This window comes from Bartonella sp. AP9QHHD (assembly GCF_042195625.1).
Lineage (GTDB): Bacteria > Pseudomonadota > Alphaproteobacteria > Rhizobiales > Rhizobiaceae > Bartonella.
On the sequence record NZ_JBHIOP010000004.1, the window covers coordinates 1 to 57671 of the forward strand.

Consider the following 57671-nt stretch of genomic DNA (forward strand, 5'->3'; position numbering starts at 1 on the left):
GGGAACTTCCTTTGAAGCTGGTTATCGACTTAAGACGTCAAAGAACAGTTGGTTACAGCCTTATGGACAATTTACATGGTTACAAGTTGAGGGTAAAGAAATCAAGTTATCGAATGACATGACAGGTGACATGCGTCCATTCACTTCATTACGCAGTGAGGTTGGCTTATCTTTAGGATATGAATTTGGTTTTCACATGGATTCCTCATCGCTTGCGTATATTACAGCAGCATGGTTGCGTGAGAATAAAGATGACAATCAAACGTTAATTAATCAACGCCATCCATTTACCACTGGCTTATCGGGGAATGCAGGTAAATTAGGAATAGGTTTAAGCAGTTTAGTGAGTGAGAAGTTAAAGTTATATGGTGAGGCCCATTATATTAAAGGGCGTAAAACAAAACAGTCCTTTCAGGGTATTTTAGGTGTACGCTATAGTTTCTAACGATATGGTTATTTTTTAATTGATCTCAATGATAATTTTGATAGGAAGCATTTAAGATTATGAAAGAAGATTCAATATTTATTGAGATTCTGTAGCGCATCTTTATGATGGGATGAGCAATTGCAGGTGTTTTTATTAAAGTCTTCTTTATAATTCATTCTATATTTTTGAGAATTTGTATAGATTTTTGCAGAGTCACTTGGCAAAGGGCTCCTTGCTCGCTATAGAAATGGCTAGAGAATATTATAAATGAAATAAAGGTGGTTAAATGGCTTTAGAGCGTACTTTTTCGATGATTAAACCAGACGCAACCCGTCGTAATTTGACTGGCGCAATTACTAAAATGCTTGAGGATGCGGAGCTACGTGTTATTGCGTCTAAACGTGTCTGGATGAGCAAACGTGAGGCTGAAAAATTTTATGCTGTTCATAAAGAACGTCCTTTTTTTAGTGAATTGGTTGAATTCATGTCTTCTGGTCCAACCGTTGTACAAGTTTTGGAAGGTGAAAATGCAATAGCTAAAAACCGTGAAGTAATGGGGGCTACGAATCCTAGTGATGCAGAAGAAGGGACAATTCGTAAGGTTCATGCTTTATCGATTGGCGAAAATTCTGTCCATGGATCCGATAGTGCTGAAACGGCAAAAACAGAAATCGCCTTTTGGTTTCCTGAGGTAGAAATTGTTGGTTAATAAAGCGTTTATAATAATAAAGCGTATATAAGAAGCAAAAATCCGAAACACTATATTTCGGTTTTTTGCTTATGAGATTATAGATTTTTTTGAAAGCATATGGAGCATTAATCGTTTTTTTAGCTTTTAATATTGCAGCTGCTTTTACGAAAATATAAAGGCTATTTACTCTTTTTTGAATAGCTTTTATCTACACGTCTCCCTTATTTGTAATGTGCAAAAAAGCATTTTATTGATCTATCATTAATAAAAATAAATCAATCTTATGCTATTCTCATCTCTTATTTAAGTACAAAAAGATAAATCATCATTATAAAATTCCATACTATTCATAGGATAACGTGTTTTAAACCTGCACGAAAATAATCCCACCCTGTCCACAATGTAAGGAGGGCAGAAATCCACAGCATAGTAATGCCAAACTCTACTGTGTAAGGGAAAATTTTATTACCGGCTGGTCCAGCTAAAAGAAATACAATAGCGATCATCTGTACAAAAGTTTTCCATTTTGCAAGACGAGAGACAGGAACACTAACTTTTAACTCCGCCAAATATTCACGTAATCCTGATACAAGAATTTCTCTGCAAAGAATGATAATAGCTGCCCATAGAGTCCACCCAGCGATGGTACTGTCTGCGGCAAGCAAGAGCAAACAAGCAGAGACGAGAAGTTTATCGGCGATTGGATCTAACATGCGACCAATATTGGATGTTTGTTCCCAAATACGAGCAAGGTAACCGTCAAGAAAGTCAGTAATGGATGCAACGATAAAAATAGAAACAGCAATCCAGCGAGTGATATCACTTGATTGTAGTCGCCCTTCTAAAAAAAAGCATGCAACAACCATTGGGACTGCAACAATTCGTGCATAAGTTAAAATATTTGGAAAAGAAAAAGTATGATTTTTCATGGAGCCATTTTTAATTCTTGTGAAAGAGAATATATTTCCTAAACGTAACAAGGCGAAGGTTATGAAACAAGCCTATTTTTCATGAAAATGGTTATAAATTTTTTGTGCAATTGTCATAGAGATTCCCGTAACTTTTTTTAAATCTTCAAATGAGGCACTAGCAACAGCTTTGGCACTTCCAAAATGATGAAGCAATGCACGCTTTCTTGTCGGACCGATATTTTCGATTTCATCAAGTGGGTTTTTGAATGTTGCTTTTTTTCGTTTTATCCTATGAGTTCCAATCGCAAAACGGTGTGCTTCATCACGCAGACGTTGCAAAAAATAGAGGATAGGATCACGTGGAGGAAGTGTAAAGGGGGGAATACCTTTTATAAAAAATCGTTCACGTCCCGCATGACGGTCAACACCTTTGGCGATTCCAACAACTGTGAAGAGATCATTTAATTGTAATTCAGCAAGTATTGCATGTACGCTGTTGATTTGTCCTTCACCACCATCGATTAAGATAAGGTCAGGCCAAATGGGAAAAAGATCATCATCTTTTATGTCATGACTTCTATTTGGCAGATCATACTCTTTGATAAGGCGTGAAAATCTTCGTTTAATCACTTCTTTCATCATGCCAAAATCATCGCCAGGCGTTATATCTGTTGAGCGAATGTTGAATTTTCGATATTGATTTTTAATAAATCCCATTTGACCAGCAACAATCATAGCCCCTACAGCATTTGTTCCCATGATATGAGAATTGTCATAGACTTCTATCCGGCGTGGAGGAACAGGTAGTTGGAATGTTTTAGCAAGACCTTGAAGCAATTTTGTATGGGTGGCTGTTTCAGAAAGCTTATGTTCAAGTGCTTCATGAGCATTGAGATAGGCACGATTAACAAGAGTTTTCCGTTCACCTTGTTTGGGTAAAGAGAGGGATACTTTGTGGTTTGCTTTGAGACTAAATGCTTCTGTAAGAAGTGCCTTTTCTTCAATTTCTTCAGATAAAAGGATGCTTTTGGGAAGTGGTTTATCATCGTAAAATTGGGCAAGAAAACTCGCTAAAATTTCAGTACGGGAAAAAGAGGGATCTGCTTTAGGAAAATAGGCACGGTTTCCCCAATTTTGCCCCATGCGAAAAAAGAACACTTGAATACAGGTCATTCCTTCTTTTTGCGCAATTGCAAATACATCCGCTTCTTTTATCGTTTGAGGATTAATACCTTGATGGCTTTGTATGTGAGAAAGGGCTGATAAGCGGTCACGATAGGAAGCTGCTTGTTCAAAATCAAGATTTTCTGCGGCTTTATGCATAGCTTGAACCATATCGCTTTTAATAGATTGATCTTTTCCCGAAAGGAACGCTTTTGCTCCTTTCACCAGTTCTTTATAATCACTGTCACTAATTTCATGAGTACAAGGTGCAGAACATCGCTTAATTTGATAAAGCAAACAGGGGCGTGTACGGTTTTCAAAAACTGAATCAGTACAGGTTCGTAATAAAAAGGCGCGTTGTAAAACATGAACTGTTTGTGTCACTGCACCAGCAGAAGCAAAAGGACCAAAATAGTGAGCTTTTCGTGTTCGAGCACCACGATGTTTGTAAAGTGCAGGCACTCGATGATCATCTGTAATCATAATATAAGGGAAACTTTTATCATCACGCAGGAGTACATTAAAATGTGGATGCAATCTTTTGATGAGATTGGCTTCTAAAAGGAGTGCTTCTGTTTCTGTATGGGTGACGATAAATTCCATATGATATGTTGCACGAATCATGCGGGTAATACGATTATTGTGTCCTTGTTCACGTGTATAGTTTGAAACACGTTTTTTGAGATTACGGGCTTTGCCAACATAAAGAATATCACCATTTTCATCAATCATCCGGTAAACCCCTGGCTTATGCGGAAGGTGTCTAACAAACTCTTGTATGAATTTGATACCTTGGAATTGATTTTTCTCATTGCTTTGATTGGCATTATGCCATGTAACATTAGAGAGAAAAGAAAGTTTTTCCCGTTCATTTTGCGGACAATTTGTATTATTTTTCAGGACCATTCCGTTTGTTACGAATATGTTGTTTGTTTAATATATGAAATATTCTTTTTTATTAAATAATGATTATTTATGTCTTTATAATTTTTTTCTATAAATAATATCTTATAACATAAGAGTATGATTTTAGAGAGCCGATCTTTCATAAAAAATATGAGAGTTGTTATTCTAAGACAGCTTTATGAATTTGCCCAATTTATCCATTAAAATGATTGAAATAAGAAATCCATGATGATTAAGAGGATAGACTTTCTAAAAGGAAAAAAATTAATTCACGCTGATCGTTCTTAGCTTACCATTATAATATGTTGGTATTATCCAAAGAATCAAAGAACTTTATCATTTAATGCCTTTGTATTTTACAACATGATATTTGATTTAGAAAAAATATCAGAGAAAGATCTAACATAACAGATGTTCTTTTTGAAGCCACTTATGCGTTATTTGGGCATTTTCATCTTGTCCCAGACGGTTGATAAGAAAGGGGCTGAGTTTTTTCATTTCTTCTTCCAAAAGGTAGGGAGGGTTAATAATAATCATACCACTTCCATTCATTGTCGGTGGACTTGAACTTTTTCGGATACGCATTTCAAGCTGTAGAATCTTAGGAATTCCGGTTTGATAAAGCGCGTGAAGAAAACTTTCAATTTCTTTGTCATATTTAACAGGATACCATAAAGCGTAGATTCCTCCAGAAAAGCGACGATAGGCTTTCGTTAATCCATCAATAAGGCGGGAAAACTCTCCAGTTTTTTCAAAGGGAGGGTCAACAAGGATAAACCCACGTTTTTCTTTTGGTGGTACATGAGCATTTAAGGAAAGCCAACCATCTAAATGCAGAACTTTTGTTTGATAATCTCCTGCAAAGTTTTTTGCTAAAATATGATAATCTTCATTGTGCAATTCTATTGCGGTGAGGCGATCTTGTTTCCGTAATAATTGACGAATAAGAACAGGAGATCCAGGATAAAATACAATTTCTTTTTCCCCTTTATTGAGGGCATCAATGATATCACACCATGGACAAAGGAGTGTTCTTAAATCTTCTGGGATAGGAGTTGAAAAAAGTCGTTGGACACCTTCGCGACACTCTCCTGTTTTATGTGCTTCTAAAGAAGAAAGGTCATAAATACCGATTCCAGCATGCGTATCTATAACGCGAAAAGCTTTTTCTTTGCGTTTGAGATATTCTACAATGCGAGTGACAATAATGTGTTTAAAAACATCAGCAAAATTGCCAGCATGATAAATATGCCGATAATTCATGGAGTAAACTCTATCATATGTATAACTGTACCGGATTATTAGCATAGAATAATAGAATTGATATCCATAAAAATACTCTTGTAGAAATCAAACAATACCCTCACTCCCACATTATACACTACAGAAAAAATATTAATGTCATCAGAGCATTTATTCACAGAGCTATTTTTATATAATGAGATTAATCGTTAAAATTTTAATTTTTTTATATGAAAGATAGACAAGAAGAGATCAAACATTTCAATAGAGATATTTATGTTGTAAGAGAAATTTTTTATGATCGCGGACTCTTCTAGGAAGACTATAAAAAACACTCAATTAACGAGAATATTAGTGAAGTTTGTTGAAAATTGAAGGGTATCTTTCAAATTCATTCATCAATTTGCTTGTTTAAAGATTAAAGAATTTCAAATGCTTGATAAAAACATTGTTACATTTATAAGTTTTTTAGCAAGCGTAAAATTATGGATAGAGCAATAAAGTGCTGGTGTTATAGTGATAGATTTTTGTAAAAGTGTGAATGAATTTCATTGCTTTAAGCGGAGCCAAAGCTTTACATTATACACGCTAAATAGCTAGGTTATTGTGTATGATGCTAAAATAAAACTTTTGAAAATTGATATGTGCTCTGCAAGCTATCTCAATCAAAATGAGGAATTTTAAACTAAAGTAAATAGGTTTATCTATCTCTAACACTGTATTATCGAGCGGCTTTATGAGGTAATCTTATAAAAAAGGCTAGGATAAGAAATTCTTTTTATATGGATTATGCTTCGATACCATGCTTTTGATTGAATGTAATTTTCTATTCATGCCCATTCTGTTTTCAATACTGAGATAGGTTAAACACATGATATTATGAGAACGCATGCCCAGAATCCGGAGACTTGTAATAGTTAGAGCATACAGTGGCTTAGAGAGCTGGTTATATGGAGGTATTTTACTAAATAAAGGCACAAGCTGGTACCTTTTTTATTTTTTAGCAGTATTGCCATACCTCTTGGCACTTGAGTTGGTTCATAAAGTGCATTTTTACTCTTTCCGCTAATAGTTTTTATTTACACGCCAGATATTTAATTGAATACGATGATGGCTCATATTTCGTATTGTATATGGAATAATGGATGATAAAATTCCCACCCCAACGCAAAGAGTAAATGTTGTGCGTAAGATGATCGTTTTTGAAGAGACTGATGATGTGTTAAGAAAGTTTTTTAGAGATTTTTCTTTCTGATTTTTTTAATTGAATACGTAAAATGTTTTACAGCATGTTATGATTTTTATCAGTAAAGGATAATTTGGCGGAAATGTTTGTAATGATACGTACAACATTGTTTAAAAGGAAAGACATTGGCTATAGTATTTACAGGAAGATGAGTAACCTAAGAGATCAGATGAAGTTATTTTAGAAAAGTTTTTAAGTGTTTTGAACTTTGTATGAAGTGGTTTATCATTTTTGAATGGTTTGTGTTATAATACGCTAAAAAAGGATGAGAGGATAAAAAGTTCTTTTTGCAATAAAAGCGTGTAATTGCTTTTAAGTTAAGAAGAAAATATATAAGTAAGATATTATATTTGATACCTCCTTCAGAGGAAGCATGAATAAATGAAATCAAATTTAAAAGCATAAAGTTAGAGAGAATAATGGGTAATATTTTTTCACCAACGCATTTAATTATAATTTTATTGATTATCTTTGTGCTTTTCGGTCGCGGTAAAATTTCTGAATTAATGGGCGATGTTGCTAAAGGAATTAAAGCCTTCAAAAAAAATATGAAAGAAGAAGATGATAGCATTGAGGATAAAGTTGAAATGGCTCCTACTTCCCAAATGATTGATGTAGAATCTCAACAATCTCAGCCGTTATCGGTAAAACATGCAACAGCGCGCAGAAAGGTTTCTTCTGCTTCTAAAAAAAGCAAAACATCTGTTGCTAAAAAACAGTAACAAAAACGCAATCATCATTGTGCAATATTTTTTGATGAGAAAGTCGAATTAAGAGATGTTTGGGATTGACGGACCAGAGTTTATCGTAATCTTACTTGTTCTCATCATTGTCGTTGGACCAAAAGATTTACCTAAAATATTAAAGACAGTAGCAAAGATAAGAGCGTATGTGTATTCAACAGCAAATGAACTTCGTCATCAGTTTGATGATGTAATAAAACAAATCGAGCGCGATAATTTGCAAAAAGTATGTTCGGATATTAGCGATTCAAGCAAGAAGTTGACAGAGACTTTTGATCCCATTCAAAATACATTAGAAGATATCCACGATAATTTGGATGTTAAGGCAACACACCATAAATCAAAAAAAGATAAAGAAATTTTGGAATGCGATCAAAACGTAACCAATAAAGATACGACAGTATCTATTGCTTCTAAAGATAAAGAAGATATGTCATGAATGTTAAGAAAGATGAAGTTGATGCTAATATGGCTCCACTTTTAGAACATTTAATTGAACTTCGTCAGCGAATTATTTCTGCCTTGGTTGCATTTATGATCGCTTTTATGATGTGTTTTCTTGTTAAAGATTATATCTTAAATTTTTTACTATGGCCATATCAGTGGGCAATGAAAATAGCAGGGGGTAATCCTGAGGGGATTCGTTTGCAATCAACGCAAGTATGGGAAACTTTTTTAACGAAGATGAAGCTTTCTGCTTTTGGGGGAATTATTTTATCTTTTCCCTATACGGCTTTTCAGTTTTATAGTTTTATTGCACCAGGGCTTTATAAAAATGAGCGGATGGCTTTTTTACCATTTCTCATTGGGGGGCCTATTTTATTTTGTATTGGGGGAGCATTTGTCTATGGTCTATTAGCGCCAATAATACTATGGTTTAGCCTTTCTCAACAATTTCTTCCAGATGTTCATTTAAAAATAGAGTTTATAGTGCGTATTTCTGATTATTTGGGCTTTATGACATCGTTTATCCTAATTTTTGGTTTGATTTTTCAATTACCTCTTGTCATCAGTCTTTTAACAAAAATTGGATTTTTAACGTCTTATGATTTGGCGTCTAAACGAAAATGGGCTATTTTGCTCTCTTTTATTATTGCGGCAATCATAACGCCGTCGGATTTTTTTACGATGTTTACAGTGGCTTTACCAACGATAGCACTTTACGAGATTTCAATTTTAATTGCTTACAGTATAGAAAAGAGAAGAAAATCCGCTTAAGAAAAGTGTATAATCTTATGCGATAAGGAATGAATAAAAACAATATAAATGAGGAATTTTTATGCTTGATATTAAGTGGATTCGTGACAATCCTGAGAAATTAGATAAAGCACTCGTAAGTAGAGGTCTTGAGCCACAAGCTGAAAGGTTAATACAACTTGATCTTGCACGTCGCTCGCATATTGCTAAGGTGCAATTGGCGCAGGAACGTCGCAATGCTGTTTCAAAGGAAATAGGACAGGCTTTAGCGGTATCGGATCAGCAAATGGCTGAACGTCTTAGGGCTGAAGTTGAAGAGATTAAAGCTTTTCTTTCCTCTGCAACAGTGGAAGAAAAACAGCTGACGGAGAGTCTTGAGAAACTTCTTTCAGCACTTCCAAATATTCCATTAGATGATGTTCCAGAAGGTAAAGATGAAAGTGATAATGTCGTCATTCGACATTTTGGTACACCTCCAACATTTAATTTTACACCAAAGGAACATTTTGATCTTGGTCAAGATCTCAAACAGATGAATTTTGAACGAGCTAGTCGTTTGTCTGGAACACGTTTTACAGTACTTTCAGGGGCATTAGCACGGCTAGAACGAGCATTAGGCCAGTTTATGCTTGATGTGCATGTCAATGAGAATGGTTACACAGAAGTCTCAATACCTCTTCTTGTTCGTGATGAGATTGTTTACGGAGCAGCACAATTACCGAAATTTGCTGAAGACCTTTTTCGTACAACAGATGGTCGATGGCTTATTTCCACAGCAGAAGTGCCATTAACCAATTTGGTCAACGATGAAATTCTTGAAATATCAGATTTACCACTGCGATTTTCTTCTTTATCTCCCTGTTTTCGTTCAGAGGCGGGAGCAGCCGGTCGTGATACGCGCGGTATGTTGCGTCAGCATCAATTTTGGAAAGTTGAAATGGTCTCGATTACCAGTGAAGAGCAGTCTTTAATTGAATTGGAACGTATGACGGAATGTGCAGAAGATATATTAAAGCGGCTTGGTTTGCCTTTTCGCACAGTGGTTCTTTCTACGGGTGATATGGGGTTTGCAGCGCGTAAAACCTATGACATCGAGGTTTGGCTTCCTGGTCAAGAATGTTATCGTGAAATTTCTAGCTGTTCAGTTTGTGGAGATTTTCAAGGTCGCCGTATGAATGCGCGCTATCGTAAAGAAGGCGATAAAAAATTGCATTTTGTTCATAGCCTTAATGGTTCTGGTACGGCTGTTGGACGTTGTCTTATTGCCGTACTTGAAAATTATCAACAGGCTGATGGATCAATTATTATTCCAGATGTTTTACAACCTTATATGGGAGGCATGCGCTGTATTACTGCTTAATTTTACGAAAGGAGAGACAATATGCGTTTATTGCCAAGAGGTGATGATACACAGACGCAAGTTTTTGCCATTTTAAAAGAAGCAGTTTGTCAGTATGATAAAAGTGCACCTCCATTGGAGATTGAATGATACTATGGGGCAAAAGGGTATTTTACAATTTCGTGAGGAGTTAGCCGCTCTTGTACTGAAAATGCGTAGCAAAGGCATTGATGACGTGCGATTTTTTTCGGCATTAGAGAAAATTCCGCGTCAACAGTTTGTTGCTGCTCCTTGGTTCAATAGTGCTTATGATAATAAAGTTATTCCCCTTGAGTGTGGTGAATATATGGAACGTTTGGAAGAACAACTCTTAATTCTTTCGGCATTATCGTTGAAAAAAAGGCATCGTGTCTTAGAAATTGGTACAGGATCTGGTTTTTGTACTGCTCTTATGGCATGTCTGAGTGACCGTGTGACAACGATTGATCGTTATAAAACGCTTGTTGATTTAGCACGCCAAAAATTTCAAACTTTAGGAATTGAAAATATTGTTATACGGCAGATTGATGGAAGTCATAGCGTGACAGGCTTAGGATCATTTGATCGCATTCTTATTTGGCCATCACGTTTTGATGAACCAAAGGAATTTTTAGAACTTTTAGCTGAAAATGGAATTCTCATTCAGGCGATAGGACCTGACGAAGGGGTACAAACGGTGACGCGCTATACAAAAATTGGTAGTCGATTTGAGTGTTTAGAACTGTTCCAAGTGCGTTACCAACCTTTTATTAAAGGCATTGCGGAGATACTTTAATTTTTACAAGCTAAGAAGTTTCTTCAAATTGTCTACGTTAAGTTCATTTTGATCTTATATAAAGATATTTATGAATAAAACATCTCATTTTAACTCTTCGGTAATTTAAAAAAGCTTTAATGGAGTGAGTTGATTATTGATGAGTGAGCAAAACGATGTGTCTAAAAGCTTTGGATAATATTTTCCAGCATAATTTTCAGAGAATAGCTTTGTTAGCGGTGGTAACTATTGTTGCTGGTTGTAGTTCTGGTACACAGCGTTTTTCCAATACGTTCTCTCATCGTACGGTATCATCTCAATCAAATATATCAAGCACTATGTATACAGACCCGCGAATGCTATCATACGGTAGTGGTATGATACAAAGCACTGAATTGCCACCTGTGGAATCAAGCGATGATTCGTGGGGAGATGATAATTCCCCCTATAATTTTCCACATCAAGATAGGATAACTTCTTCTGATGGTCGCGTTATGGGCTCCCCTCCACGTAATCTTGGAACACTTTCTCGTTCACAAATGGATAAATCTCCTATTTTTCGGCGGAATTCTTATATTGTCCAGAGCGGAGATACACTGCTCAATATTGCACGACAAGTAGGGGTTAGTGTTGAGGCATTAAAATTAGCAAATGGTATAAACAGCAATTCCATTTATATTGGTCAGGTACTGGTTGTTCCAAGCAGGCGTACATTAGCATCTTCAAATGCACACAATAATAACGATTGGGCAGTGTCAACAACAGAATCTGCATCCCAATCTCAAGTGATGTCCTCTATAAAAAACAAGAAGTCCTCTCCTATATATAAAGCTCCTGTAACAACGCCACCCTCTGCAAAGATGAACAAATCAAGTTCTGAGAAAAATTTTTCTAAACAGATGACGCAATTGAAACATGAGACTGGTTTGTCAAGTACTGTTACGAATACAGATAATATGACGACTCCGCAAGCCACAGGAATTTCTAAGATGCGTTGGCCAGTACGAGGGCGTTTATTAAGCCAGTTCGGTCAAAAAAAGGGAACAGTAATGAATCGAGGAATAGATATTGCAGTGCCTGAAGGGTCTTCGGTAAAGGCGGCAGAAAATGGTGTGGTTATTTACGCGGGAGATGGACTAAAAGAGCTTGGTAATGTTGTGATGATTCGACATGAAAATGATATTATCACTATTTATGGATGTAATAGTAAGCTTGTTGTTAACAAAGGACAAAGGATAAGGCGCGGTGATGAGATTGCTAAATCTGGTGTTTCAGGAAATGTTAAAACGCCACGTGTCTATTTTGAGATGCGTAAGAATTCATTACCTGTTGATCCCCTTAAATATTTAGAAAACTAATTTATTGATGACGTTTACATTTGAATAGTCTTACAGTTTATAGAAAATTCATGAAAAATAATTGATTTTCTTAAATCAATGACATTGCAGCAAAAAATCATTGGTTTTAGGAAAGTAGTTCGTTGGGGTCGGTAGATATTACCATTTTTGTATTTATGAAAGTGTAAGACAATAGTATCATACTATTTGTCAGCTTTGAGTGTTTAAATTGCTCTTGCATTTAAGAGAAGCATGAAAAAGATATTTTCCACGCCTTTCTTAAAAAGTTTTTATCTACAGGCTCATTTCATATGTGTGACGTGCAAGAAAATCGTTTTGATTAATTCAGAAGGTTTGAAATGAGAGCGTTTTATTGTATTTAGATCTGTCATTTGATATCAAAAACGATAAATTATCTATATAAATTAAGTTTGTTCATTAGAAAAATTATCTTGTATAATTTATTGAGTTAGTGAAAAGATTTATATTGTAGGATATACAATAGGGGAAAGTGAATCTATTTTTTAAGATTTTTCTCATTGTATTTTGGTATTCTGCCTCTTAAGGATTTATTGTATTTTTGTAAAGCTGTGATTAGATTATGTAGTTATTGCTTTTTATGATAAATTCTTTAGGAATTTTTTCTGTATCGGAATTTCATTTTAATAGAGTGGGAAATACCTGAGGTTTAACTATAGGAGATAAAAATGTTTATGACGAACGCTTATGCTCAAGTTGCAGGCGATGTTTCCGGTGGAATTTCATTTGCTAGCGCTGTCCCATTCATTTTAATTTTTGCAATTATGTATTTTTTTATGATTCGTCCACAGCGTGCCCAAATGAAAAAACGCCAAGAAATGCTTAATGCAGTACGTCGTGGTGATACAGTTATAACGGGTGGTGGTATTATCGGCAAGGTTACGAAGGTTCACGACGAGAGTGGTGAATTAGAGGTTGAAATTGGTGAGAGTATAAATATTCGTGTTATTCGCTCAACATTAGCTGATGTGCGCGTTAAAGGTGAGCCGATTGCAGAAAAAAAATCAAAACTTAATGCTAAAGCAAAAACACCACAAAAGTCTAAATCTAAAACGACAACGAAAGAAGATATGAGTATCTCTGAAGAGAAAAAAGCTGTATCAAAGGAAAATGCATCTTAAGGTGTAATGGCAGTTTATTACATTTTTTAAGAATTTTTGTAAAAAGCTTGGCAAGATCAAGACAATTTCATTGGAAAAGGGGCTTTTATAGTGGCTACAGAAAATGGAGTTTTTGTTTTCTTTAGATTATTAAAATAGTTGTTTTATTTATAGAATGTTACGCAATTTTTTTCTGTTTTTTAAACAAGATCATTGTTTTTATAAAAAGCAATTTGTGAGTAAATAAGCTGAGGAAACTTTTTAAAAGATAGATTTATTTAAGCAGGTATAGCATTTTACCGCGGTTTATTCGCAAATTTTCATATATTTGTTGTATGAGAAGATTAGGGCATTATATAAAAATTTTCACTTCAATACTAGGCTATGTTTAACATATCAATGTTTATATTAGCCTTACTTTAATTTTTATGATGAGAAGAAGCAAAGACAATTGGATTATTCAAAAATAAAAGGTGCATATTCATGTTCGATGCAATTCAAATTCGTGAAGCACATTTTCCAAGTCGCGCACCTATTGATGCTTATGGAAATGGTGGGTTTCGTTTTGCTGATATGTCTCATAGAGGTTCTATTATTTGTGTACCATCAGGTATTTATGGCATTGAGATGGCAGGGCCTGTTCCCACTCAAAGGGATATATCTCGTATTTTAGAAGAAGCTTCTGAAATCGAAGTTTTATTAATAGGTACTGGAATTGAATTATTACGATTACCTGAAGAGTTACGGGTGCTTTTATGGGAAAAACGTATTTCATCAGATACAATGAGTACGGGAGCAGCGGTGCGTACATTTAATGTTTTATTGGCTGAAGATCGCGCTGTTGCGGCGTTATTATTTGCGGTAGAATAGAGTATTGTTTAATAAAACAAAGGCTCTGGTCTAGCATGAAAGACTTGTGTGATTATTTTCTGCGCTGTAAAATACTGTCGTTTAAGGCGGTGATATAAGGGTATAGAATATACATAACTTAACACATTAAGTGTTTTTTAAATACAGCAGCAAGTATTCAGGACAAAGTTTGCTCATAGTTCCTAATGAATCACATGAGTGATCAGCTCTTGGGACTTAAGACAGTTCATAAGAGGCATTTTAATTCTTTCTTATACAGTTTTTACCTACAAGCCAGTTCCGCTTATGACGTGCAAGGGAATAGTTTTTATTGATGTAACATGGAATTGGTTTGAAATGAAAGCATATCTACGATATTTGGGATTCTAATTTAATATACAAAACACAAAATTATGATTATAAATCAATGCGTTTATAGTAACAGAAACGCACCGAGAGCAATTGGATTTTTTACAAATTGGTGTTGGTAAGAGCCTTTGTCTTTTAGGATGGGGAGGAGGTCAATGATTTGATGAAGTTTTTGTGATCAGTGCATTTTTTATAAAATAACATTGTCATCTATCCACTGAAAAAGTGTCTTGCATTGTTTGTTGTTCAAGTTTTACTATGCATGTTACGATTGGTTTTTAGCTTTTTTATTGCAAATGAAAACTTGAAGTCCGATAAGATAAGTTTTATCAGAAAAATTATTTATTTAATTTTTTTCTTTCTAAAACGAAAAGGGATTAGAAAAGAAATTTTAATTCATAATACAGTTAAGAGACACATTTAAAAATCTTATTTTCTGAACTGTATTTGCTTATCCTTCATTTTTTAATATGAATAAAAAGAGGGTATTAATTTAATTGCTAAAAAAGGGACGTTAATAGGTTCATAGAATGATAGGCTCTCTTCCTTATTGTCTTGATATTTTACGTACCATAGATCGTGATCGCTATATATCGGTTTTATTTGCACCTAAAAAAAAGCGCCAAGCATTGGCTGCTCTTTATGTATTTAATGCTGAAGTTTCTCGTATCCGCGAAAGTGTACATGACCCACTCATAGGAGAAATACGGTTACGTTGGTGGTATGATGCTATTGCTCATGGTGAAATGCAAACGAGTGGAAACAATCCGATTTTGAATGATTTATTAAAAGCAATCACTCTTTTTAATTTACCTAAGACAGCTTTTTTACGTTATTGTGATGCGCAAATTTTAGATCTTTATCACAATCCAATAGAAACACTTCATGATCTAGAGCATTATTGTGGTGAGACAGCAGGCATAATTTTACAGCTTTCTTGTCAGATATTAGATCCTGAAACTGCACAAGAGTTTACAGATATCTATGAACATGGAGGGATTTCTCAAGGATTAAGCGGTGTATTGCGTCTTTTATCATTCATGCAATCACGATATCAATATTATTTACCCACTGATATATTAAAGGCTGTAGGAGTGAATAGGGAAGATTTGGAATCTCATCGTCTCAGCGATCAACAAAAGGGTTGTATTGTTGAAGCTATGGTAGCATTATCGCGCGATCATTATACCCAATTTTACGAGTATTCTTGTACTTTACCTAGAGTTCTTAAGCCAGCTTTTCTTCCATTGGTCATTGTACCAGCTTCTCTTCAAAAAGCTATACAGCTGGGGGCAGCAATTTTTCAAGAGAGTGCAACTTTGCCATTGATGTATCGCTATTGGTTGATAACAAGGGCAGCAATAAGCGGCAATTTTCCAAAGATATTGTAAAAAAATATTACTACGTTGGAATGCGTAACATGTAGACTGATTTTTTCATATGAAGATAAAAGGAGCTATTGTGATTCCAAACCATTTTTTTGTTATAAAAAATGTTGATGTTTTGGTTGTTATGAACGCAAAAGAATAAGAAATTTTATGATCTTGAAAATACGCTGTATTTCTTCATCAGTAATATGTTTTATTCAGAGTATTGGATGGGTGAGATGCAGAGAAAGAAAAACATGAGATAAATCTTAATACATTGGTTTGTTTGAAGAAGAACTTTTAAGTACTCTGAATGTATTGATTGTATCTCATTTGCAAATGAAATGAAATTTCTATTTTATGAGAGAAGTTATCTTAGCAGTCTATAAGTCTATAAAAAACTCTTATTTTTGAGAAATTATAACATCATAATTGATGACTGTTATGATTGATGAATATATTGATTTATAATGATAATACGTTTTTTCTTATATTGAATGAGAGTCTTGAATAGAAAAAGATTTCTCCATTTTTATAATGAATTTTAAAAATAGTTTTTTTATCTATTATAAGTTGGATGTGTAAATGAAATCATTTAAGGAAGAAGCAATACGCTCCCTATGAATGAATATTAAGAGTAGCAATATAATGAGCTATGAATGAATGACGATAGGGATGATGTTTATAGCTTAATGGGCGGCAACCTTTACGACCTTTGGATGGATAATGTTTTTTAATGCATTGCAAAAACGATTCTACATTCCATTGACTATTTTCTCGCAAATCCATACATGCACTGTTTTGCGAGAAAATGAATCATTATACAAACGCTGATCCTAAGATATGCAGACAAGAAATCCGTCTTACCTCTTCAACTATAGACGAAGAGCTGATGAAAACTTTATCAATAAGTTCTTAAAATTATGCACAATCTTTTTATTGGAGAGCGTTAAAGATCTGATTATAATTTGTGCTATTAATTTCCAAAGGATGTTCTTTATTGGCAACTTGTAGCATTTCTAGCTTGAGATCTTCTCTTATCATCATATCTATATTGGCGCGGACCTCAGTTGAAAGATTATGAGACGTGATATCTTTAGGCATGGTTACAGTCTTTATTTGATAAATGATGCGGTTTGTTGCAACCGGACCTTTTATGATGCCATAATGACCTTTGGGAGCGGAAAATAATGCTTTAATGCCTTCAACGCCAAGGGTTTCAGATGAGTCTTGACGCCGGAGGGTTGGTGTTGTTTGTTTTGTAACACCAAGGGTATGAGCAAGAGCAACAAGACTTTTTCCTTCCGTGAGCTGTTTGAGAGCATTTTGGGCTTTTTCATCAAGAAGACGTTGGATTTCCTCATCTTTCCATTGAGAAAGAACATCTAGCTTAGCCTCTTCAAGTGTCTTATCACGGGAAGGAATAATTTTATCGACCTTGTACCAGAGATATCCACCATTTTGAAAAGAGAGAGGATCAAGATCGACTCCTTCGTTTGATTGATAGATGGCATTCAGTAAAATATCTTTTTGAGGCAAATCCGTGAGTATTGCACCTTCAAGCGTTTTTCCCGTTTTATCAATAGTAATTGTGCGCAAAGATAACTTGTATTGGTCAGCTAACTCTTTGAGAGAAGCACCCTCAAAACGAGCATTTTCAATGGCAGCATAATTGTTACGGATATCATCAGTAGCACGATTTTTGGCAAGTATTTGGCGAATATTTTCTTCTACACTTTCAAAAGGAAGAGAGCTTGAAGGTTCAATATGCGTAACGCGAATGAGAACAGGTCCCTGTAAGTCATTTATCACAGGACTGACTTGGCCTTGTTGAAGTTCAAAAATTTCAGATGTCAGATGATTAGGAAGTTCGTTTTCTGCGAGAGGACCTTTTTTTATGTCATTAAGAGTCTTTTTTTCAGCTTTTACCAGTTCATCAAAACTCAATCCATCAGCTATTTTTTTTGCTGCATTATCGGCTTCTTCGCGTGAGGGGAATCGCAGTTCTTCGAATGTACGCTTTTCAGGCGTTACAAAACGTGAAGCATTTTGTGTATAATAGGCTTTCGCCTCATCTGTTGAGATATCTTTAGGTTTTACAAAATCATTAAGTTCCATAGATAGCAAAGAGACAGTACGGTATTCTGGAGCACGAAATTGACTTTGATGTGTTTCAAACCATTTTTGTAATGTTTCGTAATCAGGATCAGCAATTGTTTTCTTTTCTTTTAGATCAATAACGAGATAATCAGCAATACGCATTTCTCCTTGATAAAGAGCAAGTGCTTTATAAAAGAGATTTGGTGCCTTCATATCAGAAAGTAAAGCAGCAATAAGCTGATTACGCTTTTCTTGTTTGGTGTAATAATTAAGAAAAGCACTTTCACTAATACGTAAATGCTGAAGATAGTTATAAAACAAGTTTTTATCAAAAATGCCATTTACCTGGAACATCTTATCAGAACCAATCGTATGAGCTATTGTATCTTTTGAAAGACTTATTTTCATTTTACGTGCTTGTTCATCAAGCAGTACATTTTGTTGTAATTGATTAAATACAAAAGCAGGAATTTGGTATTGCTGCATTTCATTTGTTGTAAACATTCGTCCAAGATGAGCAGCATATGCTAAACGTGCGCTTTGATCGGCGAGTGCAAGACGATAATCATCGACAGTTACTGTGGACTTTCCAGAAGTAATAAGATCTCTTTCACTTTTTTTGTGTAACTGCGGTACCCCCCATAAAAGAATGAAGCATAAGAGTAAAATAGCAAGGAAAATTCTAAAAATCCAAGAATTTGTAGCATTTCTTATGATGTCAAGCATTGTTCAAGTCCATTTTTAATGTGAGTTATTATCAAAGCTGTAATGGAATTTGCAATAAAGAGATGAAAGATGCAAGCTTTAAAGACTTGCTTTCATTTTATAATTTGGTAACTACAGATAAACAATGTATTGTAAAAGCTCTTGAGGTGAAAATATGTCTCAAAATATTCGGCCTTTTCTTGCTGGAAATTGGAAAATGAATGGAACGAGTGAATCGCTTGGAGAGTTGCGTGCTATTGCTACAGGCGTTAGCTCTGATCTAGGTCATCTATTTGAAGCCCTAATTTGTGTTCCAGCAACGCTTTTATCGCGTGCTTCTAATACGCTGAATGGTGAAAATCTCCTTTTAGGAGGACAAAATTGTCACTTTGATGATCATGGTCCTTATACTGGAGATATTTCAGCTTTTATGCTTAAAGAAGTGGGAGCAAGTCATGTTATTATTGGGCATTCAGAACGTCGTACAGTGTACCAGGAAAATGATGCGATTGTCTGTGCCAAAGTGCAAGCTGCGTGGCGAGCAGGTCTTGTGGCTCTTGTATGTATTGGTGAAACATTGGAGGAGCGTAATAATAATAAAGTACTGGATATTCTCACGCAGCAGCTTGAAGAATCTCTCCCAGATGATGCAACAGCAGAGAATACCATTATCGCTTATGAACCAGTTTGGGCAATAGGCACCGGCAATACAGCGACTCCAGAAGATATTGCAAAAGTACATCATTTCATTCGTGATAGGGTGCGCTCTCGTTTTGGTGATGAAGGCAATAAGATACGTTTGCTTTATGGTGGATCCGTAAAACCATCCAATGCATTTGAGCTTTTAAGCATTGCTCATGTTAATGGTGCTTTGATAGGTGGAGCAAGCTTAAAAGCGATTGATTTTTTAACTATTTGCGATGTTTGTCGTAAACTATAGCAGAGAAATTTGAGTTTCCCCTTGGATTGTGCGTTATTTATGTGTAAATAGCTATTAAAGAGTTATTTGAAGAGCAGGGTTTATGCAAACAGTACTTATAGTTATTCATTTTTTGATTGTGATTACTTTGGTTGGTGTTATATTAATTCAACCTTCAGAAGGTGGTGGGCTAGGTGTGAGTAATAGCTCAGGGTTGATGAAAACTCGTGGATCTCGAAACCCTTTAACACGTTTGACTGCTATTTTAGCCTGTTGTTTTTTTGTTGTGTCTATTGGACTTACCGTGGTGAGTAATATATCAAATTCTAGTTCTGATATCTTAAAGCGTATACCGGTTAATTCAGAACAGAATTCTACCAATAAAGACTCAGGATCAGTCCCATCGTCAGATGGTGAGTCTTCCCCTTCTATTCTTGAACAGCTAGGAGGCACTTCGAATTCTTCGCAGGAACAGAAACAGTCCACAAATCCTGAAGCAGAAAGTCCAGTTCCTCAGGTTCTTGAAAATACAGTTCCCGATAACAGTACAAAATAGTTTTTTAAGAAAACATAGACTTTTTAAAAAAGGTGATTTTTTTCGCCTTTTTTATTTTAGAAGAAAAATTGTTTCTTTTTGCATTTTTTGCTGGAAAAATCATTATAAATTGCTTATCACCATAAGCCCATGGCACGTTATGTTTTTATTACTGGTGGTGTGGTTTCTTCCCTTGGAAAAGGCATCGCAGCGGCGGCGTTAGCAGCGTTATTACAGGCTCGTGGCTATCGCGTACGTCTTCGCAAACTTGATCCTTATTTAAATGTTGATCCAGGTACGATGTCACCTTATCAACATGGTGAAGTATTTGTGACCGATGATGGTGCAGAAACGGATCTTGATCTTGGTCATTATGAGCGTTTTACTGGGCGTTCTGCAAATAGCCAAGATAATATTACAACAGGGCGTATTTATCGCAATATCATTGAACGAGAGCGGCGTGGTGATTATTTGGGGGCAACAGTCCAAGTTATCCCTCATGTTACAGATGAAATTAAGAGATTCATTACGATGGGAAATGAAGAATTTGATTTTGTTTTGTGTGAGATAGGTGGAACGGTTGGTGATATTGAAGCAATGCCTTTTCTAGAAGCGATTCGTCAGCTTCGCAATGAGCTACCGAGACAAAATGTCGTTTATGTCCATCTCACATTAATGCCTTATATTCCTTCAGCAGGTGAATTAAAAACGAAACCAACACAACATTCTGTCAAAGAATTGCAAGCAGTTGGTATTTCTCCTGATATTTTGCTTGTACGTGCAGATCGATCTATTCCAGAAACAGAACGGTGCAAATTATCACTTTTTTGCAATGTTCGCTCCAATGCAGTCATTCAGGCATTAGATATGCCAACAATTTATGATGTTCCTATGGCATACCATAAGGAGGGTTTGGACTCTGAAGTTCTTTGCGCTTTTGGAATCGATTCGGCACCTTCCCCCAAAATGGATCGTTGGGAAGATATTACGCATCGTATTCACCATCCTGAAGGAGAAGTTACGATTGCTGTTGTGGGAAAATATACGGGCTTAAAGGATGCTTATAAATCTCTTATTGAAGCGATTGCGCATGGTGGTTTAGCGAATAGAGTGAAGGTTAGTATTGAGTGGATTGATTCGGAGCTTTTTGAAAAAGAAGATTCTGTTTCAGCTTTACAAAAAGCCCATGGAATTTTGGTTCCAGGTGCTTTTGGGGCACGAGGGGCAGAAGGGAAGATTCGAGCAATTCAATTTGCGCGAGAGCGTAAAGTTCCATTTTTAGGGATTTGTTTTGGGATGCAATTAGCTTGTATAGAAGCTGCGCGCAATATTGCACAGATTGAGAATGCTTCATCAAGTGAGTTTTGCGAAACAGACAATCCAATTGTAGGTTTAATGACAGAATGGCTTAAAGGAGACGTTCTTGAAAAACGTACAAGAAATGGTGATCTCGGCGGTTCAATGCGCCTTGGTGCTTTTGCTGCTGAATTAAAAGAAGAGAGTCATATTGCTCAAATTTATGGGGTGACCAAGATTGTCGAGCGACATCGTCATCGTTATGAGGTCAATATTGATTATAAGGATAAGTTAGAACAGTGTGGTTTGATTTTTTCTGGGATGTCTCCTGATGGTATTTTACCAGAAACGATAGAATATGTAGATCATCCATGGTTTATTGGTGTTCAATATCATCCAGAATTAAAATCCCGTCCTTTTGATCCACATCCGCTTTTTTCTTCTTTTATTGAAGCTGCTGTAGAACAAAGTCGATTAGTTTAATGCATAAATTGGGTTACTTTGCTTTTGAGGGATAAAATGACTAAACCAAATGCCCGTGTGAAAGTTGGAAATATGATTTTTTCAAATGAAATGCCTCTTTCATTAATTGCAGGGCCGTGTCAGATGGAAAGTCGTGATCATGCTTTTGAAATGGCTGGTCGTATTAAAACAATTACCGATCAGCTTGGTATCGGGTTTGTTTATAAATCAAGTTACGATAAAGCCAACAGAACCTCTTTGGGGGCGGCACGTGGTATTGGTCTTGAAAAAGCAATGTCCATTTTTTCTGATTTAAAAAAAGAGTTTAATTGTCCCATATTAACTGATGTGCATACAGAAGAGCAATGTACAATTGTTTCTTCTACAGTTGATATTTTACAAATACCGGCTTTTTTATGTCGTCAAACAGATCTTTTGGTAGCAGCCGCCAAAACAGAATGTGTTATTAACATTAAAAAAGGTCAGTTTTTAGCGCCGTGGGACATGGAGAATGTTTTAAAAAAGGTTGTTTACAGTGGTAATCCGAATGTTATGCTTTGTGAGCGAGGCACGTCATTTGGTTACAACCGACTTATTTCTGATATGCGTTCGTTGCCTATTTTACGTTCATTTGGTGCTCCTGTTATTTTTGATGCAACGCATTCTGTTCAAGAACCTGGGGGGCAGGGGGCTTCATCTGGTGGGCAGCGTCAATTTGTTGAAATTTTAGCGCGTGCAGCTGTCTCTGTTGGGGTAGCTGGTATTTTTTTAGAAACACATCAAGATCCAGATAATGCACCTTCTGATGGACCCAATATGGTTAAAGTTGATGATTTACAAAGATTGCTTGAGACTTTAATGGAATTTGATTATCTGTCAAAAAAGTTGAGTTGAGAAGAGAAAAAATATTTCATTAATAGGGCTTTATAAATGAATCGAGACTTTTATTGGATAAGGAAACACATATGACTATAATTGTCGATATCATTGGGCGTGAAGTTCTTGATAGCCGTGGTAATCCAACGGTAGAAGTTGATGTTCATTTGGAGAATGGAGCTTTTGGTCGCGCTCTGGTTCCTTCGGGAGCTTCAACAGGAGCACACGAGGCTATAGAGCTTCGTGATGGTGGTTTGCGCTATCAAGGGAAAGGTGTTGAAAAAGCGGTTGCTGCAGTTAATGGCGAAATTCTTGAAGAACTTGGTGGGCGGGATGCAACAAATCAAATTGCTATTGATCAAGCAATGATTGCTTTGGATGGAACGCCAAACAAAGCCCGTCTTGGTGCCAATGCACTTCTTGGTGTTTCATTAGCTGTTGCAAAAGCAGCTGCGGATTCATTAAATTTACCTTTGTATCGTTATATTGGTGGTACACAAGCGCATATTCTTCCAACCCCCATGATGAATATTATTAATGGTGGCGTTCATGCTGATAATTTGATTGATTTTCAAGAGTTTATGATTATCCCTATAGGAGCTCCTACTGTAAGAGAAGCTATCCGTTATGGCGCTGAGATTTTCCATGCATTGAAAAAGCGTTTAAAAGATGCGGGTTATAATACCAATGTTGGTGATGAAGGTGGTTTTGCACCTCAATTTAAAAGTGCTGATCAAGCAATTGATTTCATTATGGAATCTATCATGATATGTGGCTATAAACCAGGTGAACAAATTGCCATTGGTTTAGACTGTGCTTCAACCGAATTTTATAAAAATGGTTCGTATTTTTATAAAGGTGAGGGGAAATGCCGTGACATCCAAGAGCAGGTAGATTATTTAGCGCATCTTGTGAAAAATTATCCTATTATTACAATTGAAGATGGAATGGCAGAGGATGATTGGGAAGGTTGGAAGCTACTTACTGACACAATTGGAGAAAAATGTCAGCTTGTTGGCGATGATTTGTTTGTAACGAATTCAGCACGTTTGAGTGATGGTATCAAAATGGGGGTAGGCAATTCTATTCTCATAAAAGTTAATCAAATTGGTACATTGAGTGAAACACTTGATGCTGTAGAAGTAGCACATAAAGCAGGTTATCGTGCCATTATATCACATCGTTCAGGCGAAACAGAGGATTCTTTCATTGCAGATCTTGCGGTTGCAACGAATTGTGGACAAATTAAAACAGGTTCTCTTGCACGTTCGGATAGATTAGCCAAATACAATCAACTTATTCGTATTGAAGAAATGCTAGGAGCCCAAGCGCGTTATGCTGGTGATTTAGTGTATAGTTCTGAGCACAAAATATGAAAGTATAAGATCATTTAGATTATGAAATTGAGATTTCTTATCAAAGGCATATACGCAATAATTTTTAAGTGTTTAAATTTATAGGGATTAAGATGAGAGGTATAATTATTAGTCAAGATCAAGGAACTTATCTCGTTGCTGGTGATGATGGTAAACGTTATCAGTTTGCGACTTGGGATTGGTTGGGAAAGAATCCACCAAGGATTGGTAATGCTGTTGATTTTGTCTGTGAAGGGGGGGTTGTCAGTTCTGTTTTTCCATTGTTGAGATCAAGTACAGAGAACACAAAGATAATGTTCGCACTGCTTTGTTGGGTTGCAGGTATCTTTGGTGTCCATCGCTTTATGGTTGGTAAAGTTAGGACTGGGGCTTTAATGCTGGTTCTATCTTTATCATTGTTTGGATTGATAATTACCGGCATTTGGGCAATTGTTGATTTTATAGTCATTCTTGGAGGAAGATTTACGGATAAAGATGGAAATCAGATTACAGATTTGTGAAAATCTTATAATAAAAAAAGGTAATTTAGCTCGCTTTTTATTTTTATAAATATATTAAGTTGCATCATGCAAAATTATTGTACTATATTTATTTAATATGAGATATTAAAAAACATGTACAGCTAAGTAAAAGTATTGAAAAAGATAATGCTATTTTATATGGGTAAAGCAAAGGTATAAATCAACTAAAGCATGTTTTTTGTTACTGCTTATAGCAGGGGGAAATATTAGATTATTGGGGAGTTCCGAACTATTTTAACTTCATGTTTATCATGGTGAGTACGAATTGTATTTACACCGTGAGGTTAATCCGCATATTATCGAATTAGAAATAATCTCTTTATGAATAACACATGAGGAGCAGCTTTATAGGTGGGCAAGAATGAAAGGTAAGATTATTGGTCAGGATCAAGGAGATTATTTTGTTTCAGGGGCTGACGGTAAGCGTTATCAATTTTCAAGTTTCGATTGGTTAGGAAAAAAAACACCAAAAGTGGGTGATACCGTTGATTTTGTATATGAAGATAATGTTGTTAAATCTGTTCTCCCTCTCGTGAGTAAAACTCAGTCAGAAAAATCAAGATTGGCGATAGCACTTGTTTGTTGGTTTTTTGGATGGTTGGGAATTCATCGCTTTATGGCAGGTAAAGTTGGAACGGGTATTGTAATGCTTCTTATAACGATAACAGGTATAGGGCTGTTAGTTACTATACCGTGGTCATTCATTGATTTTATAGTTATTTTATCCGGATATTTTAGGGATGAAAACGGGGATAAAATTATAAATTGGTAGAAATTTTAGAATAATATAAAATGTAAAGAGTGAGGCACTTTCTTTACTTTTAATGTTGTCAATATATTAATTTAATAATGTAAATTATTTTAATATATGTCTTTAAATGTGAAATATTAAAGAAAATTATGAATATTTAAATAAAACTATTGAAAAAGACTGTACTATTTCATATGAAAAAAGCAAAGGTGCAAATCGAACAGCGTGCTTTGTATTACCACTTGTAATTGCGGGAATTTTAAGTTGTTGGGGAATTTTTAGCTTTTTAAATTGTCATATATCACGGTGAATGCAGACTGTATTCATGCTGTGAGGTTTATTCAACATATTATCATATTAGAAGAAAAGCTTCTTTATGAATAACAATTTTATAGGTGGTGAAGATGAAAGGTAAGATTATTGGTCATGATCAAGGAGATTATTTCATTTCAGGGGCTGATGGTAAGCGCTATCAGTTTGCGAATTGGGATTGGTCAGGAAAAACGCCGCCGAAAGTTGGTGACGTCGTTGATTTTGTGTGTGAAGGGGATACCATTAAATCTATTTTCCCTATCTCAACTGAAGGTCAGTCACAGCAATCAAAAGTGACGTTAGCGGTCGTTTGTTTTTTTCTAGGTGGACTAGGACTTCATCGTTTTATGGTTGGTAAAGTTGGAACGGGCATTGCAATGCTTCTTATAAATATAATAAGTGTAATAAGTATAATAAGTGTAATATTTATGCCGGTAGGGCTTATAGGAATTTTTTTGATAATTACACCTTGGGTATTGATTGATTTTATAGTCATTTTAACAGGAAGTTTTAAGGACAAAGATGGGTGTAAAATCACAACTTAGAGGATATCCAATATTTATAATATAAAAAGTGGGGCATTCAGCTTACTTTGATCGTATTAAGGGGGGGATAAATTGAAATAACAAATTATTTTAGTGTAGATTTGGTAATGAGGTATTAATCAAAATCGTGCATAGTTGGGCTGATTATTAAGAAATTTGTGCTGTAAAGACTGTGCTATTTTATGTGGACAAAGCAGAAACGTCGATCAATCAAAGTACGCTTTGTACTACCTCTTATGACGGTGGGAGTCTTAAGCTATTTCAGTTATCACATTTATCATGGTGAGTATGGATTGTATTCACGCAGTGAAGTTAATCAGCATATTAGCGAATTAGAAAAGGAGCTTCATAAAATAGAAGCTGAGCGGATATTCATGGAAAAGCGTATTTCTCTTTTACGCAATGGGCATATAGAAAAAGATATGTTGGATGAGTATGTCCGAAAGAATTTGAACTTTTCTAAGCCAAATGAATTGACAATCTTAATACCTTGAAATGATACCAAAGGTAAATGAAAAATCGCTTAATTTAAACAACAATCAGCAATGATATTGTTTAAGCCGATTGATAAGGCTTGTAACTTTTGTTCGTAAAGGTTATTCCTAAATAATCATAAAAGGGAGTTTAATATGGCAGAACGACTTAAAAAAAATTCTGCGTCGGCGGCGCGCACTGCATTATCAAGCACCACAAAGAAAGCACCAATAGCAGATTTTACAAAAGAAGAAGAAATTGATGCTTATCGTGAAATGCTTTTAATTCGCCGTTTTGAAGAAAAAGCAGGACAACTTTATGGTATGGGGCTTATTGGGGGATTTTGTCACCTTTATATTGGTCAGGAAGCCGTTGTTATAGGAACATTGAAAGCGGCAAAAGAAGGTGATCAGGTTATTACGTCTTACCGTGATCATGGACATATGTTAGCGGTTGGGATGAGTCCGCGTGGTGTCATGGCAGAATTAACGGGGCGCCAAGGTGGCTTTTCCAAAGGGAAAGGTGGCTCGATGCATATGTTCTCTAAAGAAAAGAACTTTTATGGAGGACATGGTATTGTTGGTGCGCAGGTTCCCATTGGTTCAGGTTTGGCATTTTCGAATCAATATCTTGGTAAAGATAATGTGACATTGGTTTATTTTGGTGATGGTGCTGCAAATCAGGGGCAGGTTTACGAGAGTTTTAATATGGCTTCACTTTGGAAGCTTCCCGTTGTTTATATTATTGAAAACAATCAGTATGCTATGGGAACGTCAGTTTCACGTGCATCTGCAGAAACTGATTTTTCACGACGTGGTCTTTCTTTTGAAATTCCAGGTATTGTTGTTGACGGTATGGATGTTCGATCAGTAAAAGGAGCTGCTGATGAAGCAATTTCTTGGGCACGCTCAGGTAAAGGACCGATCATTCTTGATATGCAGACCTATCGCTATCGTGGTCATTCCATGTCTGATCCAGCAAAATATCGTTCAAAGGAAGAAGTCCAAAAAATAAAAGAGGAGCACGATCCGATTGATCAAGTAAAAAGTCGGATTCTTAAAAAAAATTGGGCGAGCGAAGACGATTTAAAATCTATTGAGAAAGAGGTCCGTGCAATTGTTGCTGATGCGGTAGATTTTGCACAAAGTGATCAAGAGCCAGATGCTTCTGAGCTCTATACTGATATTTTAGTTTGATGCGAGGGAAGCAAGTATGTCTATTGATATTTTGATGCCGACGCTTTCACCAACTATGGAAGAAGGTAAACTGTCTAAATGGCTCAAGAAAGAAGGTGATAAGGTTAGCTCTGGCGATGTTATTGCTGAAATTGAAACGGATAAGGCTACAATGGAAGTAGAGGCCGTTGATGAAGGTACTCTTGGTAAAATTTTTGTGCCTGAAGGTTCAGAAGGCGTAAGGGTTAACACTGTTATTGCAATTTTGTTAGAAGAAGGTGAGCGTGCTGAGGATATTTCGCAACCTACTGATACAGCACAAAAAACTAAGGAATCTGCTCTTTCTCTACCTTTGTCAGTTCCGCAGGCTGCTCCTACTTTTGATACATCTCTTAATTTTGATATTCCAGCGGGAACACAAATGGTTACAATGACAGTTCGTGAAGCGCTTAATCAGGCTTTGGCTGAAGAAATGCGGCGTGATGAAACAGTTTTTCTTATGGGGGAAGAAGTCGCGCAATATCAAGGTGCCTATAAGGTTAGTCAGGGTTTGTTGGAAGAGTTCGGGGAACGCCGAGTTATTGATACCCCAATTACAGAGCACGGCTTTGCTGGGCTGGCTGTTGGGGCTGCTTTTGGTGGGTTACGTCCTATTGTCGAGTTTATGACCTTTAATTTTGCGATGCAGGCGATGGACCAAATTATTAACTCAGCAGCCAAAACACGTTATATGTCTGGTGGACAAATGACCGCTCCTATGGTTTTCCGAGGTCCCAATGGCGCGGCTGCCCGTGTTGGTGCTCAACATTCTCAATGTTATGCTGCATGGTATAGTCATGTACCAGGTCTGAAAGTTGTCATGCCTTATAGTGCTGCAGATGCAAAAGGTTTGCTGAAATCTGCTATTCGTGATGATAATCCTGTTATTTTCCTTGAAAATGAGATTTTGTATGGGCATCAATGTGATGTTCCTCAACTGGATGATTTTCTTTTGCCTATTGGTAAGGCACGTATTCATAAGTCTGGACAAGATGTGACGATTGTTGCATGTGGAATTGGGATGCATTATGCTGTTCAAGCGTTACCAGAAATTGAAAAACTTGGTATTGATGTTGAATTGATTGATTTACGAACCATTCGCCCGATGGATCTTCCAACAATTCTTTCGTCAGTTAAAAAAACAGGTCGTTTGGTAACAATTGAAGAGGGATTTCCTCAGTCATCTGTGGGAACTGAAATAGCAACGCGTGTTATGCAGCAGGCTTTTGACTATCTTGATGCGCCAATTGCTACGATTTCTGGTAAAGATGTTCCGATGCCTTATGCCGCTAATCTTGAGAAATTGGCTTTGCCTAATACTGCTGAAATCATTGAGGCAGTTCAGGCTGTGACATACAGAGCATAACGGAGGAAAGCATAATGCCCATTAAAATTACAATGCCAGCGCTTTCCCCTACGATGGAAGAGGGAAATTTAACAAAATGGAATATTAAGGAGGGAGATAAGGTTTCCTCTGGTGATGTTATTGCTGAAATTGAGACGGATAAAGCGACAATGGAAGTCGAAGCCGTTGATGAAGGTAGGGTTGCTAAAATTGTTGTTCCTGCTGGAACACAAGGCGTTAAAGTAAATGCTTTAATTGTTGTTTTAGCAGAAGAAGGTGAAGATTTAGCTGAAGCTGCAAAAGTTGCAGAAGAAATCTCTTCTTCTACAAGACAAAAACCAGAGGGCATCAAACAGACAGATTCTCTGAAACAGACGGACTCAAAGGGAATAAAAATGTCTCATGAATCATCAACTGGGCAATTAATACAGCAAGATAAAAAGGAAGCTCGTCTTTTTGCCTCTCCCTTAGCGCGGCGATTAGCATCTCAGGCAGGTCTTGATTTATCCCTTATTTCTGGAAGTGGTCCGCATGGGCGCATTATTAAGCGCGATGTAGAAAAAGCTGTGAGCAGCGATATGTCTAAAGTGTCTTATTCATCATCGATAGGGGAGCTAATAGCTACAGGTGCTTCGGACAAACAGATATTGAAACTCTTCAAAGAGGATGAATATAGCTTCGCTCCCCATAATAATATGCGTAAAACAATCGCGACACGTTTGGTGGAATCAAAACAGAGAGTCCCACATTTCTATGTAACGGTAGATTGTGAACTTGATGCGCTATTAGCACTGCGTACACAACTGAATGCTGCTGCTCCAATGGTTAAGGGGCAGGAAGAAACTCAGCCTACTTATAAGCTTTCTGTTAATGATATGGTGATCAAAGCTGTTGCACTTTCTTTGAAAGCGGTTCCTGATGCGAATGTTTCTTGGCTTGAAGGCGGGATGCTTCATCATAAACATTGTGATGTTGGGGTTGCTGTTTCTATTCCCAATGGATTAATTACACCGATTATTCGCCATGCAGAGAAAAAGCCGTTATCACTTATTTCCAAAGAGATGAAGGATTTTGCAAAGCGTGCGCGCGAGGGCAAGTTAAAAATGGAAGAATATCAGGGTGGAACAACAGCTGTATCAAATATGGGGATGTATGGTATAAAAAGTTTTTCGGCTATTCTTAATCCACCGCATGCGACGATTTTTGCGATTGGTGCAGGGGAGCAACGCGCCGTTGTTAAAAATGGTGCATTAGTTGTTGCGACAGTTATGTCAGTTACGCTTTCTGCGGATCATCGTGCTGTCGATGGTGCTTTAGCAGCAGAGCTCGCGCGGACTTTTAAGAAGATGATTGAAAATCCATTAGCAATGTTGGTTTGAACTGTTTAACAGTTCTTCACGTAAATTGTGAGAGAGTGTATTTAAGAGAATAGAAACAAATTTAAAGAGTTTGAAGAGCAGAGGTATTGCTATTTCTGGTTTGGGTAAAGCATTTACGTGAAGCTTAAAGCAAAGACATAAGATAATTCTCTCATATTGTTTTACAGTCTTAAGTTCAAAAAATGCATATCCATTTTATATATATATCCATGGAGGAATTACTGTGGCAAATCTTTATGATGTAATTGTGATTGGATCAGGTCCAGGCGGATATGTAACCGCAATTCGTGCAGCACAATGTGGCTTTAAGACTGCGATTGTTGAACGTGAACATTTGGGAGGGATCTGTTTAAATTGGGGATGTATTCCAACAAAGGCCCTTCTACGTTCAGCGGAAATGAAACATTTTGCTGAACATGCGACAAATTATGGATTAAAAATTAATGGTTCAATTGAGGCAAACATCAAAGATGTTGTGGCACGTTCACGGGGTGTTTCAGCACGTTTAAATGCTGGTGTTGGTTTTTTAATGAAAAAAAACAAAATTGATATTATCTGGGGTGAAGCAAAGCTTACTAAAGAAGCAAAGGGAAGCCTTCCTGCGGAAATTATGGTTTTTTCATCCTCCAAACCGATTATGCAACCGCAAAATCCAGTCCCTAAAGGGACGTTAGGGGAGGGAACTTATCAAGCAAAGCATATCATTATTGCAACGGGCGCACGTCCTCGTGTCCTTCCTGGTATTGAGCCAGATGGAAAACTCATTTGGACTTATTTTGAAGCTATGATACCGCCAGCAATGCCAAAATCGCTTTTGGTTATAGGGTCTGGGGCTATTGGCATTGAATTTGCTTCTTTTTATCATGATATGGGGGCGACAGTAACTGTTGTTGAAATGATGCCCCATATCATGCCTGCTGAAGATATTGAAATTTCAACGTTTGCTCGTAAACAGTTAGAGAAAAGAGGTTTACGCATTCTTCGTCAAGCAAAAGTAACAAAGGTTGAAAAGTCTTCCGATTCTGTGACTGTACATATTGATGTTCAAGGTAAAATAGAGACAATAACTGTTGACCGGTTGATTTCCGCTGTTGGGGTGCAAGGTAATATTGAGAATCTTGGTTTAGAAGCTTTGGGAATAAAAACCGATCGCGGCTGCATTGTAACTGATGAATGGAGTTGGACGGGGGTGGAAGGTATTTATGCTATTGGTGATGTAGCAGGCCCTCCTATGTTGGCCCATAAAGCAGAAGAAGAAGGTGTGATATGTATTGAGCATCTTGCAGGTTTGAAAAGCGCTCATCCACTTGATAAAAGAAAAATTCCAGGGTGTACATATTGTACACCACAGGTTGCCTCTGTAGGGCTTTCAGAAGCGGCAGCAAAAGAAGCAGGTTATGATATACGTATTGGTCGTTATTCTTTTGCTGCGAATGGTAAGGCGATTGCTTTGGGTGAAGATCAGGGGTTAGTAAAAACGATTTTTGATAAAAAAACAGGACAGCTTCTCGGGGCCCATATGGTAGGGGCTGAGGTAACAGAATTGATACAGGGTTTTGTTATTGCTATGAATCTTGAAACAACAGAAGAAGAATTAATGCATACTGTCTTTCCACATCCGACCTTATCGGAAATGATGAAAGAAAGTGTATTAGATGCTTATGGTCAAGTTTTAAACGCTTGATGACTGGATTGTATGAAAAATTTTATATTTTTGATTGTTACTTCGTATTTATAAGGCAAAGGCTTAAATGGTTACGGTTGTTGATAGAGTTGCAAATAGACGATTGCGTCATCCTGAAAAGGCACATCGTCCTGATACAAGCGTTCAAAAAAAGCCAGATTGGATTCGTGTAAAAGCGCCAACATCACCAATTTATAAGGAAACACATAGTATTGTACGTACGCATAAGTTAGTGACTGTATGTGAAGAAGCTGGTTGTCCTAATATTGGCGAATGTTGGAGCCAGAGGCATGCTAGCTTTATGATTTTAGGTGAAATATGTACGCGTGCTTGTGCTTTTTGTAACGTTGCAACAGGTATTCCACTTGCCGTTGATGATAATGAGCCAGAACGTATCGCTGATGCTGTTGCACGGATGGAATTAAAACATGTTGTCATTACATCTGTTGATCGTGATGATCTTGCTGATGGTGGTGCTGAGCATTTTGCAAAAGTTATTTATGCGATTCGTCAAAAAACTCCTAAAACAACAATTGAAGTTCTTACACCTGATTTTCGTCATAAGGATGGCGCTTTAGAAGTTGTTGTTGCTGCTAAGCCTGATGTTTTTAATCATAACTTAGAAACAGTTCCTTCTAAATATTTGAAGGTCCGTCCAGGGGCACGTTATTTTCATTCAATTCGTTTATTACAACGTGTTAAAGAACTTGATCCAACAATTTTTACAAAATCGGGAATTATGGTTGGCCTTGGGGAGGAGCGAAATGAAGTTTTGCAATTGATGGATGATTTGCGCGCTGCTGATGTTGACTTTATGACAATTGGACAATATTTGCAGCCTACACGAAAACATCATCCAGTTGTTCGTTTTGTGCCTCCTGAAGAATTTGAGTCTTTTGCCAAGATTGGTAAAGTAAAAGGATTTTTACATATGGCCTCCAATCCTCTAACGCGTTCATCTCATCATGCTGGAGATGATTTTGCCATTTTGCAAAAAGCGCGTGATGAAAAATTTTCCTTACAGAGATAATTATGCCGATTTTTACAATACATCGGCAGATCACCCATAGTGCCAGTGAAATGTTTGATCTGGTTTCAGATATTGAGCGTTATCCTGAATTTTTACCAATGTGTGAGTCTTTAATAATACGTTCTCGAAAAGAATATGGAAAAAAAATATTGCTTCTTGCGGATATGACCGTTGGCTATAAGATTATTCGTGAAACTTTTACGACTCAAGTATTTCTTCAGCCGGAAAAAAGTCTTATAGAAGTTAAATATATTGATGGTCCATTCAAATATCTTGAAAATCGTTGGGCCTTTCATGATATTGAAAATACCAATGCATGTAATGTAGAGTTTTTTATTGATTATGAATTTAAAAGTAAAACGCTTGGATTAGTGATGGGCTCAATGTTTGATATTGCGTTTCGTAAATTTACCGAGGCTTTTGAGAAGCGTGCGCATCAGATTTATGGCTCTACGGTAACATAGTCTATTCTGTTATTTTTTAACAATACCTATTGCTTAAACAGCGTGAAGGTGAAAACCGGTTTCCATCTTTACTATTTGTTTTTAATTCAGCTTTCAAAAGCATATTGAAGGAATATCATTTTAAATGATGAAGATGATGCACAGCTTCATGCTTTTGTTTCTCTCTTTTTTAATGGATGCACACTCGTTAAACAAAACGCCCAAATAGAACCTGCTTGCGTCATACCCATTTCATAATAGTGCTCATAATAAATAGTATAGATTTTCGTAAAAGTATATAAAATCTACATCTGTACACTTATGAAGAATTCCTCCTGTATCATTTATTTGCCATCTCTCAAGATGTTGTGCCAGCTCTTAGCACTTGAGAGAAGTACAAGTGTCTCTTTCTTTAATCATTTTATTTATACAGTTTTTTCTCTTGTGGCGTGCAAGTGAATAAATTTGATTAATTCAATCTACACAGGACTGAAGTGAGATAACTTTACGCTATTCAGATCTTTCATTTTCAAGTTGTGATACAATAAAATTTTTTCAAGATGTTGACGATTATAGACTCGATGGGGAATAAAGAATTTTGAAATTAGTATGGGGAATTCAGTGAAGCAATTCCAGAATCATTTTAAAAGCATTTTCAACAGTTGCGTGGCGGATAGCATTGCGATTAAGATGAGCAAAGTGCATTTCTTTGTGCAGGGGAGAGTGGTTTTTGTAAGCAACTGCGCAATGCACAAGTCCTACAGGTTTATCAAGACTTGCACCTCCTGGACCAGCAATTCCTGTTACAGAAACTGCAATGTCAGCTTGTGAATGTTTTAATCCACCCTCAGCCATTGCAAGAGCAACTTCTTTTGAAACGGCACCATAGGTTCTTATAAGTTCAGCACAAACGCCAACAAGGCGTGTTTTGGATTCATTTGAATAAACAACAAATCCACAATCGAGAACATCTGACGATCCTGCTATATTTGTGAGGCATGCAGCAATGAGTCCCCCTGTACAAGACTCTACAGTTGTTAACAGCAAACCTTTTTGGCGAAAGGTATTAAGGACTTCATGTGCGTGTTTTTCACAAAGATATGTCATTGGGGAATTTCTCCTGAATAAAGGACGCTCACTGTTGCAAGAGCAGCAATTCCCTCACCACGACCAATAAATCCAAGCCTTTCATTTGTTGTTGCTTTGATAGAGATTCGATCAGGTGTTATTGCAAGTATTGTTATAAGATTTTCTGTCATGGCATGACGATATGGACTAATTTTAGGATTTTCAGCGATAATTGTGATATCAACATTGGCGATACGACCACCTGCTTGTTTTATAATATCAAGAGCATGACGGAGAAAAATTTCTGATGATACATTTTTCCATTGAGGATCAGAGGGAGGAAAATGTGTACCGATATCTCCAGCACCTTGAGTTGCAAGAAGGGCATCTGTTAATGCATGAAGAGCAACATCCGCATCGGAGTGTCCATTTAATTTTTTATGAAAAGGGATTTTTATACCACATAATATAAGAAAATCACCATCCTCAAAAGAGTGAACATCATAACCATTGCCGGTACGAATATCAGGAAATATTTGCATTTTCTTTTGGAGATATAAATGTGCAGTATTAAAATCTTCATGCCATGTAATTTTTATGTTGTTAGGATCTCCAGGAACGGTACGCATAGGAATTCCAAACCATTCGGCAATTGCAGAATCGTCAGTGAATTCTTGTTTGCAAGCTTGTTTTGCTTGTTTATGGGCCGCTAAGATATGTTCAAAGGGAAAACACTGTGGAGTTTGTGCACTATAAAGATGGGTACGGGGAATTGTTTCTAAAACATGCTGATTATTTATACGTTTAAGGGTATCAGAGATGGGCAGAACAGGAAGAACACCTTCTTGAGGCGTGATAGTGTTGTGAATGTTATTAAGAAGCTTGTTTTCGATAAAAGGGCGTGCACCATCATGAATATGCACATATTGGGGGGCAAATTTTTTGAGTGCCTGAAGTCCATATAAGGTAGAGATTTGACGTGTATTGCCTCCTTCAACGATAATAAGGCGCTCTTTAAAATCGTCAATAGCTTGTTCACAGATTTGACGATCTTCTGGATGAATAACAAGAATAATTGTTGTGATAGCTGGATGCTGCAAAAAACAATGCACGGTATGATAAATAATTGGCTTTTGTCCTAGAAGCCGATATTGTTTTGGAATTTTATGGGGAGATCCTGCTCTTTCACCCCGTCCAGCGGCTAATATTATTGCTGCAATAGAAATACTTAATCTCCTTGTATTATAATCTTAGTTTGCTTTTTTGTCATTAATTTTAAAATGATTTTGAAAGGATGGTTGTTGTAGATCAGCAAGGGATATCACGGATAACACCTCAAAAAAAGCATTTAATGCTTTTTGAAGTGCGGTATTTAAACCACAAAAATCAAACAAGGGGCAAGTTGGTTCTGCAGTATCGAAACATTCTGCGAGGGAAAAGTTGTCTTCTGTTACTTTCACAACATCCGCGACTGAAATTTCTGCTGCGGGTTTAGCCAATCTAACTCCACCATTGCGTCCACGCACTGTTTGTATAAAACCTGCTTGAACAAGCAGCTGAAGGATTTTAAATAAAAAAAGCTCTGAAACGGCATATGCTTTAGCAATTTCTGGAACACGACTGAGAGTTCCCTGATTATCTGCACAATACATAAGCATTCGAAGAGCATAATTTGTTTGTTTTGTTAATCGCATCTCATTTCCTTCGTAAAGTATCGTCGAACACAGTCTATTTTAAAGATATTTTGCAAAATGTAGAAGTTTTTTCTCGTTGACTATATTTGCCTATTTTAAATGTAGTATTAGTATTGTCAATTTTTGCTACAAAAGGTTATATGAGAATAATGGGATAAGGGTATGTAAGCTCATGACGAATATAACATCTGTGACGAATCTTCAAGACATAGATAAAAATACTTATAACGATGAGTTGTATCGTTTAAGTAAGGTATATATTTTTTTAGGGATTACAATTATTGTATTGGCTTTACTTACGGCCTCTGTTTCATTTATTATTCTTATTGGATTAACTCCTGTTGTTCCCAGTAGAACAGTAACCCTTATTCTTATAGGAATTAATAGTTTTTGGGTTTTAGGGCTTATTGTCATCGTTTTTTATGAGATGATACCGATCATTCGTGCTTGGCGTTCAAGGCGTGCAGGATCGCGTCTTCATGTGCGCCTTATTTCATTGTTTGCACTTGTTGCGACAATGCCAGCTGTTGCTGTAGCTCTTGTATCGGGTCCAGCACTAAATTTGGGACTTGATCGATGGTTTGATACAACAACGCGGCAAATTGTGGGCTCTTCTATTGATTTAGCAAATGCTTATGCAGATGAAATGCTCCAAAATTTAAAAAATTTATCCTACGCGATGGCATTTGCACTTGATAACAAAAAACTCTTAGAACGTAATCCAGCTGAATATAGGATGCAATTGACGCGTCATGCTCTAGGACGCAATTTGCGTGGTGCATTTTTGTTAAGTTCTAGTGGAGCTATTTTTGTATCGAGTGCTCTTGGTGATGAAGATAAACTGCCAATTCCTCCTTCTCATCTTATTGAACGTGCAACCAGTGCGAGACCTTTTTCTTTTCAACCAGGCGTTCATGATTATTTTGGTATTATTTTAAAATTTACCAATATTCCAAACACATTTTTATATTTGGTGCGTGACGTTGATAAAGGTGTTTTATCTGCTTTGCGTTTGACAGAAGTTAATACAGATCGTTATCGTGATTTAAATGAGAATCGCCTGCTGACACAGATTGCATTTGGTATGCTTTATTTGTGTCTTTTTTTTAGTTTATTCTTATCAGCCATTTGGGCTGCTATTGCTGTTGCTGATCGCTTAGTACGTCCTATTCGTCTTCTCATTAGTGCTGCCGATGATGTTGCTTCTGGAAATATGGAAATTTTCGTGCCAGTACGAGCAAAAGATGGAGATATTGGGCAATTATCCAAAACTTTTAATTACATGGTCAGTGAATTGAAAAGTCGGCGTAATGAATTGATTGCAGTGCGTGATCAAATTGATGAAAGACGGCGTTTTTCTGAAGCTGTGTTATCGGGTGTAACAGCGGGAGTAGCAGGTATAGATGATAATGGTGATATCACCATTATCAATCGGTCTATTGAAGCGATGTTTGATATTCGCTCAGAGCGCGTTGTTGGAAAAAGTCTTTTATCTTTAAGCGCTGAAATTTGGCAGGTTTTTCAGTTTGTGCGTTCATTGGATCGTAAAAACCATCGTGAGCAGGTCACTTTAAACGTTGCAGGAAAAGAGCGTGTCTGTAATGTCCAAGTTACGATGGAGGAGGATGATGGACAAGGGCAATCTTGGGTTCTAACAATTGATGATATTACAGACCTTGTTGCAGCGCAACGTACAGCGGCGTGGGCGGATATTGCGCGGCGTATTGCACACGAAATTAAAAATCCTCTTACACCTATTCAGTTATCCGCTGAACGCATTCGTAAACGTTATAACAAAGCTATTACACAAGATAGAGAGGTCTTTGAGCGGTGTATTGACACAATTATTCGGCAGGTTGGAGATATTGGGCGTATGGTTGATGAGTTTTCCTCTTTTGCACGTATGCCCAAACCCAAAATGCATATTTTAGATATACGAGAATTGTTGCGCGAAGCATGTTTCTTGATAGAGGTGACGCGACATGATATTCATTTTGAGCAAGATTTAGGAACTCTACCACTTATGGGTGCATTTGATAACCGTCTCATTGTACAGGCTTTTTGCAATGTTATCAAAAACGCGAGCGAATCCATAGATTCAGTTATGCGAGAGGAAAATATTCACGGTCATATTCTTATCCGTTCTTATCGTCAGGAAGAATGGGTGGTTGTGGATGTTGTTGATAACGGGAAAGGACTTCCTAAAGAGCAAAGACAAAAGTTATTAGAACCCTATATAACAACGCGGGAAAAAGGAACAGGGCTGGGGTTAGCTATTGTGCGCAAAGTTATTGAAGATCACGGTGGTTTCATGGAGCTTCATGATGCACCGGAGAGTTTTTATGAAGGTCGTGGTGCGATGATCCGTTTGATATTTCCAGCGGATGGGGGTAAGCAGGGTAATATTATACAAGCCATAAATCATAAGATAGGGGAATAGTATGGTATCAGATATCTTGATTGTTGATGATGAAGCAGATATTCGTGAGCTTGTTGCTGGTATTTTAGATGATGAAGGTTATGAAACGCGTGTTGCTTGTAACTCTGATGAAGCATTGGCTCAAATTAGTGAGCGTATTCCAAAGCTCATTTTTTTGGATATTTGGCTACAGGGTAGTCGTCTCGATGGTTTAGCACTGCTTGATGAAATTAAAACACAATATCCGGCTCTTCCGGTCGTTATGATCTCTGGTCATGGTAATATTGAGACGGCTGTTTCCGCTATAAAGCGAGGGGCATATGATTTCATTGAAAAACCTTTTAAAGCTGATAGACTTGTATTGGTTGCAGAGAGAACACTTGAAAATTCAAATTTAAAACGTGAGCTTTTAGAATTGCGAAAGCGTTCGAACGAGACATTAGAGTTGCTCGGAAAATCGACAGTTATAAAAAATTTGCGTCAAATCATAGAAAAAGTAGCACCAACCAATAGTCGCATCATGATAACAGGTCCTTCAGGGGCAGGAAAAGAGACTGTTGCACGAGCTATTCATGCGCTCTCAACGCGTTCGAATGGGCCATTTGTTACAATAAATGCTGCAACGATTACTCCGGAAAGAATGGAAATAGAGCTGTTTGGCAGCGAAATGGAGGGAAGAGAGCGTAAAATTGGTGCCTTAGAGGAAGCTCATGGCGGTATCTTATATCTTGATGAAATTGCTGATATGCCGCGTGAGACTCAAGGGAAGATTCTTCGGGTTTTAACGGGGCAAACATTTGAGAGAATTGGCGGCACAAAACGTGTTAAGGTGGATGTCCGTATCATTTCTTCGACAGCGCAAAATCTTGAAAACCTTATTTCTGATGGGCGCTTTAGGGAGGATCTTTTTCACCGTCTTTCCGTTGTTCCTATTGTTGTTCCGCCCCTTTCAGCGCGTCGTGAAGATATTCCAGAACTTGTACATCATTTTGTAAAAACAATATCACAGCAGGTTGGGATTAAACCGCGTGCAATCAGTGATGATGTGATTGCTATTTTGCAAACGCACGCTTGGCCGGGTAATGTGCGGCAATTACGTAATAATATTGAGCGTCTTCTTATTCTTGTGCGGGATGGTGATGGTCCTATAACAGCGGACTTTCTTCCCAGTGAAGTAAGTGATTCTTTGCCACGTCTTCAAATGGATTCAGATGAAAGTATAATGGATTTGCCGTTACGTGAAGCTCGAGAATTATTTGAAAAGAGATATTTAGTGGCGCAGATTGGGCGTTTGGGTGGAAATATATCACGTACTGCTGAATTTATAGGCATGGAGCGTTCAGCTTTGCACCGTAAACTTAAAGCGCTTGGAGTTTCTTAAAGCGATGCGTATTATTATTTGTGGAGCAGGACAGGTTGGTTATGGGATAGCAGAGCGTCTTGCTGCTGAAAATCACGATGTTACTGTTATTGATATTGAAACGAGATTAATTGAAAAGATTCGCGATACATTGGATGTGAGAGGTTTTGTTGGTCACGGTTCACGGCCTGAAGTTCTTTTGGCTGCAGATGCAGACAAAGCTGATATGTTGATTGCTGTCACTTTGTTTGATGAAGTTAATATGGTAGCTTGCCAAGTAGCACATTCATTATTTAATGTGCCCACAAAAATTGCTCGTATTCGCTCACAATCTTATTTAGAACCACGTTATAAGACGCTTTTTTCCAGAGAGAATATTCCCATTGATGTGGTTATTTCGCCAGAAGTTGAAGTTGGGGAAATGGTTTTGCGCCGTATTGCTTTACCTGGTGCAATAGATGTTCTTTATTTTTGTAATGATGATATTGTGGCACTAGCTTTGGAATGCATGGAAGATTGTCCCGTTATTAATACACCTTTGCGTCAATTAACAGAGCTTTTTCCAGATCTTCATACGACGGTTACTGCTATTAAACGTGGCGCGGAATTATTGGTTGCACATTCAGAAACGCAACTACGCGTTGGTGATATAACCTATCTTGTTGTTTCTCGTGAACAGATGCGTCGTGCTGTTGGGCTTTTTGGTCATAAAGAACAAGATGCCCACCGCATGATTATTGCAGGGGGTGGTCACATTGGCCTTTATGTTGCACAGGCTATTGAAAAGCGTTTTCATAAATTAAAATTGAAGATTATAGAAGCGCATAGAGAAAGAGCCCTCACAATTGCTGATCAGCTTGAAAAAACAACAGTTTTATACGGTAACGTGTTAGATCCAGTGATTCTTCAAGATGCGGGAATTGATCAGTCCGATTTAATGATTACATTGACCAATCAAGATCAGGTTAATCTCTTAAGCGCTATTATTGCTAAAAGATTGGGCTGCAAAGCCAATATGGTATTGATTAATAATGTTGCCTATCAAGAATTTAGTCGTGCTGTTGGTGTGGATGCATATCTTAATCCCCATAGTGTTACAATATCGAGAATTTTGCAACAAATGCGCCGTGGGCGTATTCGTTCTGTTCATTCAGTTTTTAATGGCCGAGCAGAAATTATTGAAGCTGAAGTGATGCAAACATCTTCATTGGTTGGTAAGTCATTATCAGAGCTCAATTTATCAGATGGTTTGAGAATTGGTGCAATTTATCGCAATAAGACAATAATACAGCTTTCGGCAGATACGCGTATTTTGTCTGGTGATAGAATAGTGATTTTTGCTCTTGCTGATAGGGTTCGTGATGTTGAACAACTCTTTCGCGTAAGTTTAGAATATTTTTGATGTATTATCTATGGATATTTGTACTTTTTGGTATAGTGGACAATTAAGATTGGTAGATAGGCTTTGTTTGTCTTCAATGGTTAAAACTGGACAGCGCGTTAAGCTTTTTAGTTATGATAAAAAAATAGATAATCTCCCTGCTGGTGTTGAGCTGTATGAAGCCGAATCAATTTTACCACGCTCAGCAAGTTATCGCCTTGATCCCGATTTTTCTGATGATAAACTAGGGTGTACAATTGTTCAGTTCTCGGATTTTTTTCGTGTTATGCTGATGAAATATCAACAAGGTGTTTGGTTAGATACAGATGTTTACCTTGTTAAACAATTTCATCCAGATGCGGATAAGGTTTGGTTGGCAAGAGAAAATAATACAAGAGTAGGCGTTTCTGCACTTTATTTTCCGCCCAATAACCCTATTATAAAAATATTTGAGGATTATTGGGCAGGTGCAGAAATTATTCCTCATTGGCTTGGGTTTAAGCGTCGTGTTTGGAGACCGTTCTGGTTAAAGAGGAAAAACATGCCGATTTTACCGGGAAATCTTGGCGTTACAATATTTGGCAATGATGGTATTTCACGATTAGCAAAACGATATGGTTTTTTTCATGAAGCAAAGGAAAAGGAAACTTTTTATTATTGGACTGGGCGAAAAACTGAACGTATTTTTGAACCAGCTTTTGGCGTAAAGCCGCTTACAGATTCACGCTTGATAGGTTTTCATATTCACAGAAAGACAAAGACTACGAAAAGACCTCAGGAAGGAAGTTTTTACCATTGGGCGGTATCTCGCATTCCGGATGTTCATCATTTGTTTAGGTAGAGTTATTATTGCTATTTTAACTATTGAGATTTTAATCTATCTTATACAATCTCTTGATTGTAGCTTGCACAAGAGAGTAATGTTAACATATGGACAAAAACATTGAATGTGTAAAGAGCGGTTGTTATATGAACGGAAAGTAAAAATATGAGTGATCCAATGAAAACAGCATTAAGCCTTGTTCCTATGGTTATTGAACAAACAAATCGTGGTGAACGGGCCTATGATATTTTTTCCCGTCTTTTAAAGGAACGGATTATTTTTATTAATGGACCTGTTGAAGATGGTATGGCAATGCTTGTTTGTGCACAATTGCTTTTTTTGGAAGCGGAAAATCCTAAAAAAGAAATTAGTCTTTATATTAATTCTCCAGGTGGTGTCGTAACATCTGGTATGGCTATTTATGATACTATGCAGTTTATTCGCCCTCCTGTTTCTACGCTTTGCATGGGGCAAGCGGCATCTATGGGGTCTTTATTATTAACGGCTGGAGCAAAAGGTCATCGTTTTACATTGCCAAACGCACGTATTATGGTGCATCAACCATCTGGTGGTTTTCAAGGTCAAGCTTCAGATATTGAGCGACATGCGCAAGATATTATAAAGATGAAACGGCGTTTAAATGAAATTTATGTTCAACATACGAGTCAAGATTATGAGGTTATAGAGAGAACTCTCGATCGCGATCATTTTATGACAGCAGAAGAAGCCAAAGCGTTTGGCTTAGTTGATGATGTTATACAATACCGTGCAGAAACTGAAAAAGAAGAAAAAGATTAAGAATTTTTATAGAAAAAACAGCTACTTTAAATCAAGAGTTTTATAAAAAATATCGCAAAATAAGAGAAACACCTAAAAGTATTGAGACATGCATGGTTTTCTATATGTCTTTTAGTTTTCATGATGAAAGGCTTCCTTTGAAAAGGCAAAGTGTTCATATATTGTGGTGAAAGGAAAGAAAAATGAGCAAAATTAGCAATAGCGGGAACGAATCAAAAAATACTCTCTATTGCTCGTTCTGCGGCAAGAGTCAGCATGAGGTGCGTAAGCTCATTGCGGGGCCTACTGTATTTATCTGTGATGAATGTGTAGAGCTTTGCATGGATATTATTCGGGAAGAAAATAAGTCTTCTGGGGTTAAGGTGCGTGATGGTGTTCCTACGCCACAGGAAATTATAACAGTTCTTGATGACTATGTTATTGGTCAGCAGCATGCAAAGCGTGTTCTTTCTGTTGCTGTTCATAATCATTATAAACGGTTGGCGCATCAGTCTAAAAGCAATGATATTGAGTTGGCTAAATCAAATATTCTTCTTGTTGGTCCAACGGGTTGTGGTAAAACTTATCTTGCACAAACATTAGCACGTATTATTGATGTGCCTTTTACGATGGCGGATGCTACCACTTTGACTGAAGCAGGTTATGTGGGGGAAGATGTTGAAAATATTATTCTTAAGCTCCTTCAAGCAGCAGATTATAATGTTGAACGTGCACAGCGTGGTATTGTTTATATCGATGAGGTTGATAAGATTTCTCGTAAAGCAGACAATCCTTCTATTACAAGAGATGTTTCGGGGGAAGGAGTTCAGCAAGCATTATTAAAAATTATGGAAGGAACGATTGCTTCTGTTCCTCCTCAAGGTGGACGTAAGCATCCGCAACAAGAGTTTCTTCAGGTTGACACCACAAACATCTTATTCATTTGTGGGGGAGCTTTTGCAGGTTTAGAACGGATTATTTCAGGGCGTGGTGAAAAAACTTCTATTGGTTTTTCTGCGACTGTTAAGGCTCCGGATGAGCGTTGTGTCGGTGAAATTTTTCGTGATTTAGAGCCTGAAGATCTTATTAAATTTGGTTTAATACCAGAATTTATTGGGCGGCTTCCTATAGTCGCTACCTTAGAGGATTTAGATGTTAACGCCCTCATGCAAATTTTATCCCAACCTAAAAATGCGTTAGTAAAGCAATATCAGCGTCTTTTTGAAATGGAGAATGTTGAGTTAGCATTTCATGAAGATGCTTTACGTGTTATTGCAAAGAAAGCAATTGAACGTAAAACTGGTGCTCGTGGTTTACGTTCTATTATGGAGAAGATCCTTCTTGAGACGATGTTTGAGCTACCGGCTCTTGAAGGCGTTCAAAAAGTGGTTATTTCGAGTGATGTCGTTGATGGTAAAGCGCGTCCTCTTTATATTTACTCAGAACGTGCAGAAGATAAAGAAAATGTATCAGCATGACATTGTGCGATGCACAATATAAAAGGTGGTAGTGAACGGTATTTGATAGGTGTTTCTAATAATATCATTATAATGCTTGATTTATGTATGAGTAATTACCACTTCATGTACAGTGAAGAGCTGAGATTTTCTAAAGGTGGGCTAATTGTTGTAGATAGCTCATAGGCTCCAGAAAGGAGAGTTATGCAATATATTGATGAAAAGACAGATGAAGTAAGAGATGGGGTTTATGCTGTTTTACCTCTTCGTGATATTGTTGTCTTCCCCCATATGATTGTTCCACTTTTTGTGGGCCGCGAAAAATCAATTCGTGCTCTTGAAGAAACGATGGCGGTTGATAAGCAAATACTATTGGTGACACAAAAAAATGCTTCTGATGACGATCCAAAATCAGAGGATATTTATCATATTGGTACATTTGCTAATATTCTTCAACTTTTAAAGCTTCCTGATGGTACTGTAAAGGTTTTGGTTGAAGGAACTGCACGTGCAAAAATTAGTCAATTTTCTTTAAGTGAAGGTTATCATCAGGCTTTTGCAACTGTTACAGAAGAACCTAGAGAGAGTGATGTTGAGATTGAAGCTCTTTCAAGGTCAGTGATTACTTATTTTGAAAACTATGTAAAGCTTAATAAAAAAATCTCTCCTGAAGTTGTGAATGCGATTGGCCAGCTTGATAATCCTTCTAAGCTTGCCGATACGATTGCTTCTCATTTGATGATTAAACTGGCAGAAAAACAGGAAATATTAGAGCTCTTACCTGTGCGGGCCCGTCTTGAACGTGTTTTGTCCTTCATGGAAGGAGAAATTTCTGTTTTGCAGGTTGAAAAACGTATTCGTTCGCATGTTAAACGGCAAATGGAAAAAAACCAACGAGAATATTATCTCAATGAGCAGATGAAGGCTATTCAAAAAGAGTTAGGAGCAGGTGATGATAGCCGAGATGAACTCTCTGAATTAGAAGAACGTATCAAGAATACAAAACTATCCAAGGAAGCACAGGAAAAAGCTGGAGCAGAATTGAGAAAATTACGGAATATGTCTCCTATGTCTGCAGAAGCGACAGTTGTACGTAACTATCTTGATTGGTTATTAGCAATGCCTTGGGGTAAAAAATCTAAGATTAAAAACAATTTAGATTTTGCTGAAAAGGTCATGAATAATGAACATTTTGGTCTTGAAAAAGTTAAGGAGCGAATTATTGAATATTTGGCCGTACAAAGTCGCGCGTCAAAGATAAAAGGTCCCATTATTTGTTTGTTAGGTCCTCCAGGTGTAGGGAAAACATCATTAGCGCGCTCTATTGCAAAGGCAACGGGACGTGAGTATGTTCGTATCTCATTGGGAGGTGTCCGAGATGAAGCAGAAATTCGTGGACATCGCCGAACATATATTGGCTCGATGCCTGGGAAAATTATCCAGTCTATGAAAAAAGCAAAAAAATCTAATCCGCTTTTCTTGCTTGATGAAATTGATAAAATGGGCCAAGATTTTCGTGGTGATCCTTCATCCGCTTTATTAGAAGTTCTTGATCCTGAACAAAATGGTACATTCATTGATCACTATTTGGAAGTTGAATATGATCTTTCTGATGTCATGTTTATCACAACTGCCAATACGCTTAATATTCCAGGTCCGTTAATGGATCGTATGGAAATTATTCGTATCGCTGGTTATACTGAATGTGAGAAAATGGAAATTGTTAAACAGCATCTTTTACCAAAGGCACTAAAAGATCACTGTTTATCTAAAAAAGAACTCAGTATTTCTGATGGCGCACTAAGGTCAATTATTCAGTTTTATACACGTGAGGCAGGCGTTCGTAACCTTGAACGTGAACTCATGAAAATTTCCCGCAAATCCGTTACAAAAATTCTCAAAACACATCAAAAATCTGTAAAAGTTACAGAAAGTAATATTCATGATTTCTTGGGTGTTAAACGTTATCATTACAATCAGATTGAAGGAGAAAATCAAGTTGGTGTTGTAACAGGTCTTGCGTGGACAGAAGTCGGTGGAGAGTTATTGACTATTGAAGGAGTTATGATGCCCGGCAAAGGGAAGATGACTGTAACTGGAAATTTACGTGATATTATGAAAGAGTCCATTTCAGCGGCAGCATCTTATGTACGTTCTCGTGCTGTTGATTTTGGTATTGAACCTCCACTTTTTGAAAAACGCGATATCCATGTTCATGTTCCAGAGGGTGCGACACCAAAAGATGGCCCATCGGCTGGGATTGCAATGGTGACAGCAATTGTTTCGGTCCTTACAGGAGTAGCTGTGCATAAAGATATTGCAATGACTGGTGAAATTACTTTACGTGGACGCGTTTTACCCATTGGTGGATTAAAAGAAAAACTCTTAGCAGCTCTTCGAGGAGGGATAAAAAAAGTACTTATTCCTGAAGAAAATGCAAAAGATTTGGTTGATATTCCTGATGATGTCAAAAATAATATGGAAATTATTCCGGTAAATCATGTGAGTGAAGTTTTGAAACACGCTTTGGTTCGTTTTCCAGACACTATTGAATGGAAAGAACCCTCTACAGGGGCTGTGCCAATCCGGTCAGAGAGCAGTGATAGTGAAGGAATACAGATTGCGCACTGATTCACTTATCTCATTTATAACGGCATTTTTTAGGTGGTAGAAGATGTTGTTGAGGTTATTATTCTGTTTTTTGTTGGAAAAAGTGAAAAATTCCGTGAATAACTGTGATTATTGCTAAAAAAACAATGTTTTGGATAAAAATAAGACTTCTGTTTGCTGTACTTTTCAATAAACTGACCAATAACATGATTAAGTCATGTTCAGGTAATATAGGGAAAGGAAATATTTTATGAATAAAAGTGAATTCGTTAGCTCCGTTGCTGAAAAGGCAGGTGTTTCGAAAGCGCAAGCTGGTGCTGTTGTTGATGCTTTTATGGCTTCTGTAACAGAAGCTTTGGCTTCAGGGGGAGATGTTCGTCTTCCAGGTTTTGGCACTTTTGAAGTTTCTCATCGTGCTGCAACAAAGGGGCGTAATCCTTCAACTGGTGCTGAAATCGATATTCCAGCACGTTCTGTACCCAAATTTTCTGCAGGAAAAAGCCTTAAAGAAGCAGTTAATAAAAAATAATTTAAGCTACATTAAAAAAACCCGATTTATTTATAAGCGGGTTTTTTTAACACATGTGTTATGCTTGTTTTTCACATAAAACTTTGAGATCCTTGCGATATTTTTTATTTTCATGTATTGCTGAAATATATTGTTTTTAGTCTTTTCAATGAAATATTGTACTGTATTAATTGAGCGCGGGTATGGCTTATAAAATGTAATATTAACTTTTATTACGCTGAAGTGTTACGGTATTTATTTCAAAACAAGATCCGTAAATAATATGAAGCGGAAAACTCTGTAAAGTCCATAAAAGTTATTATATATCACCATTTACGCTTAATAAAAGTGCATGTTGGTGCCACCTTGCTATCTATTTTCTCAGTTCCTATAATGTTGCGACTAGCCCCAGATATCTGAGACGAGTGCATAAGGGATAGTTTTATTCTTTTACTCTTATACGCCAACCTTTCTTGTGACGCACCAAGAGGATAATTTTATTGATTTATTATAAGATCCTGAAATAAAAAAATCTTTTGATATTCAGATTTGGTTTTTAATATTGGGATTTTTCTTGGCATTTGAGAGGGGAGAGATAGCTCCAGCTCTATCCTACAAATATTTTTTCCATATCTTTATTTCACTTGTGATATGCAAGCGAGTATTTTTCCTTCATCATACAAGAGTTAAAATGAGAGAACATCACAAATTTTGAGGGAGGAAGTTAAAAAACAGAAAAATTACTCTTATAAAATAATATACATTACGTAATATAAAAACTATTAATAAAGATAGTACAGTATTACTTGTGTATCTCCATTTATTTATTTTGATTATTCATAATATGTTTATATAATTATTTTGTTTTTAGTCATTAAATCATATTAAATTATTGATAGCGGTAAAGTTTTTTTATAGCCAAAAGTTATTTTACAGCATCTACATAATTGAATAAATGATGAAACGTAGGGTAGTATTTATTGATTGGGGGAGACAGTCTTTAAAAGGCTTTAGAATGATTTTTTCACGAGAGTTATAAAGATCTATTCAGTAGGAGAGAGGCGAATCGTGTGTTTTTTATAAACAGGAGCTCTTTGATTCTTTATTTGCTAACCACTGAGTACAATCATTGAGAGCTCTCGCTGTTATGGCTTGTTTTTTTACTAATTTTTTTTCTTTACTTGGTAAGCGTTTTCCTGAATGTTTAATAGAAGCAATAGGCGGAAAGAGTCCGAAATTGATATTCATTGGCTGAAAAGATTGTGTTTCTGCTTTTTCATCTATGATGTGTCCCCCTGTAATATGATTCAAAAGGGCTCCGAATGCTGTAGTTTGTGGGGGTAGGCAAGGGGAAATATGATGATATTCGGCAGCAGCAAAACGTCCAGCAAGAAGCCCTATTGCCGCTGATTCTACATAACCTTCACATCCGGTAATTTGCCCTGCAAAGCGTAGTTGTTTTTTTTGTTTTAAACGAAGGGTTTGATCAAGAATAATTGGCGAGTTGAGGTAGGTATTGCGGTGAAGACCACCAAGACGCGCAAACTCTGCTTTTTCAAGACCGGGAATCATTCTAAAAATGCGAATTTGTTCACCATATTTCAATTTTGTCTGAAAGCCGACCATATTATAAAGCGTTCCAAGTTTATTATCTTGGCGTAATTGAACGACGGCATAGGGTTTAACTGTAGGGTTATGGGCATTAGTTAAGCCCATAGGTTTCATAGGACCATGTCTTAACGTTTCAAGTCCGCGCTCAGCCATAATTTCAATGGGGAGGCATCCATCAAAATAGGGCGTTTTTTCAAAGTCACGAAACTCTGTTTTTTCAGCATTTTTTAACGCTTCAACGAATGTTTCATATTGTTCTTTGTTGAGGGGACAATTAAGATAATCTTTTCCTGTTCCCTCAGGACCAATTTTATCATAGCGAGACTGATACCAACAAATGTTGATATCAATACTGTCGGTATGGATAATAGGTGCAATTGCATCAAAAAAAGAAAGAGCTTTTATACCGGTTATTGCTTGTAATTTTTGAGCAAGTGCAGGCGATGTAAGGGGGCCTGTTGCAATGACAACATGTTTCCAAGCTTTAGGAATTTCTTGAACTTCTTCACGTTTGATTGTTATAAGAGGGTGGTTTTCTAGTGCTGTTGTAACGGTTTTTGAAAATCCATCACGGTCAACGGCAAGAGCACTCCCTGCAGGGACTTTATTGGTATCAGCAGCTTTCATAATTAATGATTTCGCTAATCGCATTTCAGCATGGAGAAGTCCTACGGCATTTGTTAATGAATCATCGCAACGAAACGAATTTGAACAAACCAGTTCTGCCAATTTATCGGTTTTATGGGCATCTGATTTTTTTTCGGGTCGCATTTCATGCAAAACAACAGAAATTCCTGACTGAGCGATTTGCCAGCTTGCTTCACACCCCGCAAGACCGCCACCGATGATATGAATTGGGATATCAAATGTCTTTAACATAATTGACTTTTAGCGTAAGCAGTTATGTATGAAAAGCATAGATTTTGTTTTTTTTAATATATTTGTTTGCTTTTTTTCTGTAATTAATGGTATAGAAACGCCGCTTGTATAAGGTTATTAGCTTGTAAGTTTGAGCGGATGTGGCGAAATTGGTAGACGCACCAGATTTAGGTTCTGGCGGGAGACCGTGGGGGTTCGAGTCCCTCCATCCGCACCAAAGCAATCCCTTAAGTGCTACGGATTTCTACGTGTCTGAAATTCCGCTTCATGGTAAATGTAACACTCGAAGTGTTAGAATGTAATGATTATTAGAGTGGGTTGATCCCTCTCCTTAGAAAAATGAAGGTGTTTAATGCAGGTTACCGAGACGCTTAATGAAGGACTGAAGCGCGAAATTAAGATCGTGGTTCCAGCGAAAGATTTAGAAGAAAAGTTGAATGAACGATTGGATGATACCAAGGGAAAAATCAAGCTTAATGGTTTTCGTCCCGGTAAAGTGCCTAGTGGGCATTTGCGAAAAATGTATGGTAAATCCTTTATGGCGGAGATTCTCAATGAGATACTCAGTGATGCACCCCGTTCTATTTTAGCGGACCGCAATGAACGTGCAGCGATGCAGCCAAAAATTGATATAGATGAAGATGAAAAAATTCTAGATGGCAAAGCTGATTTTACTTTTAGTTTAAAGTATGAAGTTTTACCAAAAATTGACATTAAAGATTTTGAACATATTAAGGTTATCCGTGAAATTGCAATTATTCCTGAACAGGATATTGATGATCAAGTCAATCGCGTCCTTTCTTCTACGCGTAATTATTCTCTAAAAGAGGGGAATTCTGAAGAAGGTGATCGCATTACCATAGATTATCAAGGTAAGCTTGAAGGCGTTCCATTTGAAGGTGGGGCAGATAGTGATGCACAACTGATTCTTGGGGCAAAACAATTTATTCCTGGTTTTGAAGAGCAATTGGTTGGTGTGAAAGCTGGGGATGTAAAAACGGTTTTTGTTAAATTTCCTGATAATTACAGTGCGGCACATTTGGCGGGACGGGAAGCAGAGTTTGACATTACTGTCAAAGCTGTCTTTAAACCAGATGAATTAAAAATTGATGATGAAGCAGCGCAAAAAGTTGGTTTAGAGTCTCTAGATCGCTTACGTGAGGTCGTTCGTGGGCAGATTGAAAGCCAATATGGTTCAGTGACACGTCAAAAAGTTAAGCGTCAAATTCTTGATGCTTTAGATGCTGATTATAATTTTGAGATTCCTGAAGAACTTTTAGAGGTTGAGTTTAACAATATATGGGCTCAGGTTAATGATGATTTGAAAAAGGCTGGGCGCAGTTTTGAAGATGAAGGTATTACAGAAGAAAAGGCACGGGAGGAATATCGTGTCCTTGCGCAGCGTCGTGTTCGTCTTGGTTTGGTGCTTTCTGAAATTGGAATGAAGGTTGGTGTTAAAGTTAGTGAGGATGAGCTAAAAGCAGCAGTTTTTGATCAGGTTCGCCAGTATCCTGGACAAGAGAAAGAGATTATGGATTTTTTCCGTAAGACTCCGGAAGCTGTTGAAAATCTACGTGCTCCGATTTTTGAAGAAAAGGTCATTGATCATTTATTAGCACAGATAAAAGTCACAGATAAAGAAGTGACGGTTGAAGAGTTGATGAAAGAATATGACGAATCAGATATCCCTGAAGAAAAGCCGGCAAAGAAAAAGTCTGCAGTGAAAGAAACGTCTACAGAGAAAAAACCAGCTAAGAAAAAGGCTCCTAAAAAAGCTTAATATTTATGCAAACAGAACAAGCCCGATAGAAACGGGCTTGTGTTGTAAGATTTATGTCCTGGGGTTACACTGAGAGAATGGTTTTAGATAAGCCATGAGTAAATTTTAAAATATTGGTAGTGGATTGGCAATGAGCATCATTGATACGCGTACTCCTGATTCTAAGCGTTTTATTTCTGGAGTTACAGGTGATTGGGAAGTCATCATTGGCATGGAAGTTCATGCGCAAATCATATCAAATTCAAAACTTTTTTCAGGAGCATCAACAAAATTTGGTGCAGAGCCGAACAGTCATGTATCACTTATTGATGCAGCCATGCCAGGTATGTTACCTGTTCTTAATCAAGAATGTGTTCGTCAAGCGGTTCGAACGGGGTTAGGATTAAAGGCGCATATTAATTTAAGATCTGTTTTTGATCGCAAAAACTATTTTTATCCAGATTTACCGCAGGGGTATCAGATTTCTCAATTTCGCTATCCGATTGTGGGAGAGGGAAAGATTATTATATCTGTTGGTCCAGATTCGAATGGCCAATTTGAGGATATTGAAGTGGGAATTGAGAGGTTGCATCTTGAACAAGATGCTGGAAAATCGATGCACGATCAACATCCAACAATGTCTTTTGTAGATCTTAATCGTTCTGGTGTTGCTCTTATGGAAATTGTTTCCAAGCCTGATATGCGCTCATCAGATGAAGCCAAAGCCTATATGACAAAATTGCGTACGATTGTTCGTTATTTGGGCACTTGCGATGGCAATATGGATGAAGGTTCTATGCGTGCAGATGTCAATGTATCTGTTCGTCGTCCTGGTGAAAATTTTGGAACGCGCTGTGAAATTAAAAATGTGAATTCTATTCGCTTTATTGGTCAAGCAATTGAATATGAAGCGCGTCGTCAGATCGCAATTTTAGAAGATGGAGGCGTCATAGATCAAGAGACTCGGCTTTTTGATGCCGCTAAAGGTGAAACGCGCTCTATGCGCTCAAAGGAAGAAGCGCATGACTATCGTTATTTTCCTGATCCTGATCTTTTACCGTTAGAATTTGATCAAGCATTTGTGGATGCTTTGGCAGCAGACTTACCAGAGTTGCCTGACGCTATAAAAGCACGTTTTGTTAAGGAAATGGGATTGACAGTGTATGATGCTTCCATTCTTGTGACAGAAAAGGCTATTGCTGATTATTTTGAAGAGGTAGCGCGTGGGCGTGATGGAAAAATAGTTGCCAATTGGGTGATTAACGACCTTTTAGGGGCTTTAAATAAAGATAATCGTGAGATTGAAGAGTCACCAGTATCGCCAAATCAATTGGGAAGCATTATTGATCTTATAAAAGAAGGAGTTATTTCTGGAAAAATTGCCAAAGATCTTTTTGAGATTATTTGGAATGAGGGGGGAGATGCACGCCAAATTGTAGAAGAACGAAATATGAAGCAGGTAACGGATACAAAGGCTATTGAAAGAGCTGTTGATGAGATCGTTGCCAATAATTCTGATAAAGTTGCGCAAGCAAAGCACAAACCTGCTTTAGCTGGTTGGTTTGTTGGACAGGTAATGAAAGTAACAGGTGGTAAGGCAAATCCCCAAGCTGTTAATGAATTGGTTAAGATGAAACTTGGCATAGATTAAATTTTATGGGGTGGAGAAGAAGCCATACATATGATATCTTCTTGAAATTAAAGGATAGCACGTTAACCTATCAATTGGAATTGTAGTTGAATTTACTAGTAACTTTTTCGATAATTTCAATCGTTAATAATTTTATTCCAACGATTAATTTCATGAACGCACTAAATGAATGGAATAGCAGATGGCTCGTTTTTTTAAGCAAATCTTCACATGGTGGAATGGCAATACCATTGGTACGCGTTTTTTCACATGGCGCAAAGGTAAGCGGATAGGGGAAGATCAATTTGGAAATATATATTATGAAGGAGGACTTCATAAGGATGGTTATCCGCACCGTTGGGTTATCTATAAAGGCTATTCTGAGGCCTCTACTATTCCACCAGGTTGGCATGGCTGGATTCATCATCGCTGTGAGTGTCCACCAACACAAGAGGATTATCATCCTTATGAATGGGAAAAGCCACATGTTGCCAATATGACAGGAACAAATGAGAACTATCGACCAAAGGGGGCTATCACCTCCAATGGAGAGCGTTCTTGTGTGCATGAAGATTATGATGCGTGGTCACCTAAAAAATAACATGTTTTAATGTGCGTGTGTATTTTTGTCTTATTTGACTCTATGTTATGAAAAGAATTATTTTTTAAGGTGCGATTGATTTTGATATGATGAGATTTTTTTTATTGTTAGGGGCGAGGCATTTTTTTTATATTTTTTTTATGGAAATTTTAGTGTTTTTATCCTTAAATAATGGGGTGCGGGCTGAGCGTATTAGCAATGGAATTGCTGTTTTTGCAGGTCTTGACAAAATCACGGGACGGACCACACGTTTTGAAGTTACTCTTGGTAAAATTTATCAGTACGGCGCATTACAGGTAACACCACGTGCGTGTTATACGAGCTCTAAAGATGAACCCACGCGTACAACTGGTTTTGTTGAAGTCAATGAAGTAACATTAGATAAAAAAATACGGCGTATTTTTACAGGATGGATGTTTGCAGATAGTCCTGGTTTGAACGCTGTTGAGCATCCTATTTATGATGTGTGGTTAAAGGATTGCAAGCAGAATGCTCAAGATCTTCCTCTTCAATAATTAGTGTGTTATCTATTTATAATACATTGATTTATAATGGTCCTTTATCATTTTACAACTTAATAGCAAATTCCTATGATTACCTCATTTAATTTTTTTTATATTGAATAATCCAAACTATTCTCTTGCGCGTTACAAGTGGCGGATGTGTCAATAACACTGTCTAAAAAAGGAATAAAAAATTCCGTCATGAACTGTTTAAATTCAAAGATGCATCATTAGAATCAACATATTTTTTAAGTGTTTCATAAGAGACAGTTCTTGAATTATATCTGTTAAAGGTTGAAATGAAAGGCTTGTTTATATTTGTTAAAGAGATGAACTGACGCTTTTGCATGTATGTGGGAAACAGATTATCAAGTAAGTAATTTATCATGAAACACTAATTATTATATCTAGAGAACGCTGTATTGGTATTTTTCTCATAGAGATGTCGTTTTTCGTTCAAAGCGTAGAAGCAATGCAGGCCATATTAATGGAAAAATTGAGATTTAAGATTCTTTAAAGTTTATCAATCGAAGTATAGCTTGGTTAAAAAATGCAATAATCAATATATTTCTAGTAAGAAAATAATGTTTATATATTTTTATTATACACCACCTCATAAGTGAGTTTGTCTATTCGTAAGTTCTTGTATATTGCATGGTAACTTCACATTTAAGTAAGTAGGATACCACTAAGTTTGTAAATCATATTCTTGATATCCATGCTTTTTAAAATCTTTTGTATAAAATACACGTGTTTTCATATAGAGCTATTGAAAATTTAAAAAGGGGTTTCGAAGAGGCGTTGAGAAGATTCTGCATCACTGGGAATGGTATATTTATTTTGTATAAAGTATAACCCATTTTCTAAAAAATACGAGATTTTATACAATGAAAGTTTCTAGTCACCAACATAATGATGTTTCCCGATTGCCAAAACAACCTAAAGAACCCTTATTGAATGTTCCATTTATTATAGTTGTTTTGATAGCATTTTGTTTTTGTCTTTATTGCATTTCTCAGTATTTTTTTTCTCATCATGTTTATGTTGAAAGCCTTGAGCTTTTTTCATTTATACCAGCATTGTTTAAGAGGGATCCTGTAGCATTTTGTTATACCATGGTGAGTTATTCATTTATGCATAGTAGTTTTAAACATATTGCTCTTAATATGGTTTGGCTTTTGGTTTTCGGCTCTCCTTTAGCAAGGCATTTTGGTGTTTTACGTTTTTTAATTTTTTGGGTGTTAACGGCAGTTATTTCTGTTTTGACTTATTTTACATTTCATCAAGAAAGTACCATATCACTTATTGGGGCGTCAGGTGCCGTATCTGGAATGATGGGTGCTATTGCACGTTACGGTTTTCCTAGTGGTAATCTAGCTGTCAATGCGCAGAACGAAAAACTTTTAGGACCTTTATTATCTGTCAAAAAAGCTCTGTGTTCTAAGGGGGTTCTTGTTTATATGAGTGTATGGCTGACGACTGATTTGATCATAGGTATTTCTTCTATTTTGTTTGAAGAAAATGGCATCTCAATAGCATGGGAAGCTCATATTGGCGGGTTTTTTGCGGGTTTTTTGTTGGTTGGTTTTTTTGATGTTTCACAAAAAATTAAAAACTAGAATCTAAGATATTGATGTGCCACATAAAGAGCTATTGTTGCTGCATTTGAAACATTTAATGATTTAATATTTCCAGGCATGTCAAGGCGTGTTAAAGCGCAAACGGTTTCGCGTGTTTTTTTACGTAAACCTTTACCTTCTGCTCCTAAAACAAGAGCAATTTTATTCCCTGTTAATGCTGTTTCTAGAGGTTGGTCACCTTCTGAATCGAGACCAAAGCTTGTAAAACCTGTTTGATGAAGTTCTTGAAGAGCTTCAGCAAGGTTTCGTACGGTAATATAATGAATCATTTCCAGAGCTCCAGATGCCGCTTTCGCAAGAACACCGCTTTCGTGGGGAGAGTGACGGCAAGTTGTAATAAGTGCTTTAGCTTTCAATGCAACTGCAGAGCGCATAATAGCGCCAACATTATGTGGATCGGTAATTTGATCCATGACAATGACCAGATCAGTATTGGTTAGTTCCGACAGTTTGCATGGTTTGAGGGGGAGAGTTTCCAAAACAATACCTTGATGAACAGCCTCACTTCCAACAAGCGAATCAAGATATTTTGGGGTGCATAATGTAACAGAGCAAGGATAATCTGATTCGGATATATTTAATCGTTTTAAGGCATTTTGTGTAACGTAAAGACATTTTAAAATTCTTTTTGGGTTTTCTAAAGCAGCCTGAACAGAATGAATGCCATAAAGATGGATGATCTCTTGCTGTAAAGAAGCAGCTTTCTTCTTTGGGTGTGTAAAAGATCGAGAAGGAGAGCCTTTTGTATCGCGATATCGGCGACGCAAACGAGCATAATGAGAATTTTGTGATGTTTTTTCTTTCATAGCTTCTTTATAACGTGTTAATAAGAAAAATAGAGAGAAAAAATCTATGATTTAAAATTATGAGCAGGAAATTTGTACAGAATTGTATTTATTCTGTTGACAGATACAATAGTAATCGTCATAACCACTTCGCAATCAGATTGAATTGAATGGGTATTCAAGATGGTTGTCGTGATGTCTCATTGCGCGACTTTATCGGTGTAATGGAGGGGTGCCCGAGTGGTTAAAGGGGGCGGACTGTAAATCCGTTGCGTATGCTACGTTGGTTCGAATCCAACCCCCTCCACCATTCATCGAAGGAGAGTTAGTACGTGGGTCATGCGGGTATAGCTCAATGGTAGAGCAGCAGCCTTCCAAGCTGAATATGCGGGTTCGATTCCCGCTACCCGCTCCAAATGATTATTGGTGATTGGGCAAATAGGTATGATGGAGGATATTCCATTTATAGATTTGGTGGG

The 57671-nt window shown here is 37.0% G+C and carries 48 protein-coding genes and 3 tRNA genes; 42 read left to right on the forward strand and 9 right to left on the reverse strand.

Features of this window, described 5'->3' with window-relative positions; all coding sequences use genetic code 11:
- Both ACFIK4_RS00225 and ndk read left to right on the forward strand, forming a co-directional pair.
- On the forward strand, positions 1-445 hold a 445-nt coding region (locus tag ACFIK4_RS00225), incomplete at its 5' end, for an autotransporter outer membrane beta-barrel domain-containing protein (protein ID WP_375674489.1).
- 268 nt (positions 446-713) lie between these two features.
- Positions 714-1136, forward strand: coding sequence for a nucleoside-diphosphate kinase (gene ndk, locus ACFIK4_RS00230; RefSeq protein WP_375612918.1), 423 nt, complete (start codon positions 714-716; stop codon positions 1134-1136).
- A 329-nt stretch (positions 1137-1465) separates the two neighbouring features.
- Here ndk and pgsA read toward each other — a convergent pair whose 3' ends face one another.
- From pgsA to ACFIK4_RS00245, 3 genes are all read right to left on the reverse strand, one after another.
- The gene (gene pgsA, locus ACFIK4_RS00235) at positions 1466-2047 is read right to left on the reverse strand and encodes a CDP-diacylglycerol--glycerol-3-phosphate 3-phosphatidyltransferase (protein WP_273723320.1); all 582 of its coding nucleotides are present in this window, start codon (positions 2045-2047) and stop codon (positions 1466-1468) included.
- Between the two features lie 72 nt (positions 2048-2119).
- Positions 2120-4099 carry an excinuclease ABC subunit UvrC gene (uvrC, locus tag ACFIK4_RS00240; RefSeq protein ID WP_375674492.1) on the reverse strand — a complete coding sequence of 660 codons (1980 nt, stop codon included), beginning with the start codon at positions 4097-4099 and terminating at the stop codon, positions 2120-2122.
- A 399-nt stretch (positions 4100-4498) separates the two neighbouring features.
- Positions 4499-5362, reverse strand: a complete 864-nt coding sequence (locus ACFIK4_RS00245) for a 23S rRNA (adenine(2030)-N(6))-methyltransferase RlmJ (protein ID WP_375612916.1) — start codon at positions 5360-5362, stop codon at positions 4499-4501.
- A 1644-nt stretch (positions 5363-7006) separates the two neighbouring features.
- Here ACFIK4_RS00245 and tatA point away from each other — a divergent pair.
- The 9 genes from tatA (at position 7007) to ACFIK4_RS00290 (ending at position 15744) form a co-directional block, all read left to right on the forward strand.
- Positions 7007-7309 carry a twin-arginine translocase TatA/TatE family subunit gene (tatA, locus tag ACFIK4_RS00250; protein ID WP_375612915.1) on the forward strand — a complete coding sequence of 101 codons (303 nt, stop codon included), beginning with the start codon at positions 7007-7009 and terminating at the stop codon, positions 7307-7309.
- 55 nt (positions 7310-7364) lie between these two features.
- Complete coding sequence (locus ACFIK4_RS00255) at positions 7365-7769, forward strand: twin-arginine translocase subunit TatB (protein WP_375631753.1); 405 nt, start codon at positions 7365-7367, stop codon at positions 7767-7769.
- On the forward strand, positions 7766-8548 hold the full coding sequence (gene tatC / locus ACFIK4_RS00260) for a twin-arginine translocase subunit TatC (RefSeq protein WP_375674495.1): 783 nt from the start codon (positions 7766-7768) through the stop codon (positions 8546-8548). Before ACFIK4_RS00255 ends, tatC begins: the two co-directional genes overlap by 4 nt.
- 61 nt (positions 8549-8609) lie before the next feature.
- A complete protein-coding gene (serS, locus tag ACFIK4_RS00265; protein ID WP_375668191.1) occupies positions 8610-9887 on the forward strand; it encodes a serine--tRNA ligase in 1278 nt (425 codons plus the stop codon).
- Positions 9888-10020: 133 nt separating this feature from the next.
- Complete coding sequence (locus ACFIK4_RS00270; protein WP_273791164.1) at positions 10021-10680, forward strand: protein-L-isoaspartate(D-aspartate) O-methyltransferase; 660 nt, start codon at positions 10021-10023, stop codon at positions 10678-10680.
- Between the two features lie 155 nt (positions 10681-10835).
- Positions 10836-12017, forward strand: coding sequence for a peptidoglycan DD-metalloendopeptidase family protein (locus ACFIK4_RS00275; protein WP_375674497.1), 1182 nt, complete (start codon positions 10836-10838; stop codon positions 12015-12017).
- Positions 12018-12703: 686 nt separating this feature from the next.
- The gene (gene yajC / locus ACFIK4_RS00280; RefSeq protein WP_375674498.1) at positions 12704-13156 is read left to right on the forward strand and encodes a preprotein translocase subunit YajC; all 453 of its coding nucleotides are present in this window, start codon (positions 12704-12706) and stop codon (positions 13154-13156) included.
- A 462-nt stretch (positions 13157-13618) separates the two neighbouring features.
- Entirely contained in the window at positions 13619-14005 is a 387-nt protein-coding gene (locus tag ACFIK4_RS00285; RefSeq protein ID WP_375611259.1) for an Mth938-like domain-containing protein, read from the forward strand.
- An 878-nt stretch (positions 14006-14883) separates the two neighbouring features.
- Positions 14884-15744: a phytoene/squalene synthase family protein gene (locus tag ACFIK4_RS00290; protein ID WP_375611260.1), complete on the forward strand. Its 861-nt coding sequence runs from the start codon at positions 14884-14886 to the stop codon at positions 15742-15744.
- A 912-nt stretch (positions 15745-16656) separates the two neighbouring features.
- Here the strand turns inward: ACFIK4_RS00290 and ACFIK4_RS00295 are convergent.
- Complete coding sequence (locus tag ACFIK4_RS00295; RefSeq protein ID WP_375674501.1) at positions 16657-18546, reverse strand: peptidyl-prolyl cis-trans isomerase; 1890 nt, start codon at positions 18544-18546, stop codon at positions 16657-16659.
- Positions 18547-18700: 154 nt separating this feature from the next.
- On the opposite strand from ACFIK4_RS00295, the gene tpiA reads away from it, so the two are divergent.
- From tpiA to ACFIK4_RS00370, 15 genes are all read left to right on the forward strand, one after another.
- The gene (tpiA, locus tag ACFIK4_RS00300; protein WP_375672004.1) at positions 18701-19465 is read left to right on the forward strand and encodes a triose-phosphate isomerase; all 765 of its coding nucleotides are present in this window, start codon (positions 18701-18703) and stop codon (positions 19463-19465) included.
- Between the two features lie 82 nt (positions 19466-19547).
- On the forward strand, positions 19548-20000 hold the full coding sequence (gene secG, locus ACFIK4_RS00305; RefSeq protein WP_375612906.1) for a preprotein translocase subunit SecG: 453 nt from the start codon (positions 19548-19550) through the stop codon (positions 19998-20000).
- A gap of 129 nt (positions 20001-20129) precedes the next feature.
- Entirely contained in the window at positions 20130-21758 is a 1629-nt protein-coding gene (locus ACFIK4_RS00310; RefSeq protein ID WP_375638113.1) for a CTP synthase, read from the forward strand.
- A gap of 36 nt (positions 21759-21794) precedes the next feature.
- On the forward strand, positions 21795-22631 hold the full coding sequence (kdsA, locus tag ACFIK4_RS00315; RefSeq protein WP_273791141.1) for a 3-deoxy-8-phosphooctulonate synthase: 837 nt from the start codon (positions 21795-21797) through the stop codon (positions 22629-22631).
- Positions 22632-22702: 71 nt separating this feature from the next.
- A complete protein-coding gene (gene eno, locus ACFIK4_RS00320; protein WP_375674504.1) occupies positions 22703-23989 on the forward strand; it encodes a phosphopyruvate hydratase in 1287 nt (428 codons plus the stop codon).
- 92 nt (positions 23990-24081) lie between these two features.
- Entirely contained in the window at positions 24082-24489 is a 408-nt protein-coding gene (locus tag ACFIK4_RS00325; protein ID WP_375674506.1) for an NINE protein, read from the forward strand.
- A gap of 382 nt (positions 24490-24871) precedes the next feature.
- Positions 24872-25282 carry a TM2 domain-containing protein gene (locus tag ACFIK4_RS00330; protein WP_375611267.1) on the forward strand — a complete coding sequence of 137 codons (411 nt, stop codon included), beginning with the start codon at positions 24872-24874 and terminating at the stop codon, positions 25280-25282.
- 383 nt (positions 25283-25665) lie between these two features.
- Positions 25666-26118 (forward strand): TM2 domain-containing protein, encoded by a 453-nt coding sequence (locus tag ACFIK4_RS00335; protein WP_375611268.1) that lies wholly within the window; start codon positions 25666-25668, stop codon positions 26116-26118.
- Between the two features lie 182 nt (positions 26119-26300).
- On the forward strand, positions 26301-26612 hold the full coding sequence (locus ACFIK4_RS00340) for a septum formation initiator family protein (protein ID WP_012754998.1): 312 nt from the start codon (positions 26301-26303) through the stop codon (positions 26610-26612).
- Between the two features lie 135 nt (positions 26613-26747).
- Complete coding sequence (pdhA, locus tag ACFIK4_RS00345) at positions 26748-27788, forward strand: pyruvate dehydrogenase (acetyl-transferring) E1 component subunit alpha (RefSeq protein WP_273791144.1); 1041 nt, start codon at positions 26748-26750, stop codon at positions 27786-27788.
- A gap of 16 nt (positions 27789-27804) precedes the next feature.
- Positions 27805-29172: a pyruvate dehydrogenase complex E1 component subunit beta gene (locus tag ACFIK4_RS00350; protein ID WP_375674508.1), complete on the forward strand. Its 1368-nt coding sequence runs from the start codon at positions 27805-27807 to the stop codon at positions 29170-29172.
- Positions 29173-29186: 14 nt separating this feature from the next.
- On the forward strand, positions 29187-30530 hold the full coding sequence (locus ACFIK4_RS00355; protein ID WP_375612899.1) for a pyruvate dehydrogenase complex dihydrolipoamide acetyltransferase: 1344 nt from the start codon (positions 29187-29189) through the stop codon (positions 30528-30530).
- A gap of 223 nt (positions 30531-30753) precedes the next feature.
- Positions 30754-32214 (forward strand): dihydrolipoyl dehydrogenase, encoded by a 1461-nt coding sequence (gene lpdA, locus ACFIK4_RS00360; RefSeq protein ID WP_375674511.1) that lies wholly within the window; start codon positions 30754-30756, stop codon positions 32212-32214.
- 67 nt (positions 32215-32281) lie between these two features.
- Positions 32282-33244 carry a lipoyl synthase gene (gene lipA / locus ACFIK4_RS00365; protein WP_375674513.1) on the forward strand — a complete coding sequence of 321 codons (963 nt, stop codon included), beginning with the start codon at positions 32282-32284 and terminating at the stop codon, positions 33242-33244.
- Positions 33245-33246: 2 nt separating this feature from the next.
- Positions 33247-33708 carry a type II toxin-antitoxin system RatA family toxin gene (locus tag ACFIK4_RS00370; protein WP_273791149.1) on the forward strand — a complete coding sequence of 154 codons (462 nt, stop codon included), beginning with the start codon at positions 33247-33249 and terminating at the stop codon, positions 33706-33708.
- Between the two features lie 597 nt (positions 33709-34305).
- Here ACFIK4_RS00370 and ACFIK4_RS00375 read toward each other — a convergent pair.
- Genes ACFIK4_RS00375 through rirA form a run of 3 tightly spaced genes read right to left on the reverse strand, consistent with a single transcriptional unit; the run spans position 34306 to position 36449 of the window.
- A complete protein-coding gene (locus ACFIK4_RS00375; RefSeq protein WP_375611275.1) occupies positions 34306-34794 on the reverse strand; it encodes a CinA family protein in 489 nt (162 codons plus the stop codon).
- Positions 34791-35981, reverse strand: a complete 1191-nt coding sequence (locus tag ACFIK4_RS00380; RefSeq protein ID WP_375613044.1) for a bifunctional 2-C-methyl-D-erythritol 4-phosphate cytidylyltransferase/2-C-methyl-D-erythritol 2,4-cyclodiphosphate synthase — start codon at positions 35979-35981, stop codon at positions 34791-34793. Before ACFIK4_RS00380 ends, ACFIK4_RS00375 begins: the two co-directional genes overlap by 4 nt.
- A gap of 24 nt (positions 35982-36005) precedes the next feature.
- Complete coding sequence (gene rirA / locus ACFIK4_RS00385) at positions 36006-36449, reverse strand: iron-responsive transcriptional regulator RirA (RefSeq protein ID WP_375611276.1); 444 nt, start codon at positions 36447-36449, stop codon at positions 36006-36008.
- A 172-nt stretch (positions 36450-36621) separates the two neighbouring features.
- Here rirA and ACFIK4_RS00390 point away from each other — a divergent pair, with 172 nt between their 5' ends.
- The 8 genes from ACFIK4_RS00390 to ACFIK4_RS00425 all read left to right on the forward strand — a co-directional run bounded on the left by ACFIK4_RS00390 (position 36622) and on the right by ACFIK4_RS00425 (position 47805).
- On the forward strand, positions 36622-38889 hold the full coding sequence (locus ACFIK4_RS00390) for an ATP-binding protein (protein ID WP_375611277.1): 2268 nt from the start codon (positions 36622-36624) through the stop codon (positions 38887-38889).
- A gap of 1 nt (position 38890) precedes the next feature.
- A complete protein-coding gene (locus ACFIK4_RS00395) occupies positions 38891-40249 on the forward strand; it encodes a sigma-54-dependent transcriptional regulator (RefSeq protein ID WP_375611278.1) in 1359 nt (452 codons plus the stop codon).
- 4 nt (positions 40250-40253) lie between these two features.
- Entirely contained in the window at positions 40254-41630 is a 1377-nt protein-coding gene (trkA, locus tag ACFIK4_RS00400) for a Trk system potassium transporter TrkA (protein ID WP_375611279.1), read from the forward strand.
- 10 nt (positions 41631-41640) lie between these two features.
- Positions 41641-42450, forward strand: a complete 810-nt coding sequence (locus tag ACFIK4_RS00405; protein ID WP_375674517.1) for a hypothetical protein — start codon at positions 41641-41643, stop codon at positions 42448-42450.
- 147 nt (positions 42451-42597) lie between these two features.
- On the forward strand, positions 42598-43230 hold the full coding sequence (gene clpP / locus ACFIK4_RS00410; RefSeq protein ID WP_375611281.1) for an ATP-dependent Clp endopeptidase proteolytic subunit ClpP: 633 nt from the start codon (positions 42598-42600) through the stop codon (positions 43228-43230).
- 182 nt (positions 43231-43412) lie between these two features.
- A complete protein-coding gene (clpX, locus tag ACFIK4_RS00415) occupies positions 43413-44687 on the forward strand; it encodes an ATP-dependent Clp protease ATP-binding subunit ClpX (protein WP_273723371.1) in 1275 nt (424 codons plus the stop codon).
- Between the two features lie 183 nt (positions 44688-44870).
- Positions 44871-47297, forward strand: coding sequence for an endopeptidase La (lon, locus tag ACFIK4_RS00420; RefSeq protein ID WP_375674519.1), 2427 nt, complete (start codon positions 44871-44873; stop codon positions 47295-47297).
- Positions 47298-47526: 229 nt separating this feature from the next.
- On the forward strand, positions 47527-47805 hold the full coding sequence (locus ACFIK4_RS00425; RefSeq protein ID WP_375611283.1) for an HU family DNA-binding protein: 279 nt from the start codon (positions 47527-47529) through the stop codon (positions 47803-47805).
- 1056 nt (positions 47806-48861) lie between these two features.
- Here the strand turns inward: ACFIK4_RS00425 and trmFO are convergent.
- Positions 48862-50274 carry a methylenetetrahydrofolate--tRNA-(uracil(54)-C(5))-methyltransferase (FADH(2)-oxidizing) TrmFO gene (trmFO, locus tag ACFIK4_RS00430; RefSeq protein ID WP_375645457.1) on the reverse strand — a complete coding sequence of 471 codons (1413 nt, stop codon included), beginning with the start codon at positions 50272-50274 and terminating at the stop codon, positions 48862-48864.
- Positions 50275-50408: 134 nt separating this feature from the next.
- Between trmFO and ACFIK4_RS00435 the strand changes: the two genes are divergently transcribed.
- The 6 genes from ACFIK4_RS00435 to ACFIK4_RS00460 all read left to right on the forward strand — a co-directional run bounded on the left by ACFIK4_RS00435 (position 50409) and on the right by ACFIK4_RS00460 (position 56386).
- Positions 50409-50491 (forward strand) — tRNA-Leu (locus ACFIK4_RS00435).
- 135 nt (positions 50492-50626) lie between these two features.
- Complete coding sequence (gene tig, locus ACFIK4_RS00440; protein ID WP_375674522.1) at positions 50627-52054, forward strand: trigger factor; 1428 nt, start codon at positions 50627-50629, stop codon at positions 52052-52054.
- Between the two features lie 130 nt (positions 52055-52184).
- Entirely contained in the window at positions 52185-53684 is a 1500-nt protein-coding gene (gene gatB, locus ACFIK4_RS00445) for an Asp-tRNA(Asn)/Glu-tRNA(Gln) amidotransferase subunit GatB (protein WP_375611286.1), read from the forward strand.
- A 181-nt stretch (positions 53685-53865) separates the two neighbouring features.
- The gene (locus ACFIK4_RS00450) at positions 53866-54264 is read left to right on the forward strand and encodes an NADH:ubiquinone oxidoreductase subunit NDUFA12 (protein WP_375638123.1); all 399 of its coding nucleotides are present in this window, start codon (positions 53866-53868) and stop codon (positions 54262-54264) included.
- Between the two features lie 89 nt (positions 54265-54353).
- Entirely contained in the window at positions 54354-54779 is a 426-nt protein-coding gene (locus tag ACFIK4_RS00455) for a DUF2155 domain-containing protein (protein ID WP_375611302.1), read from the forward strand.
- An 875-nt stretch (positions 54780-55654) separates the two neighbouring features.
- Positions 55655-56386, forward strand: a complete 732-nt coding sequence (locus ACFIK4_RS00460) for a rhomboid family intramembrane serine protease (RefSeq protein ID WP_375674525.1) — start codon at positions 55655-55657, stop codon at positions 56384-56386.
- Here the strand turns inward: ACFIK4_RS00460 and ACFIK4_RS00465 are convergent.
- Positions 56383-57213, reverse strand: a complete 831-nt coding sequence (locus ACFIK4_RS00465; RefSeq protein ID WP_375612889.1) for a TrmH family RNA methyltransferase — start codon at positions 57211-57213, stop codon at positions 56383-56385. The genes ACFIK4_RS00460 and ACFIK4_RS00465 overlap by 4 nt on opposite strands.
- Before the next feature lie 205 nt (positions 57214-57418).
- Between ACFIK4_RS00465 and ACFIK4_RS00470 the strand changes: the two genes are divergently transcribed.
- A tRNA-Tyr gene (locus ACFIK4_RS00470) sits at positions 57419-57502 on the forward strand.
- Positions 57503-57533: 31 nt separating this feature from the next.
- A tRNA-Gly gene (locus ACFIK4_RS00475) sits at positions 57534-57607 on the forward strand.
- Positions 57608-57671 lie beyond the last annotated feature (64 nt).

Excerpts from the sequence above, each read along its gene's own strand:
- ndk (WP_375612918.1), top strand. The coding sequence starts at position 714 with ATGGCTTTAGAGCGTACTTTTTCGATGATTAAACCAGACGCAACCCGT.
- pgsA (WP_273723320.1), bottom strand. The coding sequence starts at position 2,047 with ATGAAAAATCATACTTTTTCTTTTCCAAATATTTTAACTTATGCACGA.
- uvrC (WP_375674492.1), bottom strand. The coding sequence starts at position 4,099 with ATGGTCCTGAAAAATAATACAAATTGTCCGCAAAATGAACGGGAAAAA.
- ACFIK4_RS00245 (WP_375612916.1), bottom strand. The coding sequence starts at position 5,362 with ATGAATTATCGGCATATTTATCATGCTGGCAATTTTGCTGATGTTTTT.
- tatA (WP_375612915.1), top strand. The coding sequence starts at position 7,007 with ATGGGTAATATTTTTTCACCAACGCATTTAATTATAATTTTATTGATT.
- ACFIK4_RS00255 (WP_375631753.1), top strand. The coding sequence starts at position 7,365 with ATGTTTGGGATTGACGGACCAGAGTTTATCGTAATCTTACTTGTTCTC.
- tatC (WP_375674495.1), top strand. The coding sequence starts at position 7,766 with ATGAATGTTAAGAAAGATGAAGTTGATGCTAATATGGCTCCACTTTTA.
- serS (WP_375668191.1), top strand. The coding sequence starts at position 8,610 with ATGCTTGATATTAAGTGGATTCGTGACAATCCTGAGAAATTAGATAAA.
- ACFIK4_RS00270 (WP_273791164.1), top strand. The coding sequence starts at position 10,021 with ATGGGGCAAAAGGGTATTTTACAATTTCGTGAGGAGTTAGCCGCTCTT.
- ACFIK4_RS00275 (WP_375674497.1), top strand. The coding sequence starts at position 10,836 with ATGTGTCTAAAAGCTTTGGATAATATTTTCCAGCATAATTTTCAGAGA.
- yajC (WP_375674498.1), top strand. The coding sequence starts at position 12,704 with ATGTTTATGACGAACGCTTATGCTCAAGTTGCAGGCGATGTTTCCGGT.
- ACFIK4_RS00285 (WP_375611259.1), top strand. The coding sequence starts at position 13,619 with ATGTTCGATGCAATTCAAATTCGTGAAGCACATTTTCCAAGTCGCGCA.
- ACFIK4_RS00290 (WP_375611260.1), top strand. The coding sequence starts at position 14,884 with ATGATAGGCTCTCTTCCTTATTGTCTTGATATTTTACGTACCATAGAT.
- ACFIK4_RS00295 (WP_375674501.1), bottom strand. The coding sequence starts at position 18,546 with ATGCTTGACATCATAAGAAATGCTACAAATTCTTGGATTTTTAGAATT.
- tpiA (WP_375672004.1), top strand. The coding sequence starts at position 18,701 with ATGTCTCAAAATATTCGGCCTTTTCTTGCTGGAAATTGGAAAATGAAT.
- secG (WP_375612906.1), top strand. The coding sequence starts at position 19,548 with ATGCAAACAGTACTTATAGTTATTCATTTTTTGATTGTGATTACTTTG.
- ACFIK4_RS00310 (WP_375638113.1), top strand. The coding sequence starts at position 20,130 with ATGGCACGTTATGTTTTTATTACTGGTGGTGTGGTTTCTTCCCTTGGA.
- kdsA (WP_273791141.1), top strand. The coding sequence starts at position 21,795 with ATGACTAAACCAAATGCCCGTGTGAAAGTTGGAAATATGATTTTTTCA.
- eno (WP_375674504.1), top strand. The coding sequence starts at position 22,703 with ATGACTATAATTGTCGATATCATTGGGCGTGAAGTTCTTGATAGCCGT.
- ACFIK4_RS00325 (WP_375674506.1), top strand. The coding sequence starts at position 24,082 with ATGAGAGGTATAATTATTAGTCAAGATCAAGGAACTTATCTCGTTGCT.
- ACFIK4_RS00330 (WP_375611267.1), top strand. The coding sequence starts at position 24,872 with ATGAAAGGTAAGATTATTGGTCAGGATCAAGGAGATTATTTTGTTTCA.
- ACFIK4_RS00335 (WP_375611268.1), top strand. The coding sequence starts at position 25,666 with ATGAAAGGTAAGATTATTGGTCATGATCAAGGAGATTATTTCATTTCA.
- ACFIK4_RS00340 (WP_012754998.1), top strand. The coding sequence starts at position 26,301 with ATGTGGACAAAGCAGAAACGTCGATCAATCAAAGTACGCTTTGTACTA.
- pdhA (WP_273791144.1), top strand. The coding sequence starts at position 26,748 with ATGGCAGAACGACTTAAAAAAAATTCTGCGTCGGCGGCGCGCACTGCA.
- ACFIK4_RS00350 (WP_375674508.1), top strand. The coding sequence starts at position 27,805 with ATGTCTATTGATATTTTGATGCCGACGCTTTCACCAACTATGGAAGAA.
- ACFIK4_RS00355 (WP_375612899.1), top strand. The coding sequence starts at position 29,187 with ATGCCCATTAAAATTACAATGCCAGCGCTTTCCCCTACGATGGAAGAG.
- lipA (WP_375674513.1), top strand. The coding sequence starts at position 32,282 with ATGGTTACGGTTGTTGATAGAGTTGCAAATAGACGATTGCGTCATCCT.
- ACFIK4_RS00370 (WP_273791149.1), top strand. The coding sequence starts at position 33,247 with ATGCCGATTTTTACAATACATCGGCAGATCACCCATAGTGCCAGTGAA.
- ACFIK4_RS00375 (WP_375611275.1), bottom strand. The coding sequence starts at position 34,794 with ATGACATATCTTTGTGAAAAACACGCACATGAAGTCCTTAATACCTTT.
- rirA (WP_375611276.1), bottom strand. The coding sequence starts at position 36,449 with ATGCGATTAACAAAACAAACAAATTATGCTCTTCGAATGCTTATGTAT.
- ACFIK4_RS00390 (WP_375611277.1), top strand. The coding sequence starts at position 36,622 with ATGACGAATATAACATCTGTGACGAATCTTCAAGACATAGATAAAAAT.
- ACFIK4_RS00395 (WP_375611278.1), top strand. The coding sequence starts at position 38,891 with ATGGTATCAGATATCTTGATTGTTGATGATGAAGCAGATATTCGTGAG.
- trkA (WP_375611279.1), top strand. The coding sequence starts at position 40,254 with ATGCGTATTATTATTTGTGGAGCAGGACAGGTTGGTTATGGGATAGCA.
- ACFIK4_RS00405 (WP_375674517.1), top strand. The coding sequence starts at position 41,641 with ATGGATATTTGTACTTTTTGGTATAGTGGACAATTAAGATTGGTAGAT.
- clpP (WP_375611281.1), top strand. The coding sequence starts at position 42,598 with ATGAGTGATCCAATGAAAACAGCATTAAGCCTTGTTCCTATGGTTATT.
- clpX (WP_273723371.1), top strand. The coding sequence starts at position 43,413 with ATGAGCAAAATTAGCAATAGCGGGAACGAATCAAAAAATACTCTCTAT.
- lon (WP_375674519.1), top strand. The coding sequence starts at position 44,871 with ATGCAATATATTGATGAAAAGACAGATGAAGTAAGAGATGGGGTTTAT.
- ACFIK4_RS00425 (WP_375611283.1), top strand. The coding sequence starts at position 47,527 with ATGAATAAAAGTGAATTCGTTAGCTCCGTTGCTGAAAAGGCAGGTGTT.
- trmFO (WP_375645457.1), bottom strand. The coding sequence starts at position 50,274 with ATGTTAAAGACATTTGATATCCCAATTCATATCATCGGTGGCGGTCTT.
- tig (WP_375674522.1), top strand. The coding sequence starts at position 50,627 with ATGCAGGTTACCGAGACGCTTAATGAAGGACTGAAGCGCGAAATTAAG.
- gatB (WP_375611286.1), top strand. The coding sequence starts at position 52,185 with ATGAGCATCATTGATACGCGTACTCCTGATTCTAAGCGTTTTATTTCT.
- ACFIK4_RS00450 (WP_375638123.1), top strand. The coding sequence starts at position 53,866 with ATGGCTCGTTTTTTTAAGCAAATCTTCACATGGTGGAATGGCAATACC.
- ACFIK4_RS00455 (WP_375611302.1), top strand. The coding sequence starts at position 54,354 with ATGAGATTTTTTTTATTGTTAGGGGCGAGGCATTTTTTTTATATTTTT.
- ACFIK4_RS00460 (WP_375674525.1), top strand. The coding sequence starts at position 55,655 with ATGAAAGTTTCTAGTCACCAACATAATGATGTTTCCCGATTGCCAAAA.
- ACFIK4_RS00465 (WP_375612889.1), bottom strand. The coding sequence starts at position 57,213 with ATGAAAGAAAAAACATCACAAAATTCTCATTATGCTCGTTTGCGTCGC.